This window comes from Seonamhaeicola marinus, from assembly GCF_008085455.1.
In genome coordinates this window covers 29,679-87,349 of sequence record NZ_VSDQ01000852.1, presented here as the reverse complement: position 1 = coordinate 87,349, position 57,671 = coordinate 29,679, and the positions used below count along the sequence as shown (strand labels likewise).

The following is a 57,671-nucleotide window of genomic DNA, read 5'->3' as shown; positions in this document are numbered from 1 at the left end:
AACTGATAAAATAGGGATTGTAAATCCTCCTGGTATTTTAAATCCACTAGAATCAAAGCTTTTAGATAAGCGAAGTTTAATAACCGCTAAAGCCACACCCAAATAAGCTAATAACATAGCACTACTAGCAATAACGGCTAACTTTTTGAAGTTGCCCGATGCGGCAATGGTAAATGCTATAATGGCGTAAATGATAATGGCATTGGCGGGTGTAGCAAAAGATCTATGAATCTTTGATAAAAAAGGTATTGGTAGTACTCTATCTCTAGATAAAGCGTATAAAATTCTTGGGTTATTAAGTATGGCACCGCTCATATAACCAAACATTGAAACCATAGCACCAACAAACAAAAGAGTAAATCCAATTGGTCCTAACGCTTCTTTTGCTGCTTCTGCCAATGGAGCTGCTTCAAATTTTGGAAGTGAATCTCCCAATATTCCTTGACAAACACTTTGTATTAGAATATATATGAGCACAACAAATAAAATACTTATTAATATTCCTTTTGGAATGGTTTTTCCTGGCTGTTTAACTTCACCCCCAACGACTAACCCCGTTTCTGCACCTTGAAACGCGAAGAATAAAATAAGTGATGTTTCTCCAATGGTTTTAAAATCTGGCATAGCTTCAATAACCAAGTTAGCAGATGATACACCTTTCCAACCCAATGTTACTAACACTAATAATGGAATTAATTTGGCAAGTGTATTGAATTTTACTAGTCCGATGCCTTGTTTCAATCCAAGCACATTTACAGATCCTAATCCGAAAAAGAGGAGAAATAGTGTGAGTAGTCTAACCCATTCTTCAGCAAAAATGGGATAAGAAGAGACTAACATGCTCACCAAAGCATTAGATACGGCGGCATCGGCAAACAAAGTGCCTCCTATTATAAAAATTCCTCCAAGAAAACCAGCATATTTTCCGAATGCCGTTTCTATATAAGTATAGGGACCTCCTGTAACCGTAACTTTACTTCCTACTTCTGCAAAACAGAGCATAATAAGAGCGATTAGGACACCGCAAAACAGAAAAGCAACGATACTGGAAGCGCCCATTTTACTGGCTATAACCGCTGGAAGCGCAAATATACCTGCTCCAATTATTACATTTATAATGTTAGCAGATAACCCAATAGTACCAATACTTCTTTTAAGGCCTTTGTCTTTTTTCATAAATTATACTATAAATAGCTCAACCACCATTTTTGCTTGTTTTTTGCTTTGTAAAGCATATATCTTTTACTAGGAAAATATAGTAGCACAATTACAACAATCCAAACTATGTAAACAACTAGCAAGGAATATCCGTAGTTAACTAGTTTACCATTCATAAAGACTTCTTTTGTTAAAATCATGTCCTGCCAATTACCACCAAAAATCATCATACCTAAGATGGCCAAAACGTGAATTAATAATACATGTAAGAAGTAATAAAATAGTGGTACGCGACCAAAGACCAGTAGGAAATTAGTTATTCTATTTTTTACACTTTCAATAGCATATAAAAATAGAATAGCTGGCCCCATAGTTATAAGTAAATAGGCTAAAGAAGGCGGGTATTTTGTTACTTTAAAAAATGACATTATGGTTTTGGCAGTAGTGTTTTGACTAGTCCAAGGGGCTAAATCTCCATAAACATTCAATCCGCGTAATATAAAGAACGCTACAATTGCCAATATTCCTATAATTATCAAGTATTTTTTTCTGAGGATAGGGTTAAAGTTCTTTTTGTACAATGTACCAAAACAATAGCCTAAGGTTATTAAACCAAACCATGGAATTATTGGGTAGGCAAAAGCAAAAAACCTATCACCAATTGGTAAAAATTGCTGTTGATGCAAAATATACCAAACAATAGATTTAAAACTACTGCCTTGCATGGTAATGCCATCTAAGGCATTATGGCCAATTACCAAAATTGCACCTATGGCTAATATATATTTAACAGGTAAGTATACCGTAACAGATAGTAAAATCATACACAAACCAATGGCCCAAATTACTTGTAGAATTATGAAACTATAGGAGACATCAAACTTCCACAGAAAATTATTTACAAAAACAGCTAAAAAAATAAGCCAAAAGCCCCGTGTTATTAAAAATTTAAACAATTGATTTTTTGTTGTCTTTTGTCCATATAAAAAAGCCGAAGTTCCTGCTAAAAATATAAAAACAGGGGCACAGTAATGGGTTATAAACCTAGTGAAAAACAGAAAGGGAGTTGTTGTTTCTAAATTTGTGGGATCGGAAAAAAAAGAGCCATAATGAAAATAATCTCTAACATGGTCTAATGCCATTATAACCATAACAAGACCTCTTAAAATGTCTATAGATTCAATTCTAGTTGATTTGATTTTTTCCATTCCCAGAGTTTTATGTGAATTGAAAGATACTATTTTTAAAAACAAAAATGCCCAACGAGATGTTGAGCATTTTAAAACTAAGATTTAATCTTGATTTATTTAACCAATTCTTTTTGCTTTTTTGGACTAAAATCTACTTCAATTTGATTTTTTGTTAAGTCTTCAAAAGTTTCTCTTTTTCTAATTAAATGCGCTTTGTTATTATACCATAATACTTCGGCAGGTCTAAACCTTGAGTTATAGTTACTTGCCATTGAAAAACAGTAGGCACCTGCATTTTTAAAGCAAAGAACATCACCCTCATTTATCTCATTAATCCGTCTGTTGCTTCCAAAGGTATCTGTTTCACATATGTAACCAACTACGGTATAAAAACGCTCTTTACCTTTTGGGTTAGAAATGTTAACTATATCGTGGTGAGATCCGTAAAACATGGGTCTAATTAAATGATTTAAACCAGAATCTACCTGAGCAAATACTGTAGATGTTGTTTGCTTAACAGCATTTACTTTTACTAAAAAATTACCCGCTTCACTCACTAAAAATTTACCAGGTTCAAAGGCAAGTGTTAGTTCTTTACCGTATTCTTTGCAGAATTCATTAAATCTAGCACCTAACTTTTTTCCTAATTCCTCAATATTAGTTTCAATATCACCTGCTTTGTAAGGCACTTTAAAACCAGATCCAAAATCAATGAAATCTAGGTCTTTAAACTGTCTTGCCGTTTCAAATAGTATTTCACTAGCGTATAAAAACACTTCAATATCTAAAATATCACTACCCGTATGCATGTGTATACCATTAATGGTCATATTGGTGTTTTCAACTATACGAAGTATATGTGGTATTTGGTGGATAGAAATTCCGAACTTAGAATCTATATGCCCAACAGAAATTTTACTATTTCCTCCGGCCATTACATGTGGATTAATTCTAATGCACACTGGTGTTTTTGGGTACTTTGTTCCAAACTGTTCTAATATTGATAGGTTATCAATATTAATTTTCACACCTAATTTAGCAGCTTCTTCAATTTCATCCAATGAAACACCATTAGGAGTATATATAATCTGTTCTGGTTTAAAACCAGCAGCTAAACCTAGTTGCACTTCCTGAATAGAGACAGTATCAATACCAGAGCCGAGGCTATTTAAAAGCTTTAGAATAGAAATATTAGACAAAGCTTTTACGGCATAACTTATCTTTAAGTTTTTTACCGCCTTAAATGCGCTGGTTAACCTTTTATACTGGCCTTCTATTTTTTCGGCATCATATACATAAACTGGGCTTCCAAAATCTTGTGCTACTTTAAGCAATTGATTTTCTGTCATAATTCTAAATTTTTGCCAAAGATATTTCATTCATTCAAATAAAAAATAAATAACTAAAAAATTATACAAATTAAACATTATGTTAATTATTTAACAATTAAAAAAACTTTATAAAAGTTGAAAGTTTTCATAATCAATTATTAGGGTAAGTAATTGCTATTATTTACATTTGCTTGACTTAAATATTGAGCAAATTATGAATCTACACGAATATCAAGGTAAAGAGATTTTAAGCAGTTTTGGTGTACGTATCCAACGTGGTATAGTTGCACAGAATGCTCAGGAAGCTGTAGCTGCTGCTAAACAATTAACTGAAGAAACTGGAACTGGTTGGCACGTAATTAAAGCCCAAGTTCATGCAGGTGGACGAGGAAAAGGTGGCGGTGTAAAACTTGCTAAAAATTTACAAGAAGTTGAAACGTTAGCAGGACAAATAATAGGAATGGATTTGGTTACTCCTCAAACATCAGCGGAGGGTAAAAGAGTACACCAAGTTTTAGTTGCCGAAGATGTTTATTATCCAGGAGATAGTGAGACCGAAGAATACTATATGTCTGTTTTATTAAATAGAGGTACAGGACGTAATATGATTATGTATTCTACTGAAGGTGGAATGGACATAGAAACTGTTGCAGAAGAAACACCACATCTTATCTTCACAGAAGAAGTTGATCCAGCAGTTGGATTACTACCTTTCCAAGCTAGAAAGATAGCATTTAATTTAGGATTGTCTGGTTCTGCATTTAAAGAGATGACAAAATTCGTAATGGCATTATATACTGCTTACGTAAAGTCTGATTCTTCGCTATTTGAAATAAATCCAGTTTTGAAGACTAGTGATGATAAAATCTTAGCTGTTGATGCTAAAGTTACAATTGATGACAATGCGCTTTATAGACATAAGGATTATGTTGATTTAAGAGACATTAGAGAAGAAAATCCTATTGAAGTTGAGGCCAAAGAAGTTGGATTAAACTACGTTGATTTAGATGGGAACGTTGGGTGTATGGTGAACGGTGCTGGTTTAGCAATGGGAACTATGGATTTAATTAAGCAAGCAGGTGGAGATCCAGCTAACTTCCTAGATGTTGGAGGTACTGCTGATGCCGCTAGAGTTGAAGCTGCTTTTAAAATTATTTTAAAGGATCCTGCAGTAAAAGCAATCTTAATTAACATTTTTGGTGGTATTGTACGTTGTGATCGTGTAGCTCAAGGTGTTATAGATGCTTACAAGAATATGGGTAATATTGAAGTACCTATCATTGTACGCCTACAAGGTACTAACGCCGATGTTGCTAAGGAGTTAATTGATAACTCTGGATTAGATGTACTAAGTGCAACTGAATTCCAAGAAGCTGCTGATAAAGTTCAAGAGGTATTAGCTTAATATCTCAACTATCATATAGAAAAAACGGAGTAACATTATGTTACTCCGTTTTTTGTTTTTCACAAGTGCATTTCATCGATTTTGGTTTAAAGCTATATTGATTCTGGCGTTTTTAACCAGTTTAAAAATGTTTAGCTTAAGATGAATATGTTTTTTAAAGCTTTTTAAAGCTTATTTCGGGTTTAACTTATTGATTTTCAACTGTTTGATTTTAATGTAATTGCTCCCCTAAGTTAATGAGCAAAATGATAAAATACTGCTTTGTTAGATAAATGGGAGATAAGTGTAGTTAAACCAATAAAAAACTACGACCAACAGTATTACGTTTTTCGATAAGAGGCAATATATCTACGATTAATAATTTATTCTTCTGCTTAATTTTAAAGTAAGTTAAATTAATCCCTAAATAATGGTTAATAGAGTAGAGAAATTGAGCCTTTTGTCAGAAATGATAGCTTTTGCATCATTCGAAAAGGATATTAAGGAAATTGAATATAATTTTTTGTTAGGAGTAGCTAAACAACTAGATATATCTCGTGAAGATTTTGAATATCTAATAGATCATCCTGTAAGTTATACGCATTTAAAATCGCATAGTGAACGTATAGTCCAGTTTCATAGATTAGTATTACTTATGAATATTGAGCAGGAAGAAGGCGAAGAAACAAGTAAAGGTATAACTAAGCTATATAACTTTGGTTTAAGAATGGGGCTTAGCCATGAATCCATTACCAAAGTATTATACTTAATGGAGAGTTTTCCAAATAAAATTGTACCACCAGATGTACTAATCGATATTTTTAAAACACAGTATAACTAATAATCTGCTAAGTATTATAAAGTATTGTGTTGACCTCTCCTTTGGAGAAGTTTGGAAAAGCTAAAAGTTTTAAACTTTTAGCTTTTCTATTTTAGTTTGGTATGCCTTTATTTCGTCACGTAACTTTGCCGCTTCCATAAAGTCCAGAGCTTTGGCTGCCTGCTCCATTAGTTTACGTTTCTCTTTTATTTTCTTTTCTAATTCTGGTTTGCTTAAATACTCACTTTCTGGCTCAGCTGCTTTTAAAGCATCCATTTCGTATTTGTATGTACTTACCGAATTTTTGGCTAAGGCATTATCAAGACTTTTGTTTAAAGCCTTAGGCTCAATTTTATTCTTGGTATTATAGGTAATTTGTTTTTCTCTACGGTAGTTGGTTTCATCAATGGTTCTTTGCATACTTTTAGTAATTTTATCAGCATACATAATAGCCTTTCCATTAATATTTCGGGCAGCTCTACCTACGGTTTGCGTTAAGGAGCGGGTTGAGCGTAAAAAACCCTCTTTATCTGCATCTAAAATTGCAACAAGAGATACCTCGGGTAAATCTAAACCTTCTCTAAGTAAGTTAACGCCAACTAAGACATCAAATAAGCCTTTACGTAAATCTTGCATGATTTCTACACGTTCTAGTGTATCAACATCACTATGTATGTATCTACACCTTATTTGAATTCTATCTAGGTATTTAGTCAACTCTTCTGCCATGAGCTTAGTTAACGTAGTAACTAATGTACGTTCATCCTTTTCAACGCGCAGTTGTATTTCTTCAATAAGATCATCAATTTGATTTAGACTTGGGCGTACTTCAATAATTGGGTCTAATAAACCAGTGGGGCGAATAACCTGTTCAACATAGATTCCATCAGTCTTTTGCAACTCATAATCCGCAGGCGTTGCGCTAACATAAATTACTTGGTTCTGTAATGCCTCAAACTCTTCAAACTTTAAAGGACGATTGTCTAAAGCAGCTGGAAGTCTAAAGCCGTACTCCACCAAATTTTCTTTTCTGCTTCTGTCCCCTCCATACATAGCATGTACTTGAGAAATAGTGACATGGCTTTCATCTACCACCATTAAATAGTCGTCAGGGAAGTAGTCTAATAAACAAAAGGGACGCGTACCTGCTTGTCTGCCATCTAAGTATCTCGAATAATTCTCTATTCCTGAGCAATAGCCTAACTCTCGAATCATTTCAAGATCAAATTCAGTTCGTTCCTTTAAACGCTTAGCTTCTAGATGCTTACCAATTTCTTTAAAATAGTCATGTTGTTTAACTAAATCATCTTGAATGTCCTTAATGGCATTTTGTAAAACTTCAGGAGAAGTAACAAACATATTCGCAGGGTAAATGTTTAGTCTTTCGTATTTTTCAATAACTTCATTGGTTTGAATATCAAAAGACTCTATATCTTCAATCTCATCACCAAAAAAATGTATTCTAAAGGCATTGTCTGCATAACTAGGATAAATATCTACTGTATCGCCTTTAATTCTAAAGTTCCCATGGTTAAACTCAGCTTCAGTTCTGGAGTACAAACTTTGTACAAGTTTATGCAGTAATTGTGTTCTTGAAATCTCTTGATCTCGTTTTATTGTAATAACATTTTTCTGAAATTCTACAGGATTTCCGATACCGTATAAACATGATACCGATGCTACCACCAAAACATCACGTCTTCCAGAGAGTAGAGAAGAAGTAGTACTTAAACGCATCTTCTCAATTTCTTCATTTATAGAAAGATCTTTTTCAATGTAAACACCAGAAACTGGAATATAAGCTTCGGGCTGGTAGTAGTCGTAATACGATACAAAATATTCTACAGCATTATTTGGAAAGAACTGTTTAAACTCTGAGTATAATTGAGCTGCTAAGGTTTTATTGTGAGCTAGGACTAATGTTGGCCTTTGCACTTCTTTAATGACATTAGCAACAGTAAATGTTTTTCCAGAACCCGTAACACCGAGTAAAGTCTGGTACTTCTCATTAGAGGTAATTCCTTGAGCTAACTGTTTTATAGCCTCTGGCTGATCTCCCGTTGGATTAAATTCAGATTCAATTTTAAATTTCATACTTCTTTTCTAGCAAACACTAAAAGTACTTAAAGAAGTTGAATTTTCTAAAACGTAATTTGAAAATTAACGTTTTAAAGTAAAATGTCCTGTATGTATCTTTCCATTTTCTCGAGTAAATCTAAACCAATAGTCATCTGAAGGCATTGGAGAACCTTTAAATGTGCCATCCCAACCATCCTCAATGGTATTAATTTGTTTAATTAGTTTACCGTATCTATCAAAAATAAAAATGCTACTTCCCCTTTCAAAAATTTCATTCACGCCAATAATCTTCCAAACATCGTGCACTCCATCTCCATTTGGAGTAAAAAACGGCGAATACCCTAAAACGGTTAAAGGAAATCTTACCTCTCGGCAAACTTGTTCAATATCTCTTATCACAAGCCAATAAATACCTGGTCTAACATTATTAAATTCTGGATCTAGTTGAAACGGGAAAGTAACAGTATTATCTTCTTGATTAACCAAAGAAAATTCATAAGTACTGCTACCTAAAATAGAAACATCTTTAATTCTAACAGTATTACGTGGCAGAAAATCGTTGACTTCTATATTTTCTTCAGTAATTGATGGTGGGTCAGCTGCTTTTATCACGACAGTTCTACTTCTTGAACATAACGTGGACGGATTTGTTAAAGTAAGTGTGTACTCCCCTGGTTGGATAACATCTGCTCTTGATAAAATAAGGTCGTTTCCTATTAATAGACCATTTGGAGATCCATCATGAAAAATCCAACTATATATAAAGAACTCAGCAGGGTCGTTCTGAATAGGAATTACGTTAACTGGATTAAACGGATTTCCACATACTAATATTTCTTGTTCTAATTCAAACTTAGGTTTTGGATTAACAATAAGATTTATAGAAGCGGAAACGCTACAATTTTGATTAAGAGGATTGGAAATTCTTGCTGTTATGATTTGATTACCAGATCTTAAGATAGATGGTAGTGTAGGACTATTAGAAATAGAAACACCATTTTCATCTATATAGTCAAAGTGGATATCCATATTAGATTGAGAACCAAGTAGTGTAGCGGCAAATGTGGAGGTGTCGAAATCGAAAGAATCATCATTGTCTACATCCCCATTATCTCCATCGCATACTATTTGGGGAGGAACATTATCTGCTATAACAGGTTGCTCATCAACAACAAAATTTATTGTAGTTTCATCATAACAAGCCCCATCTGGGTCTAGAGTTGTATTGTTTGTTACTCTAACGGTTATGGTTTGTGTTTCAGTTAAGAAAGTCCCTTGAATTGGGCTTATTACAGGAGTTATACCATCGGCATAAAACAAAGGATTGCCTAAATCATCAAAATAGCTAATAGTAACATCAGCGGGATTTTGACCATCAAGGATATTGTCTTCGAGGTTTGATGTATTGAAAGGGTAATTTATTAGTGCATCATTGGTATCATGATCGCATTGTCTGTTAAAAATCACATTATTTGCAGTAGGAAGCGCTTCAACGTTTAACAAGTTTGAGAATTCATGGAGTCCCAGGCAATCGTTACCCAAATCACTTTTTACACGTACCCAAATACTTTGAGTGTTTGGCGAATTTGTATTTCGGTGATTGGCAATATCTAAAATCTCATTAGTCTCTAATTCAGCATCCATTTGAGATTCGAAGAAATGAACCGTTACGTTAAAACCTGAAAATATAACATTGGAAATATGATCTCTTATTGCTGTCATATTGAAAGTAGAAACACCATCTCTTAAACCTAAACCTGTTCCATCATCGCATTGATAAAGTGGTGTAGGCGTATATGTGTCTAAAGCGCCACTGTAAGGGTTAACTCTTATTGTTAAAGGAACCACTCTAAAACAAGAGTTCGGGTTTTCAACTCTTATATAAACAGTTTGAGGCAAGAAGCCCAAAGTTGTATTTTGGTATGCAGTAGGTGTAGGTATTTCCACCCCAGCATTATTGGCTTCAATGCTAGTTTCATAGTATGTAAATACCAAGCCTTCGGCACTATGGTTTACATTTATTTCTTCCTTAATTTGATCTAACGTTAAATTGAAAAAGGCTAATCCGTCATTTGAAGCATCATCACACTGCGCATACTCATTAGGAATATTTACGATAGGTAAAGAGAATACTTCAACCTCGAAAGATGTATCAGCAATACATGTGTTATAGGCATTACTTGTTACTCTAACATATACTGTTTGTGAGTTAGGGGTTGTGTTATTAAAAGCCGTTGGCGGTACTATTTGAGTTGTATAACTAGCATCTGAAAAATAAGTTAAAGTAAAATCAGTGGCACTTTGCCCATTTAAAATTTCAGTTTCTTTTTGTGTTAGGTCAAAAGTCTTTAAACCATCTGTATCAGTTCCAACTGAGGTATCATCACATTCCTGAAGTGGTGTAACGTTTAACAGAGGAAAGGGGCTATCATACACTTCCAAGTTAAAACTGGAGGTATCATAACAGGTAGTATTAGCATTATTTTCAACCCTTGCATAAATTGTGGTATTACCACTTTCAAAAGGACTGGTTATAGGATTTGTATTACTATCTGCATCTGCTTGTGTTTCATGATATGTTATAGTCATTCCAGGAGCTGTTGTTATGGAATTATTTTGAAGTGTTAAATCAAAAGGCATGGTACCATTATTATCATCATCACATAACAACATGTTGGCAGCTGTATTTGCTACAGGAAGTATATCAACAGTAATATTTACTTCACCAGAATAAAGTCCACAAGTATTACCTGTTCTATTTAAAAATGCTCTAAAAACATAATTGTTAATAGCTAAAGGCGCATTAGTAATATTAAGATAAAAAGTGTTTGTTCCAGAAAAAGTGGCATCATCAGTCATGGAAGTCCAAGTTGCTCCTGAGTCCATTGAAATTTCCCATTGAATGGTCTCTGCATCTGGTGAAACCAAAGGCACAATAAAGTTTGAGTTTTCACAAATAACAGCAGCAGATAGGTGGCTATCGATGGTAATTGGCGCAAAATCTAAATAATCGGCATCAGGTAAAGTATACCCATCAGCGGCGTTAGTAACCAGTCCATTGGAGTCAACTATAACAGCTACATCACCTAGGTAATCATCATCGTTTCCATCAGAAAAACCGGCTTCAATAACATCACTACAAGTGTCGCCATCGCTATCGTGATCAATATATGAGAAGATAGTGTCCGCGTCAAAGTCATCTAGAGTATATCCCATAATATTACTGTCTGGAGCGGTCTCTGCGGCGTCTGCCCAGCCATTAGTTCCAAAAGTAGGTCCATCTTCAACACCATCAAGATTGGTATCAGACAACGTGCCTAATTGTCCAGTTTCAATTAAATCAGAAATACCATCATTGTCAGAGTCTAAATCATAAAAATCAACCACACCATCTCCATCTGTATCAATAGGGGGAACAAATCCTGTGAAAACATCATCTAAACCATCGCTATTAGAATCATTCCCAGTAAGTGCAACAATAGTTCCAGATCGTTCAATAATATCAGGTATACCATCATTATCGCTGTCTAAATCTAATTCGTCTTTTATACCATCATTATCGTTATCATTTTTAAAACAGGTTAGCGATAAATTTGCAGTAAACGTTGAAGGATCTGTTGGGTTTTGCAGTTTATGTATAAACGAGAAACCATCAACAGAGTTAGCAAAAAACTGAAAAGGTGTATTTCCATTAGGGGTTGGATTTATTTGAAAATGAATTTCTGAACCTGATATTTGCGTAACACCATTTTCCACAAGTCCGTCAAAATTAGTGTCTACCAATAATCTATCATCAGGATCAATAAGCGTAATATTTTTATTTGATGGTAGTATACTCACAACATAAAACTCTCCGACGGTTGAAATATTCAAAATATTAGTTTCTTCAAGCTTTATATTTACAGGTTCTGTAAAGCTTAAAGCATAAGTACTTTCTGCAGAAGGATCATTCCCAAGAGTACTAGTAAAATTTCCTGAATCATAACCAGTTATTCCATTAGTACTACCGTTTAAACTAGTTTCTGTATAAGAAGAACTTGCAATAGTGTTATTAGTTGTAGCATCTTGAAATTCTAAAACAGGTGTGTTAGTGTTAGCAATATTCAGGGTAACATCTCCTCTTGATTCTGTGCAGTTCTCTATACCATCATTGTCGTTATCAATATCAATATTATCAATAATACCATCATTATCGATATCATCAGGACAAATACTTATTGGAACTTCTACAGACTCTAAGGGACCACCATTGCAAGGAAGTTCTCCAATAACTTTATATTTACCAGGAACTGTTGGCGTAAGGGAAGCACTCGTTTCTGAGAGGGTTACGTACCCTGTACCATCATCGTACCACCATTGATAGCTTTCAAAGTTTTGAGCATTGGCTATGGATAAAGTGAGATTATTACCTATACAATTTCCTAGGGTTGCGAATTGAACATCGAAACTAAATTCTGGTTTAGATTGAAACCCAGAATAAAAACTACCAGATGTAGCAGCACCATTAACGTTAAAATAGGCCACATATAATTCATCATCACCTTGAACAGAAACATTACCTGTTAATCCCGTTACTTTATAAGTTATATAATCTGTTTTTCCCGTTACTGGACTTGGACCTACAGTAGCAAAATTTGAAAGCGGTTGGTTATTAACCGTAACAGTAGCCCCAGTTTTTGTAACAATTGAGATACCTCCATCGTAAATAAGATTACCTATTTCATCAATATTAGCAATATTGTCTATATTACCTCTTGTTTCACAGCTTAAAGGTGGTACAAAAAACATTCCTTGGTTAGCTTCGCTATTTGAACCAACACCTTGATATGCAAATGCATCATTGTTAGTTTCAACGTACATGTTGTCATTGACAGAATAGAACCCGCCTTCAATAACATAATATTCGCCAGCATTAATTGTAGTTATTGGGGCGTTTCCATTTATGCTAATTGTTGTATTGTCAGTGTGAGCAACAATTAATACATTTTCCCAGGCGTCATTTCCTGCACCTTTTACAAAAATGTATTCGTTTCCAATTTTAGATAAACCAGCAATTTGATCAATACCGTAATCTCTACCCATTCCATTATCAAAACTACCGTTTGCAGATCCGCAGTTAACCACTATAGGCTTATCTGATGTAACAAGACAACCTATTAATCCGTCCATTAAATTATTCACAGTAGGTCCGTTGTCGGCTACGTTTATGGCTAGTACGTAACTTTCACCTTCATCTAGATTTACCGATATGGGTGTTGGGCCAGAATAGTTTTCGATAACCAAACCCGCAGGAAGATCTCCAAAATTAATAGTAGTATCATCTTCAGAAGCCATTACAGAAATAAAACTTAAGTAATTATTTTGAGGATTCTCACTTGTATATGTTCCTATTCTAAAGGATGTATCTAGTGCAGATAATCCCTTGCTAACTAAAGCACCTGCTTGGGCGTTTCCGGCATTCATTCTTACAGAAACATAAATAGGAGCTTCTGCTTCAATAATATAACCTTTATTGTTTGTAATTGTACTACTAGCACCAGAATCCTGAAATAGTTGCGTGTTAAATCCAAAACCCGCATCAATTCTTTGAGGTGTAGTGCTAGATACTGTTCCTGTAATATCGGCTCCACCCACAGCAGTGATTGTATAAGGAACTAAACCTGTACTTGGTGTAGAAATATAAATCCATTGGTCTTGTGGATCCGCATTAGAAGGTCCACTTGTTAAAGGTGGTATATAATGTTTAGTACTTAATTGGGCATAAGAAAAACTCGCCGAGATAGATAAGAAACATAAAAATAGTAGGCTCTTTATAGTGGAGCTAGTTTGCATAGCAAAGTGTTTGATTTAGTTGATTGTTTGGCAGCTCTTTAAAGAACTAACGTCTAAAATAAATTAAATATTTATTTTAGACTGTATTAACTCCTTAAAGGTTTAAAACAATTAGTTAAAAAACACAAAAAGGGCTATTTTTCAAACAAATAAGCCAAACAATTAGTACAAAACTTATCTTTTTAGAGCAAAATGACCTTTGTAGCTAGTAAGTATGCCATTATTAGAAACTTTGGCTACATACCAATAGTCATCGGAAGGCATTGGATTGCCATTATAAGTACCATCCCAACCAATTGACGTATGCGTTAAAGTTTTAATAAGTTTACCGTGTCTGTTATAGATGTTAACAAATGAACCCCTTAACTCAGGTCTTTCAATGCCAACAATGTGCCAAGTGTCATTTGGCCCATCATTGTTTGGAGTAAAAAACTTTGGAATATCAAAAACAAAGACAGATTTAGTAACATCGTTACATCCATTTAAATCTCTTACTGTGACCAAATGTTCTCCATAGGTTACATTTTCAAAAACATTATAAGTTCTAGGGGAGTTTTCTACACCGTCCAAAAGAAAGATATAATCGCCTATTCTATTGGGCATATCAAGATTAACAGTTATGCTGTTAGGATCATTAAAATTTACTGTTGGTGTAAATATGATACCTGCATCTTCTGAAGCCATAACTGTAAAACTATGTGTGTTTGAACAATCTCCTGTTAAATAAGGTCTTGTTACAGTAACGGATAAATTAATGCTACCGTTTATTAGATCTGAGGGTTGGACTAAGATTTCAGAGCTTGAACTACCTGTAGACCATGAATACATGTCTCCCGAAAAACCAGTTTCTGCACTCACAACAATTGGCACATCGTTACACAAAGGCACAACAGTTTCTATTGGAATAACAGGTCTTGGGTTTATGTGGGTTTCAAACGTTGTTACATCAAAACAGCCCGTAATTCTATTTTCAATTCGTGCATAAATAATTTCTTCATGCAGCGCCTGATATACATTACCAATAGCGCCACTACCATCTTCAGAATAGGCATTATCACTATCGTTATAAAAGGTTAAAGAAAACTGACTGTCAGGTTGTGAAGCGCCTCTTATTAGAGCCTCGGTATCTAAAAGATTAAAAGTTTCTGTATCTGTAGTATCAATATTAGAATCACAGTAATACAAATTGGGCGTATCAAATGCAGTTGGGTTAGGGTTTATACTAAGTGTAAAAGAAGTACTTATTGAACAAGAATTGTTTATATCTGTTATTATTGCATCTACAACATAATCTCCAGGTATTGTATATGTAAATACATTATTAGAAATAATGGCTGCGGATGTAGTTGCATAGTTAATGTTAACTAAACTTGGCTCATTAACAAGTGTACTATTAATTTCTGAAAGGTCAAAAGTGTTTGAGTTACTTTCGCAAGTACTGTAAGAGCTTATAGTATTAAATATTGGTGGCGTATTAACTATTAAATCTTGTGAGATAATAGTAAAACAACCTGTACCTGGATCTGTAACTTTTATGAAAACAGTGTTACCATTTTCAGAAGGAAACTGAGTTAATAAAGTGCTATCTATGGCATTACTGTGATCCAAGCCATTATCTTGATTTATATCCTCATATTCTTCATAATAATAAACTAAATACAAAGAAGGATCCAATCTTCCACTAATATCAAAATCGGCTTCCAATAAGTTGAAGTTTGTTATTTCATCATAATCCTCGTCACATTCTATTAAAGGTCCAGAAACTTCAGAAACATCTGGAGTAAGGAATAGATTTACTGAAAATTCTTCAATTTCATAACAAGGTGAATCCGAACTTTCTATTCTAACAAATATAGTTTCGTTTTGAGTTATAGAATGTTCATTTGGCAGTGGAGAGATATTATCTCTAGCATTGTTACGTGTGGCATGAAACGAAATAGTTAAATTGCTATACCCATTCGATATTTCTGCTCTTTTAGCAGCTAAATCAATTTCTTCACTTCTGTCATTGAAATTATCACAAACTGAAAAACCTACAACAGGGTTGTATAAGGCTTCTGGAGATACTTCTAATTCTAAAGGCGCAATAGTATTACAATCTGTATCAGTAATATTTTCTACACGAACGTAAATGGTTCTATTTCCACTTGGATAGCCATTTGTTGGTAACTCTGCATTTGGTGTTCTATTTATAGCATCATTTTCATCTTCATAGTAAAGCACAATTTTCCCAGATTGAGAATTTAAAATTGTACCGTTCATTTCGGATAGAATAAAATTTGATGTAGAAATACCAGCAGGTTCACAAACTTGTAATTTTAAATCGTTTGGAAGTATTGGTTTAGTGTTAAAGATAATATCGTATTGTGCAATACTATGACACCCTGTTGCAGAACTATCAAATCTAACAAAGATAGTATGGCTACTATTCACAGTATAACTGTCTGGATCCTCAATTGGATTGCGGGGAGCATTGGCATCTTCAAGAGAATTATAATAACTTATAACCACACCTGTAGTATCCGAAATCATTTCATTAAGGTTGTCTCTTAGGTTTATCTCTTCACTATTTTGATTACTACATATTTCGATAGTGTTAGCATCTGTAACACTTGGAGCGGTAGTAATTATTAAATCAAATCTATTTACAGTATAACACTGAGGATTTTCGTTACTTTGTATCCTAGCCCAAAGCACGGTTGTACTTGTATCGTAAATTGGTGGTAAGACATTTAAAGCTCCATTATTAGCATCAGATTCAGAAGTAAAATAAGTAACGGAAAAGTTCGAATTACCGCCAGTGATTTGGGCATCTAAATCTTCTAAAACAACACTCATAAAGCCCGTACCATTATCATCACAATACTCTATTGCTCCTGTATGCTGAATATTCAAAATAGGGTTAATTATTAAGGTGATTTCTGCAGAATCTTCACACCCACTAACAGTGTCTCTTAAGTTTAGGTATAGCGTCGTACCGTTTACTGCAGAAAAAGGTGTGCTTTTTGGGAGTAGGTTGTTGCGATCTTCGTCACTATAGAATGTTACCTCAACCCAATCTGTTAAATCCTCGTTTATTTCTCTTTCAATGGCCAACAAATCAAAATCTAGAGCATCGTTACTATCTTCATTATTGTCACACTCGGCGAAATCTCCCATCCCAGGACCCGTTAGTAGCAAACTTGTATGTGTTTCTATTTGGCCAATACTAGGGCAACCTGTATTGCCATCTACAACTCTTACAAAAATAGTGGTATAACCTGGTTCACGATTATCACTACTATAATCATAATTTTCTGGGTGGAGTATAGGATCTGTTCCGTTTTCCGCATCTTGTCTTGAAGTGTGATAGGTAACTGTATAGGGCAGCGGTAAACCATTTAAAATAGCATCTATTTTTTCGGTTAAATCAAAAGTTCCTACTCCAACATGGCTTGTATCACAGGCATCTAAGTATTGTGTGTCAAATACTATTAAAGGACTGTCTGTAACTTCAACAGGTAAAATGTCGGTGTTAAAACAGCCTGTGGTAACATCTAATACTCTTATATAGACTTGGTCATTGTAGGGGTTTGAGTTTACGTAGTCTCCATTTGGAATTTCATTTTCTCCATTTAGAGCATCTAAATTGTTAAAGTGGTAACTCACTACAAGGTTTGGGTTTCCACCAGTAATTTCATCATCTTTTACCGTTAGGTTCATTGCTGTAAATCCATTGTTTGGCTGATCATCACCGTCGCATACAGTCATGGGTAAAAATGGAGCAATTGTAGGAGTAGGTGTAACAACTAGATTAAAACTGGTATAAGCTACACAATTACTATTGGTATCATCTATTCTCACCCATATTTCTTGACCGCTTGAAGTAATACTAGTAATTGAATTGTTTGGATTGTTTCTAGCGTCGGAGTCTGAAGTGTAGTATCTAAAAGTGTAACTACTAAATAAGGCTCCAATATTTATTATTAATTCGGTATCTCTTGTGGAAAGATCAAAAAATTGGCTTCCATTACCACCAGGGACATCACAAATTTCATAATCATTAATGGGGGTTACGGTTTCCTCAGAATTCAGAACTATAGTGATTTCATCTTGTTCATCACAATTGCTATTACCCAAAGGGACGGTAACTACAACTCTGTAATCGCCATTTTCACTTACGTTAAGGAATGTATTTGTCTCACCTGCAATAATGTCCCAAACGCTATTAACTTCGTCATACTTAAACCATTGGTATGTGGCAAGCGGATTGTTAATATCTGCATCTAATCTTGCTGAACTAGAGCAGGTAGTTATATTGTCTCCCAAATCTAGAGGGTCATAACTATTACCTTCTATAAAAACGGCAGAATCACCATCTGGAACACCAGAATCTGCAATAATCAGTTTTACATGATATTCAACATTAGGCGTTATCGTTTCAGAAGCCGTTAGAATTTCAGTTCTACCATCATAATTTGTATCTCCAAAATTGTATCCATCAAAATATTGCTCATTTGTAGCGGCACAAACACCAAAAATTTCGCTGTGAATATTTCTAGAGTTCACTGGGGTATTTGTACCAGGAATTACAGCTATATTTCTATATGGATTTCCAGAGTTTTTTTCGGTAATTAAAAAAACAATGTGATCCGTTAAAAAACAAGGTAATTGATCAAAATACTCTTCTGAGGCATATAAAAAATTGAAATAAAACTGACTGGAGCTAGATATAAAATCAAATTCAATAGAGGTTGCATTTAAAGTATTTGTAACTCCAAGAGCAGCTTCTAGATCCGAATCTGTCCCCCAAGAAGAGTCGCCTTCATTTAAAATATTCGTAATAATACTATTTCCACCTGAATTGGTACTACCTGTAGAAAGCATTATACCGTTATTAAAAGGAAAACTAGACGTGCCTCTTTCAAAATACGCATAACTGGGGAAACCAGAAGAATTACCATTTACAGAGGAAGTAATGTTGCTTATTTCAATACAGCCATTGGCAAAATTATTTTCAATTAGAGATTGTAAGTTTACAGAGGAATCTGTAGTGATTTGTTGCGAGAATAATGCACTACTACTGCAGAAAAACACTAATATAAAAGCTAAAACAAATCTCATAGCTGTAGGTTCTTTTTGTTTTGATTTTTTTGGCAAAAATAGCATTATATTTTATAGATGATATTTTGGCGAAAAATATGGATTTTTAGGTTTAAATGCAAAAAAACACGATAAAATGCAGTTTTTTTAATATTTAGACCGATGCTTATCCCTTTCTTAAAGTATGATTTTTTTGTAAATATCTGTATTATATAATAATAAAACGTATCTAATGCTTTTTTTCCCCTTTATTATAGGATTAATTGATGAAGTCTTAAAAAAACAAGTTGAAATACCTAAATATTAAATATTTATTGTGTTTAAATTCTTAATAAAAACCTAATTCAGTTTTTAAGTGTAAAATGACTTCTGAAAACCCTTCCATCTTGTAGTTTAACTAAAAACCAATAATCATCAGATGGTAATCTTTCACCGTTTATAGAACCGTCCCAACCATCGCCTAATGGCGTAATTTCTTTAACCAATTTACCGTACCTATTAAAAATTTGAATTTTACTATTAGGTTGAAACATACTAGATACACCATAAACTTGCCAGGTATCATTTTGTCCGTCATTATTTGGAGTAAAAAATTTGGGGAAGCCAATAACACTAAATTTGTCTGAATTGGTAATACCACAGTCGTTTTTCAAATCTCTAACTTGAACCGAATAAAAGCCTGGAAAAACGTTTTCAAACACATTGCTATCCTGAAAAAAGACTCGGATATAGCCGTTCTCATCAAGTAATTGGTATTGGTATTCTCCTTCACCAGAGGCAATAACAGTTACCATATTATTTTGGGTAGCATCAATAACTTCGATATCATCAATTGTTGCAATATTAGAGGGAATTACGGTTACTGTTCTAATCTTAGAACATTTGGTAATGGTATTAATTATTTCGACTTCGTAATCTTTTGCTTCATTAACATTAATACTATAGGTATTTTGTCCATTAGACCAGTTATAGGCATAATTATTAGGATCATCATTAATAATACCTGCATCTATTGAAATGGGTATCGGAAACCTATTAAGACAATATATTGCAGTTGCCTCGGTTTCTATTTTGGGTAGTGGGTTTACCGTTAGTTCCACTTCACTTATACCGTAACAGTTATTATCATTTTCTACTCTTGCATAGATTATTTGATAATTAGGTGTAGTATTGGTATAAGAATTCCCTAATTTTTTCTGTTCTAAGAGCGCATCGTCTAAAGTTTCATAATAGGCTATTGAAAGTCCAGATGGTAATCCATTAACAACTTCGTTATTTAAAGTTTCTAGATTAAATAGGTGAAAACCATCTTCAGTACCATCATCATCACAAGTTTCCATAGAAACATTATTGGAATCTGTTGCACTAACTTCTAGAGTGAGTTGGGAATAGTCTGAACATCTTGTTCTCTCATTTAAAACTTGAACATATATAGTTTGAGGGTTACTAATATTGGTGTAAGAACTAGCATTTATGCGTTGCGTTCTTGCTGCATCTAGGTAAAAGAGGGTCAAGGTATTATCACTTTCATTAATATCTATAATAGCCTCATTCAAATTAAAAAGTGTAAATCCATCTGGAGTTCCATCTTCATCACACTGAAGAATTGTGTGATTGTTGGCAATTGGGTTGTCATTATATACTACAAAAGCACCACCTTCTATTGCACAATCTCCGTTTTTTGGGTCTATATAAACTTCATAATGACCTGCTTCTGTAACCTCCAAATCGAAATCCGTGTCTGCTAATAGAATTTCGTCTCTTGTCCAAGTATATGTAGCGCCTGGAATATCAACGGATGTTAAAGTATAAATATCACCATCGCATAAATCTAAATTAGTGGCGCTTCTCCCATTTTTTATAATATCAATTTGTTGATTAAAAAACGAAGCGATAAAAGGTGGTAACCCTTGAGAAGATTCATTGCCACCTAAACTTAAGGCGTTGTGTTGGTAATTACAGGCTGTACCAACATTATTTGGATTGTTTATAACTCCTAAATATGGTAGCCCACGGTTGTAAGTTTCACTTAGAGCTCTGTAAATCTTTCCGTTAGGACCTAATTGAAGTCCTCCTCTGTAAAGAGTTCTATCATCTAAAATCACTTGAGAAGCCTGAATATCTGGAGCAACTAAATTAAACTGTGATAAAACGGATGTATGATTAGTGGCAATTTCATTGTTTTGAAAATTTTCTGGGTCGAAGTAATTATTACTTGCATGAACATACAATAACTGACTATTCGGTGAAAATTCCACACCATAAGGAAACGGACTTGTGCTACTATTAATAGTTAACGCAATGGGGTTACTAACTATTCCAGTGGTGGTATCAAAGTCATATACCTCCATACCATCTCTAACATGGGCGGCCACTAATTTTGTTCCGTCGGGAGATAACTTAAGATATCCACGTCTATCTGAAGGAAATAATGTTGGAAAGGTAGTTTTTACAGGAGTTGGATTAACTCCGGAATCGTTAACTTCATATGCATAAAAAGTGTTGTACAAATTACTTATTCCATCTTCCGAGGCTAATGTAATTACCCAAATGGACTTGGTAATACAATCTTTTAAAACCGCAGTTAATTTTTCCGAACAATGCGGTAAGAGGTTTACATTTTTCTGCACAACGCCTCCCAATCCACCGTCTAAAGTCATATCTACCACTGAGTAATTGAACCCGTTATCTGGATCAAAACCAACCGTAGTGTCTACCGTAAATATGTAATAAATATCGGGGTCATTCGGTTTGGGTACAATAATGGCAGATTGTGTACTAGAATTATCTCCAAATAAACCAAAACCGTTTCCCATTTGGGTATGGTTCCTGTTCCAAACTCTGGAACCTTCTGTATAAAATAATAGGTTACCGTATTCATCTGAGATAGAAGAACACCCTTCATTTGTCCACAACTGACTTGTGTTTACAGTGTTTATCGAATTTGTGGTTAAGTTAAATTCAATACCTGCACCATACCCGAAGTACCAGTTAGACGCTTGTCTTTGTGAAAAAACAAGCGTACAGAGGCTGCAAAAAAATACTAAGGTGGTAATTTTTCTCATTCTTCGATAGCACTAGGCTACCAAAGATATTATAAATCACGCTTTTTCAATAATCTAAACGATAAAAAGATAAATAAGGCTGTCCAACCCAAAACTATAAGGATTTCATATCCATGAGCTCCATAATCATAAGCTAAATTTGCTTTATCTGGAAATTTTGTCATTGCAATTCTTTGAAACGGCTGGTCTATGAGTTTGTACATTGATTTTAATGGAAAAAAGTTTTGAATTTTTTCCGCTAAGTCTGTGTTAGAACGCCACGCTATAATGCCAAATATGATCCATTCTAGAATGTATAAAATGAACAAAAACCCTAAAGCAAAGGCAGAACGTTTTACCAACATACCAAAGAATAAGCACAAGCTAAAGAACCCTATAAGCTTAACAAAATACGCTGCTAAAAATTCAGTTTCTTTAATAATTATAGAAAACTCATTATAACTAGAATAATAGAGCCCTATACACAATGAAATAATAAAAATAAGTATGGTTGAAACTAAAGAAAAGAAAATTATAGTATAGAACTTTGAAAGGATAAATTCCTTTTTACTTAATCCATCAATAAGGTTCTGTTTTATAGTTTTATTACTGTATTCGTTACCAATCATGCTTACCACAACAATAGCAAAAAAGAATTTGAACTGAGAAGCAAAAAACGTTGTCAAATGCCATATTATTGGGAAATTAAAAATACCTAGTTCACCCAATTCAAGTGTAAAGAAACCAAAAACATTGATTTTTAATGATGACAACAGTATCACAAAAAATGGTAAAATAAACGATACAAAAATTAGTATTTTACTGGTTCTATTTAAGAGAAGCTTTTGTAGCTCTAAATTTAGTAATCTTAACATGTTATTGGTTTTGGTTAGTTTGGTTATCGGTTAACTGAAGGAACTGTTCTTCTAAACTTTCTTTACGTTGTACTAGGTGTGTAAGTACAATGCCTTTTTCAAAAAGAAATTTATTAAAATCATCAGATTGCATAGGCTCATTTAAAAACGCTGTTATTAAATCTTCTTCAATTTTAATATTTCCGAAAGAGGAATGGTTTTCTAAAAGCGCCTTTAATTTGTCCTGGTCGTTACATTTAAGTTCAAAGAATCCATGACTTGATATCATTTCATCTACTCTTCCTGCATAAAGTTTTACGCCTTTTCTTAACACCACAACATGAGAACATACTTTTTCAACTTCATCAAGTAAGTGAGAAGCTAATAATATCGTTGTTCCTTTAGCTGCAATTTGCTTTATAATTTCTCTTATTTGATGAATTCCTTGAGGATCCAATCCATTTGTTGGTTCATCTAAGATTAAGATTTCCGGATCGTTTAAAAGGGCAGAAGCAATAGCCAAGCGTTGTTTCATACCTAGAGAAAATGTCTTGAATTTACTGTCCTTTCGGTCTAATAGGCCTACGACTTCTAATTTTTCATCAATCTTACTATAATCAACCCCCTTTATCTTACATACAAGTTTTAAGTTATCGTATCCAGACATATAAGGGTAAAAGTTAGGGCGCTCAATTATAGCGCCTACTTTTTTAAGGGCATCATGTGTTGTGGTAGTACCATCAAACCAATGAAAATCGCCAGATGTTTTATTAACTACATTTAAAACAATACCTAAGGTTGTTGATTTTCCACTTCCGTTAGGTCCTAGAATACCGTAAACATTGCCTTTGTTAATGGTGAATGATAAGTCTTTTACTGCTGTTAAATACCCAAATTTCTTGGTGAGGTTGTTAATTGTAAGAATGGATTCCAAATTGTAACATTTTATATGCTAAAATAGATTAGCATTGGTTAGTTATATGGGTAAGACGAAGCTCTTTAAATTTTGTTACATCGTGATATAAAAACCTTTAAAATTAACTAAATTTACAGTATGAAGGATTTAAAGATATCAAAGCGAAAACCGTCATATCCGGTAAGTAAAAAATTAGGGAAATACTTAGATGAATATAACAGAATAATAGAGATCCCTATTTTTTATGAAGACTTGTTGCGCTTTCAAGGTTCTGTGGTTGTTTATGATGATGATGATAATGATACGCTTTGGGTAAGAGTATATTACAATGACTATGAGCGCGAGGAAATTGAAATGTCTTTAAAGAAGGTTTATACTATTTTTCATTCTGATGGTAATGAAGAGGCACACCCTTTTTTGAGTGTTGATGCTATTGATTATTGTACATTCGGAAACTCAAGACCTTTTAGAATTAAGATTAGAAATATTTTAAATGATAACTTTACTTATTTCTATATAAAAACTGCTGATGCTTCAAGAATATATGGTCTTGAATTAGAGCACATGTTATCACCGTATAATTTGAACTTTTTGGTTCATGGAGATACCCTAATTGAAGAGCACATTTCTGGTATTCCAGGTGATGTTTTTATAAAACACATGTTGCCTCATTGTAGTAAATCTGAAAAGGCTCAAATTGCAAAGGAATTTGTTAAGTTTAATGAGCGTTGTATGATTAGACTTTTGGGAGATATGCGCTCTTACAATTATGTTATTGTACCTACTCATGATTTTGATCATGTGGTTTACAAAATTAGAGCCATAGATTTTGATCAACAGTCTTATGAAGGAAAATATAATATTTACCGACCACAATTCTTTAAGGAGAACTTAACTATTGTTCAAATGGTTTCCGCCATACTAAAAAAGCTATCTATAGATCAATATAAAACAGAAGAACGCTCCATTTTAGTTAAGCGTTTAAAGAGTTTTAATGATAGGATTGATGCTTTATTATCTTGTATGAAAGATGATAATATATCTACACCAGAACATATAGCGTTACTAAAAAACGATATTTACCGATACTCTAAGGAGAAGAAGTTTTTGGCTTGCAATAATATGGGCGAGATTCTAAAATGTGGGTTAGAATTTTTAACCACCAATTATGAGAACGTTAACCCAATGGAAATAATCTAAGCTTAATTCCAGTTTTCGTCAAAATCTAAATTATCATAATCATTTACGTCAAAACCATCTTCAAATTCATTTAGATCTTCATCCATGTCTGCTTGAAACATTCTGTCTGGGGCTGTGTCAGGAATCTGTCCATGAACAAACATAAGATTAGGATAGTCGGTACTTTCAGCTTCGTCAACAATTTCGGCAAGTTCTACGTAGAAAGTCCACATACTTAGAAAGTCATAAACATAAATAAGTTTGGGACTAGCTTCATGAACGACATCATTTATAGGCGTTTCATTCATTAGGCGAGCGCCACCATTATCACTTAAATCAAATAAAGAAATTTCTTCACCTTGATCCCATTGATCGTTGCTTAAATAGAAAGAAGCCATTTCACTACCATCAAAACCAAATGATTGGGTAATGATATTGTGTAAATCTTCTAAAGAATCGGTTTCTCTAATTTCTAAATCACGAAAAATATCTGCATCCTCCGTATCATTGTCTAGTATTACTCTAAATCTGTAAATCATGATAAAAAATTATAGGGCAAAGTTACTATTTTTTCTATTACTTGGTAAATCTGTGTAAGGTAAAAGTCATTGCACTTAATAAGAAAAATGCTCCTACTTGATGCGCTACTCCTAACCAAACTGGTACTTGTAAAAGTATGGTGAAAACGCCTAATAAAAATTGAATGGCAAGTACAACTAATAAGGTGTTAATTCCTTTTGTTTGGTACGTTGAAAGCTTAAGCTTTTTAGACTTTTGCCAAATTACAATTATGAAAATTACAACAATATAGGCCAGTGTTCTATGCACAAATTGCACGCCGCTTTTCCCTTCTATAAAATTCATGAGTAATGGTTCTTGCTCAATGTATACTGTTTGATGCATAAATTTACCTTCACTCATCATTGGCCAATGATTATGAATAAATCCTGCATCTAAACCGGCAACAAAGGCACCATAAATAATTTGAAGTAACAAAATGGCTAAACCCACTCGAATTAAGTTTCTAAATTTTAAGTTAACCTCTTTTTTGTTTGGAAACATTAAATCTAAGGCTACCCAAAAGGTGTAGGCAAATGTTATGAAGGCGGTAGTAAGGTGAGCGGCAAGTCTATAATGGCTTACATCTGGCCTGTCTACCAAGCCACTTTTTACCATATACCAGCCCAAAAACCCTTGAAAGGCGCCCATGCATAATAAAATGATAGACTTTTTTATGGTTGGTTTAGTTAGCTGTTTTTTTAATAAGAAATATAAAAATGGGATAAAGAAAACAACACCAATAAATCTTCCTATGACTCTATGTAACCATTCCCAGAAATAAATATCTTTAAAATCTTGAAGTGTAAAGTGATTGTTTAATTTTTGATATTCTGGATATTGCTTATATAATTCGAAAGCCTCTTCCCATTCAGTCGCATTCATTGGAGGGATAGTTCCCGAAATTAACTTATAATTTGATATGGACAAACCAGAATGTGTTAACCTTGTAATACCACCAACAACCACCATTACAAATATTAAAAAGCATCCCGTTAATAACCAGTAAATTACTTTTTTGTTATCCTTCATACTAAACTAAATTTTTCTTAAAACAAATACTGTTTTCAATGTCTTTATATTGCCCGTAGTTGGGAATTACCTTGTAATTCAATTTCTTGTAAAATGATACCGCATCTATTTGCTCTTTACCCGTTTCCAAAACACAAGATTGATAACCTTCCTCTTTAGACCAGGTTTCTAATTCCTTTAATATAAGACTCGCTATTCCTTTTCCTCTGGCATCAGTTTTAGTAAACATGCGTTTAATTTCTGTAGTATTGGAATCATAAGGTTTAAATGCTCCACATGCCACTGGTTCTTGGTTAACATAGGCTACAACCACATGATTTAACATGTCTATACTGTTAAATTGATGATAGAAGTCATGATCGTCTCCATCTACAACTTTTAAATAGGCGTTTAAAAGATCTACCAAATCAATAAAGCCTTGGTGTTTAGAGTTTGTCCTAACTAGTTTAATCATTAACGTTTGTTTTTAAACCCAATTTTTTACCTTTTTTTAGCATCAAATTATAGGCTGCCTTATACTCATTAGGTATTTCGCCTTCAAGAATAGCTTCTTTGATAAACTCTTTTATAACACCAATTTCTCTTGAAGGTTTTAAATTGAAGGTTTTCATAATCTCTTCACCTGTAATTGGAGGTTGAAAGTTTCTTACATGATCTCTTTCTTCAACTTCTATGATTTTTTCGCGAACAATCTTGAAGTTATTATGATACTTTTTAAATTTCTTAGGGTTTTTGGTAGTAATATCTGCTTCGCACAGCGTCATTAAGTCGTCTACATAATCACCAGCATCAAAGACCAATCGCCTAACCGCAGAATCTGTTACAATGTCTTGCGCAAGAACAATAGGGCGGGAGCTCATGAATACCATTTTTTGAACAAATTTCATTTTGTCATTCAATGGCATTTTTAATCTTTTGAAAAGGTGAAATACCATTTTAGAACCTTCAAACTCATGCCCGTGAAATGTCCACCCCACTTTTTTACTAAACCTTTTAGTTGGGGCTTTGCCAATATCATGTAATAGAGCAGCCCACCTTAACCAAAGATTGTCAGTATGTTTTGAAATGTTATCAACGACTTCTAAAGTATGATAGAAGTTATCCTTGTGGCGTTGCCCTTCTAATTCTTCAACACCTTTTAGTGCCGTAAGTTCTGGTAAAATTATATTTAAAAGCCCTGTCTTTTCCAGAAGTAAGAATCCAATTGAAGGTTTTGGGCTTTCAAGAATTTTATTCAGTTCAACAACAATGCGTTCTTTTGTGATAATTTTTATTCTAGAAGCATTTCTAGTTATGGCCTCTAAACTTTCATTTTCAATATAGAAACCAAGTTGCGTAGCAAATCTTATAGCTCTTAACATTCTTAAAGGATCATCGCTATAAGTTATATCTGGATTTAAAGGTGTTTTAATGGTTTTATTCTCTAAATCCTTAATACCATTAAAAGGGTCCAATAAATCGCCAAAATTAGCTTTGTTTACACTTAATGCTAAGGCGTTTATGGTAAAATCTCTTCGGTTTTGGTCATCTTGAAGTGTTCCATTTTCAACTTCAGGATTTCTACTGTTTTCAGTATAGGATTCCTTTCTGGCACCGACAAACTCAATTTCAATCTCGTTATACCTAAGCATTGCAGTACCATAAGTTTTAAAAATTTGAACTTTTGGTTTATTTGGGAGGTTTTGAGCTACTCTTTTTGCTAATTCAATACCGCTACCTATGGCTACAATATCTATATCTTTAGCGTTTCCTCTGTTCAAAATAAAATCGCGAACAAATCCCCCAATAACAAAGGCCTTAAGCTGAAGTTCTTCTGCAGATTGAGTTATTGTTTTAAAGACAGGATGTTGTAGTGCTTCTTTGTAATTCATTATCTGTTTGAATCTAAAACTGGTGGTAAATTGTGTAGCGTATATTTGTATTACGTTCTTATTATTTTTACAATTCCAGAATTAGTTAGTTTAATAATAGACGAAGGTTTTGCGCAAATTTTTTCTTTGTGCAAATTTACGACATAGTCTACTCCTTTTATAACTTCTACAGCAATTTCTTTATAAGATTTTGGATAGGGCTGCCCGCTAATATTAGCCGAGGTAGATACTATGGCACCATTAAACTTTCTTGATAACCAATAGCAGAATTCATCATCTGGAATTCTAATACCAATAGAACCATCTTTACCTATTAAGTTAGCAGCTAAATTTTTGGCCTCATCATAGATAATAGTGGTAGGTTTATCTGTAACATCAATAATGTTTTGAGCAGCAAATGGAATCTGTTTTATGTACTTTTTCAGCATTCGGTCATCGGCTACCAAACAAGTTAATGCTTTTCTGTCTTCTCGTTGCTTTAGCTTATATATTTTTTTTACCGCTTCAGCATTGGAGGCGTCACAGCCTATTCCCCAAGTTGTATCTGTAGGATATAAAATAAGTCCGCCTTCTTTCAGTGCTTTGATGGCGTTTTGTAATTCGTTTTGCATCTTAAACTTTATTGATTCGCAAATTTAACATTAGTTTTACACATTCTTTAAAACTTTGTAATTTGCATTTTTTGTTTGCTAGAAATAAATGAGTAAGAAATATGTGTTTTCAAAATTTGCAACTTCCTCTGAAAGGCTTCAGATAGAAGATGTTATAGCAAATTTTGATGAATATGATGGAGGACTTGGAGATAGAAACATTATTAAAACCATTCGCTTAAAAGATAGAGGTGTAAACGTAAAGTCATTTAAAATTCCTAATGCAATTAACCAAATTGTGTATTCCTTTTTTAGACCTAGTAAAGCAAGGAGATCCTTTGAATATGCTAATAAACTATTGGAAAAAGGTATAGGTACACCCCAACCTCTGGCCTTTTTTGAATTTAATTCTGGAGTACTGTTTAAACAAAGCTTTTACGTTAGTGAATCCATATCTTACGATTTTTTATATAGGAATCTCATTCATGATTTTGATATTCCTGATTACGAAAACATTCTAAGAGCGTTTACAAGATTTACTTACAAAATGCACGAAAATGGTATTCACTTTTTAGATCATTCTCCTGGTAATACTCTAATTAAAAAGGAAGGCGAGTTTTACAAGTTTTATCTGGTAGATTTAAATCGGATGGAATTTAGGGCTATGGATTTTAAAACCAGAGTTAAGAATTTTTCAAAGTTAACAAAACACAAATCTATGGTAAAGGTGATGAGTGATGAATATGCAAAGTGCACTGGTGAGAATTATGATGAAATTTTTGGCTTAATGTGGAAAGAAACCAAGGCCTTTCAAGACAAGTACTGGAAAAAAGAACGCTTTAAAAAAAGGATTAAATTTTGGAAGTAAACTATTTTCTGTCTCTTCTTAGCAGCCAAAGTTTAACGTATCTCATAAATATAACATAGGCTTGTATATAACCTATTGTAAACCCTACAATACCGTCCCTAAAACCACTTTGAATAACATAATGCTTAAAGAACCCCCAAAACGGTTTAATTACAAAGTGGTAGGGCGTTAATCGCCCGGTCTTAGAATGGTAATCTTTGGCTTGCCACCACGCATAACGGTTCATTTTTGAAATGTATTGATCAAAAGTAATATATGTATTGTGGTAAAGTTTTTCTTTTAATTTACCAATATTACCTTGCACAATGATTTCAGCATGAACGTGTTTATCCTCGTACCTACAAAAATCTCTTTTAAAAAGTCTAATTACTTTATCATTTCTCCAACCACTATAATTTACGCGTTCTCCCATAAAGTGGTTGTTTCGGCCTATCCAATACGCCATGATATCTGCAGGTGGAGCACTTAATATTTTTTCGATTTCAGCTCTAAGTTCGGGGGTAACACGCTCATCTGCATCTACAAGTAGAATCCACTCATATTTTGCTTGTGGAATGGCCCAATTCTTTTGAGAAGCAGAATATTGATATTCTCGCCTTAAAACTTTTGTAGCAAACTCCTTTGCCTTTTCATATGTGCCATCTTCACTAAAACTATCTACAACTAAAACTTCATCAGCAAAATCAACAGATTTAATGACTTCTTCAATGTTATGGATTTCATTTCCTGCAGGAATTAAAGCGGTAAGTTTTTGCATAAAAATTTAATAATCGGTGAAATTAATTATTTTTGCAAAGATTTTATATTTTTTTATGTCGAAACCTGCTATTTCAGTTATAATAAGTACATACAATTCTGAAGATTGGTTAGAAAAGGTACTTTGGAGTTATGAAGCTCAAACTTTTAAAGATTTTGAAATGGTACTTGCAGACGATGGTTCTAAACAGGCCACCTTTGATCTAATAGAACGTATAAAGACCAAGGTTCATTACAAGATCATTCATGTTTGGCACGAAGACAATGGGTTTCAGAAATCTCAAATTTTAAATAAAGCAATTTCCGCATCTAATGCTGAATATATTTTAATGAGTGATGGAGACTGTCTTGCAAGAGAAGATTATGTGCAGGTTCATTTTGAGAACAAAGAAAACGGATATTTTCTTTCGGGTGGGTATTTTATGTTACCAATGCATATATCAAAGTTAATTTCTAAAGAAGATATTTTATCGCAACGGTGTTTTAATCTTAATTGGTTAAAATCTAATGGTTTAAAATCATCTTTTAAAAATAATAAGTTAACAGCTAAGGGGTTAAAAAGTAAACTTCTAAATAATATTACGCCAACAAATGCTAGTTGGAATGGGCACAATGCTTCAGGTTGGAAAAAGGATATTTTAAAAGTTAATGGTTTTGATGAACGAATGCAATACGGCGGACAGGATAGAGAGCTTGGAGAACGACTGTTTAATTTAGGTATTAAATCTAAACAAATTAGATACAGTGCCGTATGCCTCCATTTAGATCATCCAAGGGGCTATAAAAACCAAGAATCAATAGATAAAAATTTGGCAATAAGGGCTATTACCAAAAAGGAAAGACGTGTTTGGACAGAATACGGGATCCTTAAAAGTTAACTTTCAAACTTAAAGTTAAAATATTCAATAATCTGTTCCCACTGCACACGCTTATAATCTAATTTATTATTAACACTTTTTAAGGATACGCTTTGTGATCCAATGATTGGCCAAGGTTTAGGTGGTTCTTTTTCAGCTTGAATACTAAGAGTATCATTCAATAATGCTGTAGTTTTAAACCATAGATCATCACTCTTAGGAGATAGTTTATTAATTAGCTCAATATCGTTGAATCTTTTGTCGAGACTATTTGGCGGGTATAATACTAAAAAAGCACCTACGGGCATTAATAGTTTTTCTCCTGGAAAAGTTTTCTTTGCAAAAGGCCATTGCAAATAAGGCAAGGGGTTATTGTTACTGTCAAAAGTAATACGCCTACATCGATTGCCAATTATTACATTTGGGTTTTTTAAATGCTCTTGATATAATTCTTTTAAACTTTCGGGGTGGTATATTAAATCATCGTCACAAGTAATAATAATTCTATTTGGAAAATTTTCAATACTATGAATCAATTTTCTATGAGAAAAAGTATAAGGAGAAAACCTTATCTCGAATGTATCACCAAGAAGCTTTTGTAAATTTACAGGAATGTTATTTTGGTAGCTATCATTTAGCCATAATACTATTTTTTCAGGCAATACCTCTTGGTTCAATAAACTTCTTATCGTTATATGAAGCGCTTTTATTCTTGATGGTATTGTAGTTAAAGATACAATTACAGGAATTCGTTGTTTGGTATCTTCGTTAAACGCTTTTTTAGATTTTAAAGATAACCGCAAGCTATGATATAGTGAAGGAGGTATTTCTTTTAATTTCATATTATAGTTTTAAAAAGACTATCTTGATCATAATCAAGATAGTCTATCTTTTATTTGTAAGTGCTAAACTGCTACCTCGTTTTCACGTAAAGCATCATTTAAAGACGTTTTTTTGTCTGTGCTTTCTTTTCTTTTACCAATTATTAAGGCACAAGGCACATTATAACTACCAGCAGCAAATTCTTTAGTATAACTTCCAGGAATAACTACTGAACGAGCAGGAACTTTTCCTTTCATTTCAACAGGCTCATCTCCAGTTACATCAATTATCTTTGTGCTCATAGTTAGAACAACGCCAGCTCCTAGAACGGCTTCCTTTTCAACATGTACACCTTCAACAACGATACACCTAGAACCAACAAATACATTATCTTCTATAATAACAGGTGCTGCTTGTAGTGGTTCTAAGACACCACCAATACCAACACCTCCAGATAAGTGTACATTTTTACCAATTTGAGCACAACTTCCAACAGTAGCCCAAGTATCTACCATAGTGCCTTCGTCTACATAAGCACCTAAGTTTACATAACTAGGCATTAAAATAGTACCAGGAGAAATATAAGCACCGTGTCTAGCAACAGCATGTGGTACAACTCGAATTCCTTTTTCAGCGTATCCTTTCTTTAAAGGGATTTTATCATGGAATTCTAATGGACCTGCCTCAATAGTTTCCATTTTTTGAATGGGGAAATAAAGCACAACACCTTTTTTAACCCATTCATTTACCTGCCATCCACCTTCAACAGGTTCGGCAACTCTTAATTCTCCTTTATCTAATAAGTCTATAACCGTTCTTATAGCAGACATGGTGCTCTCTTCTTTTAAAAGCTCTCTGTTATCCCAAGCTGCTTCAATTATTTGTTGTAATTCAGTCATTTGTTAATGTTTTTGGCAAATATAATAGGTCTTGGTTAAATAACTTAATCGAGGAACGTATAAAATGATTTAAAATAGGCGTGTTTTTAATCCACTTTAAAATGCAGTTAAAAGAATGGCATTTTTGTAAGTATCTATGTTCAGGAAAAAAACATCGACGAAATGCATATACTGTGTTTTTTAACCGAAAAAAAGATGCATTTCCCCTGTTAAACCTAGGTTTTATGCAGGTTCTCTAATAAACGAATATTCAAGGTTGTACAACCATTTTTTTCTATTTCAGCCTTCCCCTCGATATATCTTTGAAGTGTAAAACAACCCAAATCATGAAAACAAGATTCTACATATTATTAGTTTTAGTTTTAAGTTTCTCTTTCGCAAATGCTCAAGATTCTAAAGTTGAGGTAAAAGTTGAAACTGAAAAAACTGTTACTATTTCTGAAGATAATGATACTACGGTTGTAGCTAAGGATACTTTAAAGAATACTAAAGAAGAAGTATTATTAATTAGCGAAGAAGAATTAAGAGCATCAATCGCAGGTACTGCAAGTGATATAAGAACTTATTTCAACAGAGAAAGAAATGTTGACAACATTAAGCTTTTATTCCCTAAAATGAATAAAGCTAAAAAAGCGTAAGTATCTCTCAAAAAACTTTATACACAGGTTATATTAATAATGTGACCTAAACTCTCAAAGGTGTTAATAAGTAGGTTAAGCTAAAAAGACTGTCATTAATGACAGTCTTTTTTTATGATTATTTTTGCAAAAAAACTTCTAATGGCAAGATTACTAGCTATAGACTACGGAACTAAAAGAACTGGGTTAGCAATAACGGATGAATTACAAATAATTGCTTCTGGTTTAACCACCGTTAATACTAATGAATTAGTACCCTTTTTAAAGGAATATACGAAAGCGGAAAAAGTAGAATTATTCTTGATTGGAGAGCCCAAGCAAATGGATAATACTGCTTCCGAAAGTGAAGTACATATTCAAAAATTTATAGCTAAACTAGAAAAGGAAATTCCAGAAATTCCTATTAAAAGAGTAGATGAACGGTTTACATCCAAAATGGCATTTCAAACTATGATAGATAGTGGGTTAAAAAAATCGCAGCGTAAAAATAAAGCGCTGATAGATGAGATTAGTGCTACTCTTATTCTTCAAAACTATTTATATAATAAATAATGTGGAGTTTTATATTAAATAAAAGAGAATTACTTTTATATTTGTTTATAATAATTAATTTAATTCTCTCACCCATGAAGAAAATTTACTTACTACTTATTACCGTTTTAAGCGTTTATGTTGTTAATGCTCAAGTTTGTCCAGATAAAGGTTTTGTATCGGGTAATTCAATAATCTTTTTGTATAAACCAGGAATTTCATTATGTGTTAATAGGCCCAGTACAATAAGAGTAGAAGGTAGTACTTATGCTCATAATCAAGCGACTTGTACAGATGAAACATCAACATACGATTTAAATCCAGGAGGTACACCTGTAGCAGATCCTAACAGCTTTACTGCTGACTTTGGTGGTGGTTTAAACTGTACCTACAATAGCAATACTTTACCAATTGAAGAAATTGATTTAATAAATAAAGCGTCTTTAACGCTATACCCAAATCCTCTTACTAAAGCAGATAAGGAGCTTAGGTTAAATTTAGCAATACGTACTAATGCTAAAATTATTATTGTTGATGTAAATGGTAAAACAGTTTTAACTAGTGATATGGTTGAAACAAATTCTAAGAAAATTGATGTGTCAAGTTTAACATCTGGTGTTTATTTGTTGACTCTAAAAACTGAAGCATCTGCGTTTTCAAGAAAATTTGTTGTTGCTAGTAATTAAAACTTGATTTAAGTTTTTATTCTTTACTATTGTTAAGTATTTGTATTTTTGCAACTTTAAATAGTATAAAATACTTATATGATATTACCTATTGTAGCTTACGGCGATCCAGTCTTAAAACGAAAGGCTAAAGAAATAACACCAGAATATCCTAAGCTTGATGAGCTTTTGGAAAATATGTTTGAAACCATGTACGGTGCTTATGGAGTAGGCTTGGCAGCTCCTCAAATAGGGCTTCCTATTAGAGTTTTTTTAGTAGATACTGAACCTTTTGCTGAAGATGAAGATTTAAGTGAAGACGAGAGGAATTTACTTAAAGGTTTTAAAAAGATTTTTATTAACGCTACTATTTTAGAGGAAGAAGGTGATGAATGGGCTTTTACAGAGGGCTGTTTAAGTATTCCAGATGTTAGAGAAGACGTATTTAGAAAACCTCAAATTACTATAGAGTATTTTGACGAGAATTTTGAAAAACGTACTGAAAAGTATGAAGGATTAATTGCTCGCGTTATTCAGCATGAATATGATCATATTGAAGGGGTCTTATTTACAGATAAACTTTCTAGTCTTAAAAAACGATTAATTAAAGGAAAACTCAATAACATCTCTAAAGGAAAAATAAATATTGACTACAGAATGCGTTTTCCAGATCAAAAAAAGAGACGCTAATATTTGCAATACATTAATAAAGGAAGGATATTTGCCACCCTTAAAAAAATAATATGAGTTTAGAAAAAGTACTTTCAATATCAGGAAAACCAGGTTTATACAAACTTATTACTCAAACGCGAGGTGGTTTTGTTGCAGAATCTTTAATTGATAAAAAGCGCTTATCTGTTGGTATTCAAAATAACGTAAGTATATTGAGTGAAATTGCTATTTATACACTAGCTGAAGAAGTGCCATTAAAGGATGTTTTTAAAAAGATTAAAGACAAAGAAAATGGAGGAGAAACTTCTGTTAAACCAAAAGATAGTAAGGATAAGTTAGAAGAGTATTTTTTTGATGTACTTCCAGATTACGATGAAGACAGGGTATATGCCAGTGATATTAAAAAAGTAATACAATGGTATAACCTACTTCAAAAGCATGATATGCTAAACTTTTTAGATGATACTGAGGAAAGTGACGTCTCAGACGAAGAAGAATAAAATTTAAACCTCCATTTGGAGGTTTTTTTATGGGGTTCTGTAAGTTTTAAAGGTGTTTGCCGACACAAAAGCAACTAACAAATAAAAGCTAAACCCCATGAAATCGCTTTGGTTTTTTGATGATGTCAACCTTTTTAAAGTACTCTGTCCACACAAATTTAAAGCCTATAAGGCTAATCATGATTTTGATTCCTATAAAAAGCAAGATTATATCTATTTTGAAGAAGACTCCGCTAACAAAGTTTACCTTATAGAAAAAGGTAAAGTGAAAATCGGATATTACAACGAGGATGGTACTGAGGTTGTAAAAGCCATTTTAACTAGAGGCGAACTGTTTGGCGAAACAGCTATTTTAGGAGAAGATAAAAGAGAGGAATTTGCCCAATCTGTTGATAATACTACAAGTATTTGCCCGGTAGGTGTAGATACAATGCACAATTTAATGCGAGATAACCAGACATTTAGTCTAAAAATTTACAAACTGATAGGATTTAAGTTAAAACGTTTAGAAAGGCGTCTTCAAATACTACTTTTTAAAGATGCAAAAACAAGACTTGTAGAATTCCTTGAGGAATTATGTGCGGATTATGGTTACGATTGCGAAAAAACTGGAGATAAAGTAATTCATCACCCCTACACCCAAAGAGATATAGCCTCTTTAATAGGAACTTCAAGACCAACTTTAAATATACTTCTTAATGAGCTAAAAGAAGATAACATCATTGAATTTGGTAGAAAAGAGATAAGAATTCATAAAAAAATTGCTTAGTGTTAGGTAGCTAACATTTTAAAAAGTCGTTACAATTTAATTTTGGAGTAATATAAACTTTAAAATTAATTGTGATGATAAAAAAATTAGTATTAGCTGTTTTGGCTTTAGGTGTATTAGGAGTGTCATGTAGTGATGATGACAATCCAATTAAGACCTCAAGATTAACTCTAAACCTAGATGGTTTAGAAGAACTTGGTTCAGATTACGTATATGAAGGTTGGATTATTGTAGATGGTAATCCCGTATCTACAGGAACATTTTCTTCTGTAACATTTCCTCAAACATTCAATGTTGATAAAGACGATTTAAATAGAGCAACTACGTTTGTGCTTTCAATAGAACCAACTGTAGATCCAGATCCAGCTCCAGCGGCAACTAAAATTTTAGCTGGAGACTTTTCTGGTAATTCTGCAAATGTAAGTTCAAATGGTATTGTTGGAGATTTTAGTTCAGCCTCGGGAAAGTACATATTAGCTACACCTACAGATACAGACGATACAAACGAAGAAAGCGGTGTTTGGTTTTTAGATAATTCTAGTGGTTCTGCAGTAGCAGGTTTAAATTTGCCAACACTAACAGATGGATGGAAATACGAAGGTTGGGTAGTTTTTGATGGTACACCTGTTACTACTGGAACCTTTACTGCAGCTGATGCGGCAGATGATAATGCAGCAACTTCGATTTTTAAGGGAGATGCTGGTAACGGACCTGCTTATCCAGGAGAGGACTATTTACAAAATGCTCCTGCAGGATTAACATTTCCAACTGATTTAAAGGGTAGAACTGTTGTTATTTCGGTAGAGCCAGATCCAGATAACAGTGCAGCTCCCTTTACTTTAAAACCTTTAGCTCATATGGTACCATCAGATGCCATGAATCATACGACTATAATGATGGGAGACGGACCAGTAAAGAGTTTATCTGGTATAGTTTCGAGATAATACTGTTTGTCTATGAAAAAGATGAATTGTTTTTTTTAGATTTGAAGCATGGTGTAAAAACCATGCTTTTTTGTTTTATGAAGCTTAAAAAACCGAATTTTAAAGATTTAATATTTCTTGTTGTGGTTGTTCTCCTGTTAATACCGCAAACAAGGAAACCTATTCAAGTATTTCTTAACAGAGGGTTGGCTTTATTTAGCCCTTCTGTTTCAAATGATTCTGAAAGGGAATCATTAAGTTCATATAATTGGCAGCTTAAAGGGGAAAAAGATGATGTGTTTGATTTTAAAACCACTAAAGGAAAGGTAGTTTTAATAAATTTTTGGGCTACTTGGTGTCCCCCTTGTATCGCTGAAATGTCAAGCCTTCAAGAATTGTATAATGATTATAATGGTCAAATTGAGTTCTTGTTTATTACAGACGATTCGTTTGAGGTAGTCAATGCATTTCTCAATAAAAACGATTATACTTTTCCCGTTTATACGGCTATTTCTGAAGCTCCCAAAAACTTTAATGTTAAATCTATACCAAGAACATTTTTAATAGATAAAGAAGGAAACATTGTAATAGATAAGACCGGTGCTGCAAATTGGAATAGTGATACAGTTAGAACTACTATAGATAAATTAATTAAACCAAAACTAAATTGAAAATTGTTGTTTTAGATGGGTATACTTTAAACCCTGGAGATTTAAGTTGGGAAGCCATCTCTAATTATGGTGACCTAAAAGTATTTGAAAGAACAGCCTATAACACAGCTGATATTATAAAAGCTATTGGAGATGCTCAGATTATTTATACCAATAAAACCCCTTTAACTAAAGAAGTTTTAGAAAATGTACCATGGGTTAAGTTTATAGGTGTTCTGGCTACAGGGTATAATGTAGTAGATGTTAAGGTGGCAAAAGAATTAGGTATTACAGTTACCAATGTACCAGCATATAGTACAACATCTGTAGCGCAATTTACAATGGCGCTTCTACTTGAAATGTGTCATAACGTAGGTGATCACAGTCAAGCTGTTCATAATGGAGATTGGGTAACATCTCCAGATTTTTGTTTTTGGAATTCACCGTTAACAGAATTAGAAGGTAAAACTCTAGGTTTAATAGGTTTTGGACAAATAGGTCAGGCAACAGCGAAAGTAGCTCAAGCATTCGGATTAAATATTTTAGTGAGTAGTAGGACTAAAAGAGCCGAGTTTGAGTCAGATTCTTTAAAGTTTGTGGCGTTAGATGAGTTGTTTTCTAAGAGTGATATTATAAGTTTGCACTGTCCGTTATTCGATAGCACTAAGGGTATCATTAATACAACGAATATTACTAAGATGAAGGATGGTGTAAAAATTATTAATACCGCAAGAGGAGGTTTGGTTGTAGAAGAAGATTTAGCTAAGGCTTTAGATTCGGGAAAAGTTTCTGGTGCTGCAGTCGATGTCGTTTCTCAAGAGCCAATGCAGAAAAACAATCCTTTATTAAAAGCAAAGAACTGTATTATTACGCCACATATAGCTTGGGCTCCAAAGGAAGCTCGAGAAAGGCTTATGAATACTACTGTTAAGAATTTGGAAGCATATTTGAATGGTAAACCAATAAATGTAGTAAATACCTAAATTTTTGTCTTAGAGTTGAAATGCTCTATTATGAACAATGGTATTAAGATAAGGGAAAATGCGTATATACTATCTTCTACAGGAATGGTAAATAATCTGAAATTTAAGTTTTCTGCATTATTATACCAAACAACCTCATTTTTAATAAAACTTCCTGTAAGCACACCATTAACAACAAAAAAGGGAATTAACATTACAAGAAATGTGATGTAAAATTTACTCAGTATTTGTATACGGTACTTAACAGTTACGAATATTAAAACAAGGGCTAAAGTAAAGTTGATTAAGGTATACCATTTATCATAATTATAAATGATTAGTATACTGAATACCAACATTAAAATATAACTAATAAGTTTAGTTAGTTTTTTGGAGATACCCAAATTTGGAAAATAATGTAACAACGCATAGTGCGTAAATACGCAAGCATAGGGAATACAAATAAAGAAAAGCCACTCTTCTAAAGGTAAGTTAAATATTGAAGTTCCTATTAAATAGTTCCCATTAAATCCCCAAAAACCTTTATAAGTAAAAACTATATCCCATGGAATAAAAATAAACATGGACAAGAGTATCCCTATGAACAAGGGTTTCCAAAGGGTATAGAATTTAAGCTTTGGGTGAAAGCTAAAAAGAAAAGGAATACTTAAAGACCCTAAATTTAATATTAGGTATAAGTAATTCATTAGCTTCTTTTGAAATATTTAAAAGGGACGAAAAGCATACCAAAACACTCACTATCTTTTTTGTTTATGTTTTTATGGTGAATTTTGTGCGCACGTCTTACACCTTTAGCGTACCAATTATTTACATTTCTAAACATTTTAAAACGCTGGTGAATAAAAATGTCATGAACAATAAAGTAGGATATACCATAAGCCAATATGCCTAAACCAATAGGTAAACCAGCCCAAAAATCATTGAATTCCCAAAGTAAAATATTTGAAATACTCACAATGGCGTAAAAAATGAAGAATAAATCATTGCGCTCAAACCAACTATCATGTTCTTTTTTGTGATGATCTTTATGTAAACTCCATAAGAAACCATGCATAATGTATTTATGAGTAAACCAAGCCATAAATTCCATAATACAATAGGCACACAAAAAAATTAGTATCCAAAAGAATGTTTGCATTAACAAGTCTATTTAAACTACATTAAATTTAATTGATATTTTACATAACTACGCATTAAAAGTTCAATTTTTTTCGGGTTAGATACTCTTATTCTGGTGCTTTTAATTTGTAGTGCGGGAGTTTTTTTGAGTTTTTTTAGCAATTGCCTATAATACCTGTAGGCTGTAAAAACCCCAAATTTAGCATCAAGAGGGAGCTTTTTTATGCCTTTAAGACCTTTTGCAAAGTCAGCCTCAATGTCATCAATAATTTCTTGTTTAGAAACTTCATCCAAATTATCTAGGTCTGCGTTGGGAAAGTAACTTCTATTTAATTCATCATAATCAGCTTTTAGATCTCTCAAAAAATTAACTTTTTGAAAGGCAGAACCTAAAGACATCGCAGTATCTTTAAGATTTTCATATTTATCCTCATCGCCATTAACGAAAACTTTTAAACACATTAACCCAACAACGTCAGCAGAGCCATAAATATAGTTTTTGTATTCTTCAGGTGTTAGGTAATTCGTTTTATGTAAATCTAAACGCATACTTTTCATGAAAGCATCAACCAGATGTCTATCAATATTATACTTATGATAAGTGTATTGAAAAGCATTTAAAATAGGATTCAAACTAATTTTTTCCCTTAAAGCTGCCTCCAGATCTTCACTAAGCTCATTAAATAATTCCTCTTTCTTGTAATCGTGAAAAGAATCTACTATTTCGTCAGCAAGTCTTACGAAACCATAAATATTATAGATGTCATTTCTAATGGAATTAGATAGCATTTTAGTAGCCATTGAAAAAGACGTACTATATGTTTTTGTAACGAGTTTGCTGCAATTATAAGAGACAGTATCAAAAAGAGATTTCATAGCTAAAGACTTTTAAAGTTATATGTTTAATAGTTTTTCATTTAATCAATTATTCACAATCGGATGGTGTTTAGTAATTAATTCGGAGACTAGTTTTCCTGAAATTAAGGAAGGTGGAACACCCGGTCCGGGAACAGTTAATTGTCCTGTGAAATAAAGGTTTTTTACTTTTTTACTTTTTAGTTTAGGTCTTAAAAATGCTGTTTGCAATAATGTATTTGCCATTCCATAGGCATTACCCTTATAGGAGTTGTAATCTTTTATAAAGTCATTAACACCAAAAGACTCCCTAAAAAGGATACTATCCGTTACCTTTTGTGAGGTTAGTTCTTCTAATCTACGAATTATTTTAGAGAAATACGCATCTCTAAGCTCCTTAGAGTCTTCTAAACCAGGAGCTAAGGGTATTAAAAAAATGCCAGCTTCTTTATCAGTGGGAGCTGTAGAACTATCTGTTTTACTTGGAAAGCTCGCATAAAATAGAGGCTCTTCAGGCCATGTAGCTCTATCATAAATAGCATGAGCATGCACATCAAAATCTACATCAAAAAACAAGGTGTGATGTTCTACATTTTTAATTTTTTTATTAAAACCAACATAAAATAAAAGGGCAGAAGGCGCAAAGGTTTTTCTGTTCCAATAACTTTCCGAGTATTGTCGGTAATTTTTGTCTAGTAATGTTTCTGTATGGTGATAGTCTGCTCCACTTAGCACAATATCAGCGTTGTAAACAGTCTTATTAGATACAACGCTGTGTGCAATGTTTCCTTTTTCAATGCTTATTTTTTCTACCGGAGCGTCTGTTTTTATGGTTACCCCGAGTTCATGCGCTAATTGTTCCATAGCCAAAATAACCTGGTACATACCTTTTTTGGGATGAAATGTGCCTAGACCAAAATCCGCATAATTCATAAAGTTGTAGAAAGACGGTGTATTACTTGGTTTTGCCCCAAGAAAAAGCACAGGGAATTCTAGTATTTTAGCAAGCTTGTCATTACTGAATGCTTTTCTTACATCACTTTTTACATTACTAAAGAATTGATTAAGCTTTTTCATTGTGGTTAATGAAACGAGCTCTAATGGCGAAACACCAGGATTATAAACTAAGTCTTTAATAGCAATATCATAGTTCTCCTTGGCATTATTTATAAATTTTCTTAAAAGAGTTGAACTTCCAGCTTCAACCGACTCAAAAGTGGCGCAGATTTTTTCTAAGGAATCCTCTATAGTAATAACATCGTCTTTACCAAAATAGACGCTGTACGCAGGACTAAGCTTATCTAATGTATAATAATCGGAAGGCTTTTTATTGAAGTCTGAAAAAAAACGTTCAAAGACATCTGGCATCCAGTACCAAGTTGGACCAATATCAAAGGTGAAACCATCTTTTTTAAGTTGCCTAGCTCTACCACCTATGGTTTTATTTTTCTCTAATATGGTTACTTTGTAACCAGCTTTGGCTAAGTAGCATGACGCAGCTAAAGAAGAGAAACCAGATCCGATTATGATAATTGTGTTTTTCATTTTGTTTAACAAATATAAAAAAATGTTGAACAAAATGAAATTTCAGAGCTATAAATTCTCTATAAGATCTTCAATATTTTGATAAACAGTAGTGTTTTCAGGTAGTTTTAAATCTTCAACACTTAAAAATTTCGGGCCTAGTAGTAATAGTTGATTTTCTGTGTTTTGCAGAAGTAACTCGCTAAACGTATTTATATAATCAGGTATTTTTTCAACCTCAGGATTAACAGTGAAATAAGACACAAACACTATATCAGTAAAGAACTCAAGTACACTAGTTAAACTTTCAACAGGAACACTTTCTCCCAAAAATATAGTATGATAACCTTTACTTCTTAATTGGTAATTGATAAATAACAAGCCAATGTCATGAATTTCATTTTCCGGCAAATACAGAATGTAGGTTTTAGAGTCTGGTTTTGGCTCAAGACTTTGCAACCTTTCAATATTTAGTAAAATTTTCTGCTTAATGTGAACAGAAAGGAAATGCTCATGTGCAGGGGTAATGGTATTTGTTTGCCACAGGATACCAATTTCGTTTAGTAATGGCCTAAAAACCGTGTAGAAAATATCACTAAAGCTTTTGTTTTCTATAAGATTGTTATAAGTGTTGTAGAAAAGCACTTGATCAAAGTTAATCATGGCCATCTTGAAAGCATTAATAGCATGATCTTCTACTTTAGATCTTGAAGCAATCTCTCTAACCTTTATGGGTATTTCTTCTTCCTCTAATTTCGCAATTTTGGAAATCTTATAGCCATTATTATTTAAGAACGAAATGTTTAAAAGCTTCTGTAGGCTAAAAATACTATATGTTCTTATATTAGTATCTGTTCTATTTGGTTCAAGTAAATTGTAGCGCTTCTCCCATATTCTTATGGTATGCGCTTTAATCCCTGTAAGATTTTCCAGATCTTTAATACTGAAATTTACTTGTATATTGTTCATGTATAATTAAAAAAAGTTAAACAAAAATACGGAATTTTTTAATAACATATGTTAAAATTGCGAATTATTTAAGGCAAATTATGGATTTTTTCAAAACCATATCACTTATTAAGACCCATTCTTAAATAAAATTCTTTCTTTGTAAACACACAGGTATACGCTATTTTTGATGAGTTATATTTATACACTAGGCACCTATTTTTATTATGCTATTACCTTTTTTGTTTTCTAAACTGAAAATCAACACTTTGTTTTATGCTTTTATGCTCTTGTTTTTCTTTTCTTGTAACGATAAGAAACAAACATACGTAGAGGCCAAGCAAGAACGTGTGTTTGTGTCTTCAGAATTAATCCCAGATAACCACTTTTTAGGAGATAAAGCCTGTGCCGAATGTCATGCCGAAGAAGTAGAAGAATGGAAAGGTTCTCATCATGATAAGGCTATGCAAATAGCAACAGATACTACTATTTTAGGAAATTTTAGTAATGCTACCTTTAAAAGTCAAGGTGTGGTTTCTAAGTTTTTCAAAAAGGATGGAAGTTACTACGTAAATACAGAGGGACCTGATGGAAAAAATCACGATTATAAAATTGAATATACTTTTGGAATAACACCCCTACAGCAATACATAGTTAAATTTCCAGATGGGCATTTCCAATGTTTAAGAACGGCTTGGGATACCGAAAAAAAGCAATGGTTTGATTTGTATCCAGATTTTAAGGTGGTACATTCAGAATGGCTACACTGGTCAAGAGGAGGCCTAAACTGGAATAACATGTGCGCCGATTGTCATTCTACAAATGTTAGGAAAAATTACAAACAAGAAGATCATAGCTATGATACAAAATACGCTCTCATAAATGTGAACTGTGAAGCCTGCCATGGTCCTGGAAAAAATCATATTGAACAAGTAAAAAAGCAAGGAGATAAGTATGTTGCCACAGATGGTATGTGGATGACCAGCAAAACCGAACCTAAGGAATTGGTGGATCAATGTGCAAGATGCCATATGCGAAGAGAGCAGTTCTCTGGTCATTTTAATTTTGAAGGAACGATGATGGATCATTATTTTCCTCAAATTTTAACCAACAATTTGTACTATCCAGATGGACAAATTTTAGATGAGGTTTATGTGTATGGGTCTTTTGTACAAAGTAAAATGTATCAAAATAATGTTACATGTACCAATTGTCATAATGCCCACTCACTAAAATTGAAATTCGAAGGAAATGCGCTATGTTTACAATGTCATGAACAGCCTAAATATGATGCGCCATCTCATCATTTTCATGAAGCAAATTCAGAAGGTGCAAAGTGTATAAACTGTCATATGGATGGTAAAATTTACATGGGGAATGATTACAGACGAGATCATAGTTTCAGAATTCCAAGACCAGATCAAAGTTTAAAATATGGCACTCCTAATGCTTGTACTAGATGTCATACAGATAAAGATGATGAATGGGCATGGGAGCATTTTAAAAAGAATTATGGTGAACCAGATTATACGCATTTCTCAGATTTGTTAGCTCCTGGTTTTACTGCTGAAGAAGGTGGATATCATAATCTATTGACACTAGCAAAAGATACTATTTATCCGGAGTTGGCAAGGGCGTCGGCCGTTAGTGCAATGACAAATTATTATACTGAAGATGTTATTAACAACATGTTAGGTTTCCTAGAAGATGAATCTCCTGTGGTACGTGGAGCAACCATAGATGCTCTTGGAGAAATAGCCAATACTGATTATGCTAAGTATTTTATCCCATTGTTAAAGGACCCTAAACGAACTGTACGCGTAAAGGCATTTTTTGCATTAGGATCTTTAGACGAGTTACAAATTCCAGAGGAATATAAAGAAGCTTATCAAAAGGTTAAAAAGGAGTTTGAGATTCATTTAAATGTTACCGCAGATTTTGCAGGAGGACGCGCTAAACGAGGGGGGTACTTTCTTAAAAAAGGAGATATACCTAATGCCATTAAGTCTATGGAAAGCGCTTTAGAGATTGATAATATAAATAACATCATTAGAAGTAATTTGGCAAATCTTTATTACCGTAACGGACAAATTAAAGAAGCCGAAGAGGCCTTTAAAACTATTATAGATCAAGAACCTGAATTTGCTCAAACCTATTATTCTTACGCTTTATTGCTAGGAGAACAAAATAGAGTAAAGGAAGCCATTGAACAAATGGAATTAGCAATTAAATACATGCCAGAGAATGTTAGGTTTTATTATAATTTAGGCCTGTTGTATGATAAAACCAATAATTTTAAGAAAGCAGAGGCAACAGTAGTTAAAGGTCTAAAACAAGCTCCGCAAAATGGCGATTTATTGTATGTGCTAGCTTATCTATATCAAAAGAATAATCAAATTTCAAAGGCAGTTAATATTGCGCAAAGGTTGGTACAGTTGTATCCTAATAATCAACAATACATGGCTATGTATAATAATTTGAGAGGGGTACAATAATACGTTTTCAAAAAGTTCTTTATAAAGGATTGTTTTACTAACTTTAGTAAAGCAATTTAAATATATTGTTTGAAACATTTTAAAACTATAAAAGCCTATTGTAATGCTATAAATATTACACCTCCAAAACAGGATTTTTTTGACATAAGACGTTTTGAGGATAATATGGCAACCGTTTTGCCTAAAGCGGAACCTTTTAAGCATGAGTTTTATGCCATTGCAATAAAAGTTGAAGGTTCTGGTAAGGCCATATCTGGACATCATAGTGACTTTCCTAATGGAGCTACTGTCTTTTTCAATATTCCTTTTCAAATTATATCATGGGATATCATACAAGATTGGCAGGGCTATTATCTTATGTTTTCTAAGGAGTTTATAGTTAAATCTAGATATTTACAAAAGCTTTTAACCGACTTTCCCTATTTAAAAATAGACCAATCTCAACCTTTTTTGGTGGAACCTAAAGAAGTGTCAACGCTCTTATCCGTCTATGAGGCTATATTTGAGGAAAACCAAAATTTAAAGGAAGATTCACTTCAACTTATAGAAGCTCATGTTCTTGTGTTATTAAATTTTGTAAAACGTTTTTTTAAGTTGCAAACAGATCAAAATCATTTAGAATCAGCGTTTAGAAAGGCCGATATTAATTTATTATCACGTTTTCAAACCTTAATAGAAACGAGTTTTTACCAAACCAAAATTACTTCAAAAAGAATTCATAGCACAAGTTTTTATGCTTCACAATTGGCAATACACCCTAATCATCTAAATGCTATTGTAAAGCAAATAACTGGGCATACAGCTAAAACACACATACATAATCATGTGTTAAGTTTGGCAAAATCACATCTATTACAAACACAAATGAGTGTTAAAGAAATTGCGTACGCCCTACACTTCGATTCGCCAAATAATTTTAGCAGCTTTTTTAAAAAACTCACCAATCAGACCCCAAATACCTTTAGGAAAAACGGTAATCTTTGATTTTTATACTTCCTTATTTGATTTTATAAATAACTAACAAACATAGGTTTGCACCTTTGTAGTATCAAAATAAACGATATGAGAAGTACTGCATTTATAGTTTTAACCGTAATGGTTTTCAATAACCAAAACCCACATACACAACTAAGTAATATGGATAATAAAGTAAATATTCAAGAAGTAATTACAAGTTTATTTGTAAATACAGACAAAAGGAATTGGGCGGAAGTAGAAGCTCAATTTGCACCCAAAGTCGCTCTAGATTATTCCTCAATGACTGGAAATAAGGCTGAAGAATTAACGCCAACTCAAATAACAGAAGCTTGGAAAAAAGTTCTACCAGGGTTTACACATACCAATCATCAAATAGGAAATTTTATCACTACGGTTAAAAACGCATCGGCAAAGGTGTTTTGTTACGGTACGGCCACACATTATTTAAAGGATAGCAAAGGAGATGTTTGGATTGTAGTAGGAAGTTATGACTTTAACTTAGAAAAGAGTGGTAGTAAATGGAAAATAGTGTCAATGACATTCAATTTTAAGTATCAAGATGGTAATGAAATGCTAGTAGGAAAAGCTATTGAAAATGCAAAGGCTAAATAAAGAGAAATGCTTAATAATCATCGCATTATTGGTATTGCTGTTTTCATGTCATGAGAATAAGATTGAAAGACAACAAAAGGAAATGAGTCAACTATTAAAAGATAAGCAAAACATCATGGAAATCAGAGAAAAAAATAAGGCAAGTGTGAAATCCTTTTTTACCGCATTGGAAACTAAAAACATGAACGTTTTACTGAAGTTGTTTGCTAACGAAGCAAAACATATTAATCCATATCATTCTGGAATTTTTCCGGAAGGTGCAAATGGTAAAGAAGAAATTGAAAATTATTGGAAACCTGTTTTTGAAAATTTTGATGGTATGACATTTCCTCTGGAATATCTATACGCCATGGAAGATCATAATATGGTTTTTGTGAAATACAAGGGATATATTAAACTTAAAAATAGTTCTAAAGTTTACAGCAATGAATATTATTCAACATTTAAGTTTAATAGAGATGGACAAATAATAGAATATGTAGAAATTTTTAATCCAATCTTGGCTGCAAAAGGTTTTGGATTACTAGGAGAAATACAACCATAGAAATAAAAAGTAAAGTTGCAACTGCGATACTTCGTATCATTAGTAACTAGTAAAACTAATGGTTAGCAGTAAAACGGAAATTAGGAACATAACAGAAAAAACAAAACAATGAAAGTAATAGAATTTAAAAGTGAAGGTTTAACCGTAGTAGGGAATTTATATTATCCGGAAAACTACAAAGAGGGGAAGCAGTACTCTGCATTAGTATGCTCAGGAAGTTGGACTACAGTAAAAGAACAAATGGCAGGTTTATACGCCGAAAGTTTTGCTAAAGAGGGATTTATAACGTTGGCATTTGACTTTAGAAACTTTGGCGAAAGTGAAGGGCTACCTAGAGCATGGGAAAACCCAAAAATGAAAGTTCAGGATATCAAAAACGCTGTTAACTTTTTAGCTACACTGCCAGAGGTAAATAAAGAAAAAATAGGTGTATTTGGTGTATGCGCAGGATCAATGTATAGTTTGATTGCAGCTTCTGAATATGATGAGATTAAAGCAGTGGCAACTACAGCTTCTTGGCTACATGATTCGGAAGCTGTAAAGTTATTCTATGGAGGAGAAGAAGGTGTGAAGCATAAAATTAATATGGCGCAACAAGCCAAGACAAAATTTGCAGAAACTGGTGAGTTTACTTATGTGAAGGCAATATCAACTACCGATGAAACAGCTGCAATGTTTGGTCCATTTGATTATTATTTAAATCCTGAACGAGGTGCCATACCACAATGGAATGCAGATCAGTTTGCTGTGGCTTCTTGGGAAGATTGGTTAACGCTTAATCCGTTTCATTCAGCAAAAGCATTAAGAAAACCGTTATTAATGATACATTCAGATGGCTGCGTATTACCAGACTACACCAAAAAGTATTTTGAAGCTGTAGCGTTTTTGAATAAGGAATTAATTTGGGTAGATACAGATTTAGAATCGCCAATGCATCAATTTTCGTTTTACGATCAAAAAAAAGAAGTGGGATTGTCTGTAGAAAAAACAAGTGATTTTTTTCGAAAGAACTTGTAAATTGATGATCGTAAAATGAAAAAAAGAGCCTTAATATTTGTGTATTAAAGGCTCTTTTTTTGTGCACACGAGAAGATTCGAACTTCCACGTCCATACGGACACTGCCCCCTCAAGGCAGCGCGTCTACCAATTCCGCCACGTGTGCAATTAAGGAGTAGGGCGCAAATATATAAATTACTACTGTAACCAAGGTTTAATTTGTTAAAATCATTTTTTAACTCGCATTCTTAACCTTAGAAAATACTTAATTTATCCTTAGCAGGAGACATTTATTATACCTATAAGGACATTTGTCCTCTTGAAAGCGCCAAGCAAATTATAGTTTTGAATTACTAAACGACACTAAACTAAAAACTAGATTAAACAAATGCTAATTAAAAAGTACGCACTTATAGCTCAGGTGTTTTTCATAAGTCTCTGCACTTATGCAAAAGATATCTACGTAGCTAAAAATGGTGATGACAGTAACCCAGGAACTATGGAGAGTCCTTATTTAACAATTTCTAAAGCGGCCAGTGTTGCGGTGGCTGGAGATATTGTTTATATAAGAGAAGGAACATACGAAGAAACGCTTTCACCAGCTAATTCGGGTACAGCGGGTAATCCCATTATTTTTCAATCCTATCCTGGTGAAAAGGTAATCATCTCTGCTATGGAAGCCTTATCTGGATGGACTCAAGATTCAGGTTCTATTTATAAAACAACAATTTCCTTTAATTCTTTAGGTCAGAATAATTTTGTTGTAAATGATAAAACACCATTAAATTTAGCGAGATGGCCAAATAAAACAAGTGATGATCCTTTTATTCTTAATTCCATAAGAAATACTGGAGGTAGTGATGGAAATACTATAAACGGAGCCTATTTAACAGAATCCAGCATACCTGGAATAGATTGGACGGGAGGCGCACTATGGTTTTACGGTGACAGACCAGGTTCTGGATGGACAGCCTGGAAACGCCAAATTACAAGTAGTTCTGCCGGCAGAGTTAATTTTAATTTTACTGCAGGACAGGATTGGATTAGAACTTTTCATCCACCAGCCGATAAAGGAGATTTCTATTTAGAAGGTGTTAAAGAAGCATTAGACTATCAAAATGAATGGTATTATGAAGATGCTACAAATACTTTATATGTTCAATTACCTGGAGGTGTTGCACCAGAAGATGGTAAAGTGCATATGAGAAGACGAATAGAAACTATAAATCTAAAAGACAAAAAATATATTGAAATAAGAAACCTAGCCCTTTATGGAGGCAACATTAATATGGAGGATAGTTCTACATGGCATCAAACCAATGCTAATACTAGAACTACCAACATTGTACTTTATGGTGTTTCTGTTTTTTATGGCAACCACACACAAGGCGTTTTTGATGGTGTGCATACAGGTAAAGCAGCAATAAAAGTTCAAGGATCAGATCATATTATAGAAAAATGTGAGGTGGCTTTTAATGCGGCTTCTGGTATTGATGCTAGAGGAAATAATCTAATTATTAGAAATAACTATGTGCATGACTGCGATTTTCTAGCCGTTTACGACGGACCATTAATTATTAGAGGTATCAATAATACTTTAGTGAAAAACAACACCATATTTAATGGAGGTAGAGATGCTATTCAGTATAATGGAGAAACTAATGAGATTGCCTACAATAATGTTTATAAAAGTAATCGTTTGGCAGATGATTGCGCTTTATTTTATACTGTAGGCCCTAGAGAAACGGTTACAGAGATTCATCATAACTGGTTTCACGATACAGATTCTCCAGGAACTAAATACAAAGCTGCTGGGATCTATTTAGATAATAGTGCGTCTAAATATTTGGTGCATCATAATGTAGTTTGGAACACAGAATGGACTAACATTCAGATTAATTGGGATGGAGCTGACATTAATATTTATAATAACACGCTTTGGAATGGATCCGCTGTTATGGGTGCATGGCATAAAGATGGCACACAGTTTACCAATGTAAATGTATGGAACAACCTATCTGATGATGACAACTGGGAGCCTCAGTCTGATAAACAAAATAATATGCAAGTAACATCGGACGTTTTTGTGAATTTAGATGGCGGTGACTTTAACCTTAAGGCAGGCGCTTCCCCAATAGATCAAGGGAAGCAAATTGCAGGAATTACCGATGGGTTCATAGGGGCTAATCCTGATGTTGGCGCATATGAAAATGGTGGTGATAATTGGACAGCTGGTATCGATTGGATTCCTTTATACGGTCCAACAGGACAAGGGTGTTACGGTTTACCAGGAGAAAATTGTGTTGCTTTTGATCCTGATGATGATGATAATGACGGTGTTGATAACGCCGATGATTTATGTCCAGATACCCCATTAGGTACTACAGTAAATACCGATGGTTGTGAAGTGTTCACAATACCGGCAAGTAATTTTAAGGTGAGGGGTATAGGAGAGTCGTGTAGAGCTAGTGATGATGGTGCTATAGCAATAACCTCAATAGAAACCACATTACAGTTTAAGGCAAAAATTACCGAAACAGGAACGGAAAAAGATTTTACATCAGATGTCATGTTCTCCGATTTAGAGGCTGGAGATTATACGGTGTGTATTACCACCACTGAAGATGCTAATTATGAGCAATGTTTTTCTGTAACCATTTTAGAACCAGAAGATTTGTCGGTTATATCTAAAATAGGAGATTCTAAAAGTCAAATAACCTTAAGTCTTAGTGGAGGTTCTAACTATAGTATTGAATTAAATGGTACTGTTATTGAAACATCACAAAATGAAATTACACTACCACTAGTTAAAGGAGTTAATAATATTTCGGTAAAAGCAGATAGAGATTGTCAAGGTAAGTACTTTGAGACTATTAGTGTATTTGATGATGTTACCGTATATCCAAATACAGTAAAAGATAGTTTCACCATAGCTTTTCCTGAGAAAGTTAATGCTCCAGTTACCTATGAGGTGATTTCAGCAACAGGTAAAGTAATTATTAGTAAAACAGAAAAAGTAAAAAATCAAAGAATACAGGTTAACACACAAAGTTTAAGTGCAGGAATGTACTTTGTTAAAATAAATGCTCAACATATTAATTCAAAAACAAAAATTGTAAAACAATGATATTAAGTAAATTTTTAAAAGGAAGTTTTTTAGTTGCATCTCTAGCTCTACTTAGTTGTGGAGGCAGTGGAGGAGGCGGTGGTAGTGATGATGATGGAGGTACGCCACCAGAAGAAATACTTCCACCTGAAGCAGCGGTATTAACCTCTCCTGCTAAGGACGAAGAGTGTAATCAAGGAAATGTCGTATCCGATACAAAAAGTAGAGTGACATTCGACTGGAACGCAGCTGCTAACACTAACAGTTATACACATGTCTTAAAGAATTTAGAAACAGATGTTGAGACAGAGCAGACTACCTCTTCTACTTCGATATCACTTACCATTGATAGAGGTGTAGCTTATTCGTGGAAAATTATTTCTAAATCAAATAAAACAACAACTACTGCAACCAGTGAAATATGGAAGTTCTATAATGCAGGAGAAGGTGTTGAGAATTATGCACCGTTTCCAGCTGAATTAGTAGCACCAGCAATGGGTAGTGAAGTTGCCTCGCCAGTTACATTAAGTTGGACGGGAAGTGATGTGGATAACGATATAGCTTCATATGAGGTGTATCTAGATACCAATGAAACACCAACTACAGTTCAAGAAACGACTACAAATACGACAATTGAAAATATTGCACTAAGTGCAGATACAGTATACTATTGGAGAGTGAAAACTACCGATGAAAGTGGTTCAAGTTCATTATCTCCAGTTTTCGAGTTTAGAACTGAATAAATTATTTAGTTCGTTTTTTTTGTTAGCAAAAAACCAGAGCATTTGCTCTGGTTTTTTAGTTTTATAATATGGGAAGTTTTTTATGAATTAATTCGGAAAGCAAAGGCATGAGCACCTTTCTTTTCTGGTAGTGCAACATGCAACCCATCATCTTTAACTTCAAATTTTAAATTAGTTTCACCACCAATAAAATCTATGGATTTAATAGTTTTCTTTAAAAGTGAATTTCCTTTTTTAAATGATTTAATAATCAATTCATTGTTATCTGGCCAATCCAGAGCAATAGCATAAAGTTTATCACCCTTAGTTGTAAATCTAATATCTCTAGCGGTGTTATCATCATTATTGCGTTCACTTAAATGGCCTTCAACTACTTTTGCATCACCTTCACCATAAGTATCAAATGTTCTGGTGCCATAAATAGCTTCACCATTTACAGCTAACCATTGTCCCATTTCTAATAAACGTTCCTTTACAGGTTCTGGAATTGAGCCATCAGCCCTTGGCGTAATATTTAATAAAACAGCACCATTTTTACTAACAACATCCACTAAAAAATCAATTAATCTGTTGGTAGATTTATAATCTGGATTGCTAATATGACTCCAGGCCTTCCAATCTATAGAATCGTCTGTTAACCAAGGAAAATCTTTTTTCTCGCTCATTCTGGCACGTTCTAAATCGTAAACTGCACTACCTTCAGCAAAATCATAAAATTTATAGGTAGAAACCACTTCTTGTCCTTTCTTTTCCGCTTCGTTATAGTAATACTGTAAAAACCCTTTTCTGTGCTCCTCACTAACAATATCCATTTTATTATCAAACCATACCAAATCAGGATCGTACTTATCAATAATTTCTTTTAATCTATTCAACCATTCATCATTAAAAGCTTGGTCTGCAACAGGGTAGTATTTTTCAATGCCTTGGTCTATTTCATGTTTTCTTTTTGGCATTTGGTTGTCTCCTTTTTTCAATTTTGGTCCATAGAGACCAGCGTATTTAGGGTCAGAAGCGTCAGTTGTTTCATCCCATGTAGGATACCAACCAAATAACCATTGACGATGATAAGTGGCTATAAACTTCATGTCGCGTTTACGTATTTCTTTGGCTAACTCACCCATTACATCACGTTTAGGTCCCATGTCTTTAGCGTCCCACTCTGTTAATTCACTATCCCACATGGCAAAACCATCGGCATGTTCAGATACTGGTCCTGCAAATTTGGCTCCTGCTTTTTCAAACAAATCGGCCCATTCAACAGGATCAAATTTTTCCGCTTTAAACATAGGAATAAAGTCCTTGTACCCAAATTCATTTAGAGGACCATAGGTTTTAACGTGGTAATCGTAAATTTTATGTGCTTTCCCGTTTCTAGCCTCGGGGTTGTCTTTGTTTACATACATCCAGTGCGCATACCATTCGGTTTCATAAGCTGGAACTGAGTATGGCCCCCAGTGACAATAAATTCCAAATTTGGCATCTAAAAACCAATCTGGTGTTTTGTGTTGCTTTAAAGATTCCCAATCGGCTTCATAAGTTATAACCGGTTTTTCAGGAACCTCCTTAGTTTCTTGTTGCCCTACCTTATTGTTACATGAGAATAAGATGGCTAAAACAAGTAGTGATAAAAATGTTCTCATTGTTTTATGTTTAGTTGTTTTCTTGGTATTCTTTTTTCTTGGCTAACAATATGTGATCACAAACCAAAACCAATTCATCTTTTTGATTAAAAATTTCAACATGTTCATTAACATGACCTAAATGCGGGTGTTTGGAATCTTTCTTTTCGCTTATGGTTACAACAACTCTAATAGTATCACCTATATGTACTGGTTTTACAAACCTAAGTTTGTCATAACCTTTAGAAAAGGCTTCTGGGTTAATTTCTGTAGCAGTCATTCCAATACCAACGGCAAAGGTTAATGTACCATGTGCTATACGTTGTTTAAACGGTTGTGTGGCACACCATTCAGCATCCATATGATGTGGAAAGAAATCGCCAGTGTGTCCTGCATGTACCACAAAGTCGGTTTCTGTAATAGTTCTTCCTAAGGTTTCTCTTTTATGACCTAATTCGTAATCTTCAAAAAACTGTGATTTTATATGCATAAATTTTTCTTTTTAAATGTTATAGTTAGGGGCAACACCTCCATCGTTATTAGATTCATAAGCAGCCTCTACAATGGCCATAGAGTGTACTACATCTTCAACACTTGTATGTAATAGGTCTGATGATCCTTCAACATAACGCATTAATGAGGCCATTGTACCTACAAATGCATCAGGAAACCAGGAACCTTCTAATTCTACTTCAATCCATTCAGGAGTTTTGCCATCTTCAACAAGACAATATTGAAATAAGTCTGGTTTACCATGTGGGTAATCTAATAAAAGCCCTATTCTGGCTTTTACAGCTCCTTTAGTACCTTCCCACTTAACAAAACTTTCTTGGTTTTTTTCTCCAAAATTATGGTCGTGATTAGTGTTAATAATGGCTCTCATGGAATCACTGTAATCCATTATAGTAGTAGTTCGTGTTGAGGACATAGTTTTAGCTGGATTCTTTAGTGTTTTGGAGTACACTTTTTTAGGGTTGCCCAAAAACGAACGAATGAGATCTATATAGTGAATACTGTGTTGTTGAATTTCTAACCTTGGATGGTTAACAACATTAGGAAAATATTCCCAAGGTGTATAAATAGATAAGCGTACTTCAAAATCATAAAGTTCTCCTATTAATCCTTGCTCAATTAAGTATTTGGCTGCCATAACATATGGTGCAAATCTCATTTGACAATTAATTGCTGCTTTTAACTTTTTTCTTCTACAAACCTCAAGAATTTCAAGAGTTTGTTTGTAATTGTCACCCATGGGTTTTTGAATTAAAACTGCAGCTTCATCGGGTAGCAATTCTAAAGTAGCTACAAATTGATTAGGCATTAGAGTTAAGTCAAAAACTGCATTTTCAGGCGCATCCGCTATCATATCTTCTACAGAGTCATAAACATTTTGGATGTTAAAAGTCTCTGCCACGTCAATAGCACGTGGTTTGGTTCTATTGGTTATACCAACCACATTAAAGCCTACTTTTTTATATGCAGGTAAGTGCGCATCACGAACAATGCCCCCAGCGCCAATAATGTAAATAGGTCTGTTTTCTTTTGGAAGTTCTGGTTTGTAAACTAATTCCATAAGTTATATATTTTCAATTCTGTTTATTTCTTTTTGAGCTCTATTTAAGATGCCTTCAATGTCTTCTGAAGTATTAATAACGTCTAGTACTAATTGATCTATAACATCTGCTATTTCGGACCAATTAGATTTTCTTGGTAGGGATCTGGTGTTTTGATGAAGCTCTTCTAATTTATAATAGTATGGTACCTCATCATTTACATCTTTATCATGCCATGTAGACTTTCTGCATCCAATAGCGCCTTCTAGGGTAAGGAGCTTATCACTTTCTTTACTTACTGCAAATTTGATAAACTCATAAGCTAAGTCTTTGTGTTTACTTCCAGCGCCAATAACATACATCCAGTAGGCATTTAACGAAGCACCTTCTCCATTAGGTCCTGCAGGAACATTGGCTATATCTACTTTGCCTTTTACTTTAGAATCTTCTAAGAATTCACACATTGAAGCAAATCCAAACCAATTTACCATCATTGCTAAGTTACCATTTGCAAATGCCATACCTGATTTTACCGAATCGAAATCTCTAGAATTTGGATGTATGGCTTTTGTGTTTTGAAGTGCTTTTCTATAGAAAGACATGCCTTCTATGGCTGCGTTGGTATTAAGTTTAATATTTTTATTGGCATCAAAAAGATCACCACCCCTTGTCCATAATTGTAGGCAGAAGTCAAAAACAGTATTATGGCCATCGGGATATGCAGCAAACGTGGTGCCATATAGATTTTGTTCGGGCCTGTTAAAGAACTCTGCAACTTGCATTAGGTCGTCCCAGGTTTGTGGTATTTCTAGGGGTTTACCATATTCTTCATAGAATGAAACGCCTTCGTCCATAGACTCAAATAAGTCTTTTCTATAGATTAAACATTCTGGTCCATCATGGAACGGTAACGCTACCGTTTTTCCATCAAATTCTTGTTTGTAAAGTAGCGAACGGGACCAACCGTTAGGGAAATCTTCTGGAGCACTATGTTCTATATATGGTGTTAAATCTTCTATTGAACCAGAAGAAAAGGCTTCTGTGATCCAATCTGTATTAATAAGAGAAACATCCCATTCGCCATTCTTTAAACCTTCGTCTTTTAAAATGGTGTCATAAAGT

46 protein-coding genes, 1 tRNA gene and 1 pseudogene (1 of these 48 only partly in view) are annotated in these 57,671 nt (G+C 33.6%); 21 read left to right on the top strand and 27 right to left on the bottom strand.

The features are described 5' to 3' along the window. The 3 genes from FUA24_RS24205 to lysA all read right to left on the bottom strand — a co-directional run. Positions 1-1,176, bottom strand: partial view of an APC family permease gene (locus FUA24_RS24205; RefSeq protein WP_148545951.1) — the 5' portion only. It extends 129 nt beyond the left edge of the window; the window shows 1,176 of its 1,305 coding nt (coding positions 1-1,176); it begins with the start codon at positions 1,174-1,176; its stop codon lies off the left edge, out of view. 8 nt (positions 1,177-1,184) lie between these two features. Continuing rightward, the gene (locus FUA24_RS24200) at positions 1,185-2,366 is read right to left on the bottom strand and encodes a DUF1624 domain-containing protein (RefSeq protein WP_148545949.1); all 1,182 of its coding nucleotides are present in this window, start codon (positions 2,364-2,366) and stop codon (positions 1,185-1,187) included. Positions 2,367-2,461: 95 nt separating this feature from the next. After that, the gene (lysA, locus tag FUA24_RS24195) at positions 2,462-3,697 is read right to left on the bottom strand and encodes a diaminopimelate decarboxylase (protein WP_148545947.1); all 1,236 of its coding nucleotides are present in this window, start codon (positions 3,695-3,697) and stop codon (positions 2,462-2,464) included. A 196-nt stretch (positions 3,698-3,893) separates the two neighbouring features. On the opposite strand from lysA, the gene sucC reads away from it, so the two are divergent. Both sucC and FUA24_RS24185 read left to right on the top strand, forming a co-directional pair. After that, positions 3,894-5,084, top strand: a complete 1,191-nt coding sequence (gene sucC, locus FUA24_RS24190) for an ADP-forming succinate--CoA ligase subunit beta (protein WP_148545945.1) — start codon at positions 3,894-3,896, stop codon at positions 5,082-5,084. Positions 5,085-5,493: 409 nt separating this feature from the next. After that, positions 5,494-5,904: a TerB family tellurite resistance protein gene (locus FUA24_RS24185; RefSeq protein ID WP_148545943.1), complete on the top strand. Its 411-nt coding sequence runs from the start codon at positions 5,494-5,496 to the stop codon at positions 5,902-5,904. A gap of 69 nt (positions 5,905-5,973) precedes the next feature. On the opposite strand, the gene uvrB is transcribed toward FUA24_RS24185, so the two are convergent. The 6 genes from uvrB to FUA24_RS24155 all read right to left on the bottom strand — a co-directional run bounded on the left by uvrB (position 5,974) and on the right by FUA24_RS24155 (position 23,708). Then, positions 5,974-7,977 carry an excinuclease ABC subunit UvrB gene (gene uvrB / locus FUA24_RS24180; RefSeq protein ID WP_148545941.1) on the bottom strand — a complete coding sequence of 668 codons (2,004 nt, stop codon included), beginning with the start codon at positions 7,975-7,977 and terminating at the stop codon, positions 5,974-5,976. Positions 7,978-8,043: 66 nt separating this feature from the next. Beyond that, on the bottom strand, positions 8,044-13,794 hold the full coding sequence (locus tag FUA24_RS24175; RefSeq protein WP_148545939.1) for a T9SS type B sorting domain-containing protein: 5,751 nt from the start codon (positions 13,792-13,794) through the stop codon (positions 8,044-8,046). A gap of 174 nt (positions 13,795-13,968) precedes the next feature. Further along, on the bottom strand, positions 13,969-18,897 hold the full coding sequence (locus tag FUA24_RS24170) for a T9SS type B sorting domain-containing protein (RefSeq protein WP_187388387.1): 4,929 nt from the start codon (positions 18,895-18,897) through the stop codon (positions 13,969-13,971). 323 nt (positions 18,898-19,220) lie between these two features. Further along, positions 19,221-21,941, bottom strand: coding sequence for a T9SS type B sorting domain-containing protein (locus tag FUA24_RS24165; protein ID WP_148545936.1), 2,721 nt, complete (start codon positions 21,939-21,941; stop codon positions 19,221-19,223). Positions 21,942-21,970: 29 nt separating this feature from the next. Then, on the bottom strand, positions 21,971-22,795 hold the full coding sequence (locus FUA24_RS24160; protein WP_148545934.1) for an ABC transporter permease: 825 nt from the start codon (positions 22,793-22,795) through the stop codon (positions 21,971-21,973). Position 22,796: 1 nt separating this feature from the next. Then, positions 22,797-23,708, bottom strand: a complete 912-nt coding sequence (locus tag FUA24_RS24155) for an ABC transporter ATP-binding protein (RefSeq protein ID WP_148545932.1) — start codon at positions 23,706-23,708, stop codon at positions 22,797-22,799. Positions 23,709-23,828: 120 nt separating this feature from the next. Here FUA24_RS24155 and FUA24_RS24150 point away from each other — a divergent pair, with 120 nt between their 5' ends. Beyond that, positions 23,829-24,890 (top strand): hypothetical protein, encoded by a 1,062-nt coding sequence (locus FUA24_RS24150; protein WP_148545930.1) that lies wholly within the window; start codon positions 23,829-23,831, stop codon positions 24,888-24,890. Positions 24,891-24,892: 2 nt separating this feature from the next. On the opposite strand, the gene FUA24_RS24145 is transcribed toward FUA24_RS24150, so the two are convergent. From FUA24_RS24145 to FUA24_RS24125, 5 genes are read right to left on the bottom strand one after another with little or no spacing between them, the layout of a single operon-like run. Then, complete coding sequence (locus FUA24_RS24145; RefSeq protein ID WP_148545928.1) at positions 24,893-25,408, bottom strand: IS1096 element passenger TnpR family protein; 516 nt, start codon at positions 25,406-25,408, stop codon at positions 24,893-24,895. 37 nt (positions 25,409-25,445) lie between these two features. Further along, the gene (locus FUA24_RS24140) at positions 25,446-26,459 is read right to left on the bottom strand and encodes a COX15/CtaA family protein (RefSeq protein WP_148545926.1); all 1,014 of its coding nucleotides are present in this window, start codon (positions 26,457-26,459) and stop codon (positions 25,446-25,448) included. A 1-nt stretch (position 26,460) separates the two neighbouring features. Next, positions 26,461-26,913, bottom strand: a complete 453-nt coding sequence (locus tag FUA24_RS24135) for a GNAT family N-acetyltransferase (protein WP_148545924.1) — start codon at positions 26,911-26,913, stop codon at positions 26,461-26,463. Further along, positions 26,906-28,330, bottom strand: a complete 1,425-nt coding sequence (locus tag FUA24_RS24130) for a CCA tRNA nucleotidyltransferase (protein WP_148545921.1) — start codon at positions 28,328-28,330, stop codon at positions 26,906-26,908. The genes FUA24_RS24135 and FUA24_RS24130 overlap by 8 nt, the downstream gene beginning before the upstream one ends. Positions 28,331-28,380: 50 nt before the next feature. Continuing rightward, positions 28,381-28,941 carry an L-threonylcarbamoyladenylate synthase gene (locus FUA24_RS24125; RefSeq protein ID WP_148545919.1) on the bottom strand — a complete coding sequence of 187 codons (561 nt, stop codon included), beginning with the start codon at positions 28,939-28,941 and terminating at the stop codon, positions 28,381-28,383. 88 nt (positions 28,942-29,029) lie between these two features. Between FUA24_RS24125 and FUA24_RS24120 the strand changes: the two genes are divergently transcribed. Next, positions 29,030-29,788, top strand: coding sequence for a lipopolysaccharide kinase InaA family protein (locus FUA24_RS24120; protein WP_148545917.1), 759 nt, complete (start codon positions 29,030-29,032; stop codon positions 29,786-29,788). A 1-nt stretch (position 29,789) separates the two neighbouring features. On the opposite strand, the gene FUA24_RS24115 is transcribed toward FUA24_RS24120, so the two are convergent. Beyond that, on the bottom strand, positions 29,790-30,545 hold the full coding sequence (locus FUA24_RS24115; protein WP_148545915.1) for a glycosyltransferase family 2 protein: 756 nt from the start codon (positions 30,543-30,545) through the stop codon (positions 29,790-29,792). A gap of 55 nt (positions 30,546-30,600) precedes the next feature. On the opposite strand from FUA24_RS24115, the gene FUA24_RS24110 reads away from it, so the two are divergent. Further along, positions 30,601-31,422 carry a glycosyltransferase family 2 protein gene (locus FUA24_RS24110; RefSeq protein ID WP_148545913.1) on the top strand — a complete coding sequence of 274 codons (822 nt, stop codon included), beginning with the start codon at positions 30,601-30,603 and terminating at the stop codon, positions 31,420-31,422. On the opposite strand, the gene FUA24_RS24105 is transcribed toward FUA24_RS24110, so the two are convergent. Further along, positions 31,419-32,243 (bottom strand): glycosyltransferase, encoded by an 825-nt coding sequence (locus tag FUA24_RS24105; protein WP_148545911.1) that lies wholly within the window; start codon positions 32,241-32,243, stop codon positions 31,419-31,421. The genes FUA24_RS24110 and FUA24_RS24105 overlap by 4 nt on opposite strands. 63 nt (positions 32,244-32,306) lie before the next feature. Then, positions 32,307-33,122: a 2,3,4,5-tetrahydropyridine-2,6-dicarboxylate N-succinyltransferase gene (locus tag FUA24_RS24100; RefSeq protein WP_148545908.1), complete on the bottom strand. Its 816-nt coding sequence runs from the start codon at positions 33,120-33,122 to the stop codon at positions 32,307-32,309. Positions 33,123-33,448: 326 nt separating this feature from the next. Here FUA24_RS24100 and FUA24_RS24095 point away from each other — a divergent pair, with 326 nt between their 5' ends. From FUA24_RS24095 to FUA24_RS24055, 9 genes are all read left to right on the top strand, one after another. Next, positions 33,449-33,760, top strand: a complete 312-nt coding sequence (locus FUA24_RS24095; RefSeq protein ID WP_148545907.1) for a hypothetical protein — start codon at positions 33,449-33,451, stop codon at positions 33,758-33,760. Between the two features lie 141 nt (positions 33,761-33,901). After that, the gene (gene ruvX, locus FUA24_RS24090; RefSeq protein ID WP_148545904.1) at positions 33,902-34,312 is read left to right on the top strand and encodes a Holliday junction resolvase RuvX; all 411 of its coding nucleotides are present in this window, start codon (positions 33,902-33,904) and stop codon (positions 34,310-34,312) included. A 74-nt stretch (positions 34,313-34,386) separates the two neighbouring features. Next, positions 34,387-34,977 carry a T9SS type A sorting domain-containing protein gene (locus FUA24_RS24085; protein ID WP_187388386.1) on the top strand — a complete coding sequence of 197 codons (591 nt, stop codon included), beginning with the start codon at positions 34,387-34,389 and terminating at the stop codon, positions 34,975-34,977. A 78-nt stretch (positions 34,978-35,055) separates the two neighbouring features. Beyond that, positions 35,056-35,646 carry a peptide deformylase gene (gene def, locus FUA24_RS24080; protein WP_148545900.1) on the top strand — a complete coding sequence of 197 codons (591 nt, stop codon included), beginning with the start codon at positions 35,056-35,058 and terminating at the stop codon, positions 35,644-35,646. A 53-nt stretch (positions 35,647-35,699) separates the two neighbouring features. Continuing rightward, positions 35,700-36,128: a DUF5606 family protein gene (locus FUA24_RS24075; protein ID WP_148545898.1), complete on the top strand. Its 429-nt coding sequence runs from the start codon at positions 35,700-35,702 to the stop codon at positions 36,126-36,128. Positions 36,129-36,225: 97 nt separating this feature from the next. Further along, positions 36,226-36,897 carry a Crp/Fnr family transcriptional regulator gene (locus FUA24_RS24070; protein WP_148545896.1) on the top strand — a complete coding sequence of 224 codons (672 nt, stop codon included), beginning with the start codon at positions 36,226-36,228 and terminating at the stop codon, positions 36,895-36,897. Between the two features lie 74 nt (positions 36,898-36,971). Continuing rightward, positions 36,972-37,841, top strand: a complete 870-nt coding sequence (locus tag FUA24_RS24065; RefSeq protein ID WP_148545894.1) for an anti-sigma factor — start codon at positions 36,972-36,974, stop codon at positions 37,839-37,841. A gap of 77 nt (positions 37,842-37,918) precedes the next feature. Next, complete coding sequence (locus FUA24_RS24060; RefSeq protein WP_148545891.1) at positions 37,919-38,491, top strand: TlpA family protein disulfide reductase; 573 nt, start codon at positions 37,919-37,921, stop codon at positions 38,489-38,491. Next, a complete protein-coding gene (locus FUA24_RS24055; RefSeq protein WP_148545890.1) occupies positions 38,488-39,453 on the top strand; it encodes a D-2-hydroxyacid dehydrogenase in 966 nt (321 codons plus the stop codon). The genes FUA24_RS24060 and FUA24_RS24055 overlap by 4 nt, the downstream gene beginning before the upstream one ends. On the opposite strand, the gene FUA24_RS24050 is transcribed toward FUA24_RS24055, so the two are convergent. The 5 genes from FUA24_RS24050 to FUA24_RS24030 are packed head-to-tail and all read right to left on the bottom strand — an operon-like array spanning position 39,450 to position 43,920. Beyond that, complete coding sequence (locus FUA24_RS24050) at positions 39,450-40,139, bottom strand: lycopene cyclase domain-containing protein (RefSeq protein WP_148545887.1); 690 nt, start codon at positions 40,137-40,139, stop codon at positions 39,450-39,452. The two genes, FUA24_RS24055 and FUA24_RS24050, sit on opposite strands and share 4 nt — an antisense overlap. After that, entirely contained in the window at positions 40,139-40,591 is a 453-nt protein-coding gene (locus tag FUA24_RS24045) for a sterol desaturase family protein (protein WP_148545885.1), read from the bottom strand. Before FUA24_RS24045 ends, FUA24_RS24050 begins: the two co-directional genes overlap by 1 nt. Positions 40,592-40,608: 17 nt before the next feature. Next, entirely contained in the window at positions 40,609-41,448 is an 840-nt protein-coding gene (locus FUA24_RS24040; RefSeq protein WP_148545884.1) for a phytoene/squalene synthase family protein, read from the bottom strand. 45 nt (positions 41,449-41,493) lie between these two features. Further along, positions 41,494-42,972: a phytoene desaturase family protein gene (locus tag FUA24_RS24035; RefSeq protein ID WP_148545882.1), complete on the bottom strand. Its 1,479-nt coding sequence runs from the start codon at positions 42,970-42,972 to the stop codon at positions 41,494-41,496. Positions 42,973-43,020: 48 nt separating this feature from the next. Next, complete coding sequence (locus FUA24_RS24030) at positions 43,021-43,920, bottom strand: MerR family transcriptional regulator (RefSeq protein ID WP_148545880.1); 900 nt, start codon at positions 43,918-43,920, stop codon at positions 43,021-43,023. A 206-nt stretch (positions 43,921-44,126) separates the two neighbouring features. On the opposite strand from FUA24_RS24030, the gene FUA24_RS24025 reads away from it, so the two are divergent. The 5 genes and pseudogenes from FUA24_RS24025 to FUA24_RS24005 form a co-directional block, all read left to right on the top strand. Next, complete coding sequence (locus FUA24_RS24025) at positions 44,127-46,394, top strand: tetratricopeptide repeat protein (RefSeq protein WP_148545878.1); 2,268 nt, start codon at positions 44,127-44,129, stop codon at positions 46,392-46,394. Positions 46,395-46,463: 69 nt separating this feature from the next. Continuing rightward, positions 46,464-47,378 (top strand): helix-turn-helix transcriptional regulator, encoded by a 915-nt coding sequence (locus FUA24_RS24020; protein WP_148545876.1) that lies wholly within the window; start codon positions 46,464-46,466, stop codon positions 47,376-47,378. A gap of 78 nt (positions 47,379-47,456) precedes the next feature. Further along, complete coding sequence (locus FUA24_RS24015) at positions 47,457-47,984, top strand: nuclear transport factor 2 family protein (protein ID WP_148545874.1); 528 nt, start codon at positions 47,457-47,459, stop codon at positions 47,982-47,984. Next, positions 47,968-48,528 carry a nuclear transport factor 2 family protein gene (locus tag FUA24_RS24010; protein WP_222861386.1) on the top strand — a complete coding sequence of 187 codons (561 nt, stop codon included), beginning with the start codon at positions 47,968-47,970 and terminating at the stop codon, positions 48,526-48,528. The genes FUA24_RS24015 and FUA24_RS24010 overlap by 17 nt, the downstream gene beginning before the upstream one ends. 105 nt (positions 48,529-48,633) lie before the next feature. Continuing rightward, a pseudogene (locus tag FUA24_RS24005) lies at positions 48,634-49,545 on the top strand (alpha/beta hydrolase); the annotation flags it as partial. A gap of 62 nt (positions 49,546-49,607) precedes the next feature. On the opposite strand, the gene FUA24_RS24000 reads toward FUA24_RS24005, so the two are convergent. Further along, a tRNA-Leu gene (locus tag FUA24_RS24000) sits at positions 49,608-49,691 on the bottom strand. Between the two features lie 222 nt (positions 49,692-49,913). Between FUA24_RS24000 and FUA24_RS23995 the strand changes: the two genes are divergently transcribed. Together FUA24_RS23995 and FUA24_RS23990 are read left to right on the top strand one after the other, a co-directional pair. Then, complete coding sequence (locus tag FUA24_RS23995; protein ID WP_148545870.1) at positions 49,914-52,652, top strand: T9SS type A sorting domain-containing protein; 2,739 nt, start codon at positions 49,914-49,916, stop codon at positions 52,650-52,652. After that, positions 52,649-53,374 (top strand): fibronectin type III domain-containing protein, encoded by a 726-nt coding sequence (locus tag FUA24_RS23990; protein WP_148545868.1) that lies wholly within the window; start codon positions 52,649-52,651, stop codon positions 53,372-53,374. The genes FUA24_RS23995 and FUA24_RS23990 overlap by 4 nt, the downstream gene beginning before the upstream one ends. Positions 53,375-53,454: 80 nt before the next feature. On the opposite strand, the gene FUA24_RS23985 is transcribed toward FUA24_RS23990, so the two are convergent. From FUA24_RS23985 to FUA24_RS23970, 4 genes are read right to left on the bottom strand one after another with little or no spacing between them, the layout of a single operon-like run. Beyond that, entirely contained in the window at positions 53,455-55,017 is a 1,563-nt protein-coding gene (locus tag FUA24_RS23985) for an alpha-L-fucosidase (RefSeq protein ID WP_148545866.1), read from the bottom strand. 10 nt (positions 55,018-55,027) lie between these two features. Beyond that, entirely contained in the window at positions 55,028-55,486 is a 459-nt protein-coding gene (locus FUA24_RS23980; protein WP_148545864.1) for a MaoC family dehydratase, read from the bottom strand. Positions 55,487-55,498: 12 nt separating this feature from the next. Beyond that, positions 55,499-56,569, bottom strand: a complete 1,071-nt coding sequence (locus FUA24_RS23975; protein WP_148545862.1) for a Gfo/Idh/MocA family protein — start codon at positions 56,567-56,569, stop codon at positions 55,499-55,501. Between the two features lie 3 nt (positions 56,570-56,572). Then, positions 56,573-57,610 (bottom strand): ABC transporter substrate-binding protein, encoded by a 1,038-nt coding sequence (locus FUA24_RS23970; RefSeq protein WP_246147156.1) that lies wholly within the window; start codon positions 57,608-57,610, stop codon positions 56,573-56,575. Positions 57,611-57,671: the final 61 nt, after the last annotated feature.

Bases quoted from the DNA above. Each gene is read 5' to 3' on its own strand.
- FUA24_RS24115 (WP_148545915.1), bottom strand. From the start codon at position 30,545: ATGCAAAAACTTACCGCTTTAATTCCTGCAGGAAATGAAATCCATAAC.
- FUA24_RS24010 (WP_222861386.1), top strand. From the start codon at position 47,968: ATGCAAAGGCTAAATAAAGAGAAATGCTTAATAATCATCGCATTATTG.
- FUA24_RS24040 (WP_148545884.1), bottom strand. From the start codon at position 41,448: ATGAAATCTCTTTTTGATACTGTCTCTTATAATTGCAGCAAACTCGTT.
- FUA24_RS24145 (WP_148545928.1), bottom strand. From the start codon at position 25,408: ATGATTTACAGATTTAGAGTAATACTAGACAATGATACGGAGGATGCA.
- FUA24_RS24035 (WP_148545882.1), bottom strand. From the start codon at position 42,972: ATGAAAAACACAATTATCATAATCGGATCTGGTTTCTCTTCTTTAGCT.
- FUA24_RS24065 (WP_148545894.1), top strand. From the start codon at position 36,972: ATGATAAAAAAATTAGTATTAGCTGTTTTGGCTTTAGGTGTATTAGGA.
- FUA24_RS24135 (WP_148545924.1), bottom strand. From the start codon at position 26,913: ATGATTAAACTAGTTAGGACAAACTCTAAACACCAAGGCTTTATTGAT.
- FUA24_RS24070 (WP_148545896.1), top strand. From the start codon at position 36,226: ATGAAATCGCTTTGGTTTTTTGATGATGTCAACCTTTTTAAAGTACTC.
- FUA24_RS24185 (WP_148545943.1), top strand. From the start codon at position 5,494: ATGGTTAATAGAGTAGAGAAATTGAGCCTTTTGTCAGAAATGATAGCT.
- FUA24_RS23990 (WP_148545868.1), top strand. From the start codon at position 52,649: ATGATATTAAGTAAATTTTTAAAAGGAAGTTTTTTAGTTGCATCTCTA.
- FUA24_RS23995 (WP_148545870.1), top strand. From the start codon at position 49,914: ATGCTAATTAAAAAGTACGCACTTATAGCTCAGGTGTTTTTCATAAGT.
- FUA24_RS24085 (WP_187388386.1), top strand. From the start codon at position 34,387: ATGAAGAAAATTTACTTACTACTTATTACCGTTTTAAGCGTTTATGTT.
- FUA24_RS24175 (WP_148545939.1), bottom strand. From the start codon at position 13,794: ATGCAAACTAGCTCCACTATAAAGAGCCTACTATTTTTATGTTTCTTA.
- ruvX (WP_148545904.1), top strand. From the start codon at position 33,902: ATGGCAAGATTACTAGCTATAGACTACGGAACTAAAAGAACTGGGTTA.
- FUA24_RS24170 (WP_187388387.1), bottom strand. From the start codon at position 18,897: ATGAGATTTGTTTTAGCTTTTATATTAGTGTTTTTCTGCAGTAGTAGT.
- FUA24_RS24120 (WP_148545917.1), top strand. From the start codon at position 29,030: ATGAGTAAGAAATATGTGTTTTCAAAATTTGCAACTTCCTCTGAAAGG.
- FUA24_RS24100 (WP_148545908.1), bottom strand. From the start codon at position 33,122: ATGACTGAATTACAACAAATAATTGAAGCAGCTTGGGATAACAGAGAG.
- FUA24_RS24140 (WP_148545926.1), bottom strand. From the start codon at position 26,459: ATGAAGGATAACAAAAAAGTAATTTACTGGTTATTAACGGGATGCTTT.
- FUA24_RS23980 (WP_148545864.1), bottom strand. From the start codon at position 55,486: ATGCATATAAAATCACAGTTTTTTGAAGATTACGAATTAGGTCATAAA.
- FUA24_RS24200 (WP_148545949.1), bottom strand. From the start codon at position 2,366: ATGGAAAAAATCAAATCAACTAGAATTGAATCTATAGACATTTTAAGA.
- lysA (WP_148545947.1), bottom strand. From the start codon at position 3,697: ATGACAGAAAATCAATTGCTTAAAGTAGCACAAGATTTTGGAAGCCCA.
- FUA24_RS24045 (WP_148545885.1), bottom strand. From the start codon at position 40,591: ATGCAAACATTCTTTTGGATACTAATTTTTTTGTGTGCCTATTGTATT.
- FUA24_RS24150 (WP_148545930.1), top strand. From the start codon at position 23,829: ATGAAGGATTTAAAGATATCAAAGCGAAAACCGTCATATCCGGTAAGT.
- def (WP_148545900.1), top strand. From the start codon at position 35,056: ATGATATTACCTATTGTAGCTTACGGCGATCCAGTCTTAAAACGAAAG.
- FUA24_RS24160 (WP_148545934.1), bottom strand. From the start codon at position 22,795: ATGTTAAGATTACTAAATTTAGAGCTACAAAAGCTTCTCTTAAATAGA.
- FUA24_RS24105 (WP_148545911.1), bottom strand. From the start codon at position 32,243: ATGAAATTAAAAGAAATACCTCCTTCACTATATCATAGCTTGCGGTTA.
- FUA24_RS23985 (WP_148545866.1), bottom strand. From the start codon at position 55,017: ATGAGAACATTTTTATCACTACTTGTTTTAGCCATCTTATTCTCATGT.
- FUA24_RS24030 (WP_148545880.1), bottom strand. From the start codon at position 43,920: ATGAACAATATACAAGTAAATTTCAGTATTAAAGATCTGGAAAATCTT.
- FUA24_RS24125 (WP_148545919.1), bottom strand. From the start codon at position 28,941: ATGCAAAACGAATTACAAAACGCCATCAAAGCACTGAAAGAAGGCGGA.
- FUA24_RS24165 (WP_148545936.1), bottom strand. From the start codon at position 21,941: ATGAGAAAAATTACCACCTTAGTATTTTTTTGCAGCCTCTGTACGCTT.
- sucC (WP_148545945.1), top strand. From the start codon at position 3,894: ATGAATCTACACGAATATCAAGGTAAAGAGATTTTAAGCAGTTTTGGT.
- FUA24_RS24110 (WP_148545913.1), top strand. From the start codon at position 30,601: ATGTCGAAACCTGCTATTTCAGTTATAATAAGTACATACAATTCTGAA.
- FUA24_RS24015 (WP_148545874.1), top strand. From the start codon at position 47,457: ATGAGAAGTACTGCATTTATAGTTTTAACCGTAATGGTTTTCAATAAC.
- FUA24_RS24095 (WP_148545907.1), top strand. From the start codon at position 33,449: ATGAAAACAAGATTCTACATATTATTAGTTTTAGTTTTAAGTTTCTCT.
- FUA24_RS24075 (WP_148545898.1), top strand. From the start codon at position 35,700: ATGAGTTTAGAAAAAGTACTTTCAATATCAGGAAAACCAGGTTTATAC.
- FUA24_RS24060 (WP_148545891.1), top strand. From the start codon at position 37,919: ATGAAGCTTAAAAAACCGAATTTTAAAGATTTAATATTTCTTGTTGTG.
- FUA24_RS24050 (WP_148545887.1), bottom strand. From the start codon at position 40,139: ATGAATTACTTATACCTAATATTAAATTTAGGGTCTTTAAGTATTCCT.
- FUA24_RS24025 (WP_148545878.1), top strand. From the start codon at position 44,127: ATGCTATTACCTTTTTTGTTTTCTAAACTGAAAATCAACACTTTGTTT.
- FUA24_RS23975 (WP_148545862.1), bottom strand. From the start codon at position 56,569: ATGGAATTAGTTTACAAACCAGAACTTCCAAAAGAAAACAGACCTATT.
- uvrB (WP_148545941.1), bottom strand. From the start codon at position 7,977: ATGAAATTTAAAATTGAATCTGAATTTAATCCAACGGGAGATCAGCCA.
- FUA24_RS24130 (WP_148545921.1), bottom strand. From the start codon at position 28,330: ATGAATTACAAAGAAGCACTACAACATCCTGTCTTTAAAACAATAACT.